Raw genomic sequence first — 57227 nt, forward strand, 5'->3', positions numbered from 1 at the left:
GGCTCCCGCCCATGAGCGAGGACGAGGACGACCTGCTCGATTCCAGCGACGATCGCGACGCGACTTCGCGCCTGTCGTGCCAGATTCCCTTCACGCCCGCGCTCGACGGACTGAAGGTGCGCATCGCTGCCGAAGACTGAGTTCATACCCGGCAAGTGCAACTGCGTTGCGGGCCCGGGGCCCGCAGCTTACCGCTTTGAACCATGACGGCGCGCTCGGTTTCCAACACCCTCGACCTGATCGGCAACACCCCGCTGGTCCTGCTTGAGGGGCCGAGCGAGGCGGCCGGCTGCGAGATCTGGGGCAAGTGCGAATTCATGAACCCGGGCGCGTCGGTCAAGGACCGCGCCGCCCTGTGGATCGTGCGCGATGCCGAGGCGCGGGGCGAGCTTCTGCCCGGCGGCTGCATCGTGGAAGGGACCGCGGGCAACACCGGGATCGGGCTGGCGCTCGTCGGCAATGCGCTCGGCTATCGCACCATCATCGTGATGCCCGACAACCAGAGCCACGAGAAGATGGATACCCTGCGGGCGCTCGGGGCCGAACTGGTGCTGGTGCCCCCGACCAAGTTCTCCAATCCGGGGCATTTCGTCCACACGAGCCGCCGCTTGGCGGAGGAAACCGAAGGGGCCGTCTGGGCCAATCAGTTCGACAACGTCGCCAACCGCCGCGCCCACATCGAGGGCACGGCGGCCGAGTTGTGGGACCAGATGGACGGGCGGATCGACGGGTTCACCTGTGCCGTCGGCACGGGCGGAACGCTGGCCGGCACGGGAATGGGCCTCAAGGAACGCAGCGACAAGGTCACCATTGCGCTGACCGACCCGCACGGCGCGGCGCTGTACAGTTTCTACGCCACCGGCGAACTCAAGTCCGAAGGCAATTCGGTGGCCGAGGGGATCGGCCAGGGCCGTATCACCGCCAATCTCGAAGGCGCGCCGATCGACACCCAGTTCAGGGTCTCGGACGAGGAAGGCCTCGAGTGGGTCGCCCGCCTGCTGCGCGAGGAAGGCCTGTGCCTGGGCCTGTCGAGCGGGATCAACGTGGCCGGTGCCGTCGCGCTGGGCAGGCAGCTGGGCAAGGATGCGCGCGTGGCCACGATCCTGTGCGATACCGGCTTTCGCTATCTCTCCACGCTCTACAACGCCGGATGGCTGGCGGAGAAGAAGCTGCCGGTTTTCGACTGGCTGCGTTAATGTCGCGCGGCTAAAGTGCCGCCCATGGCCGACGACACGCCCGACGTCACGATCACCGACCTGTCCGGTTCGCGGGCGCAGATGGTGCAGCGCCTGCAGGTCGGCGTCTTCGGTCTGCTGGCGATGATCCTGCTGATCGGGCTGGCCAGCATATTCATCCAGCGCGCCCGCGAGGTCGAGGCCGGGGTCGTGCCCGAAGCGGCTTCGACGGTGTCGCCGCAGGCGTCGACCAGCGCCGCGAGCGATCCTCTCGCCGATGCGGGCGTCGTGCCCGAGCTGCCCGCCAGTTCCGCCCCACAGGCGGTGGAGTCCGATGCGCCCCCGGTCGCCGCTCCTTAATTTCCTTGTCCCGCTGCTCGCGTTGGCCGGTTCACCTTCGCTCGCGCGGGAGGCCCCGCCGCGTTCTGCGCTTGCGGTGATGGGCACGATCCCGCTCTACTGGGGCGAGAGCGAGGGCATAGGCGATCTGCTGAGCGGCACGGCCGAGCGCCACTGGGCGCGGCAAAGTCTGGAGCGGCGTTTCGAGCTGAGGCCCCTCTCGTACCTCGATCAGGCAGGTCTCGCCCAATTCGATGCGCTTCTCCTGGTCCAACCCAGGGCGTTGAGCGGCGAGGAGAACGTCGCGCTGGATGCGTGGGTCCGGAACGGTGGGCACCTGCTGCTCTTTGCCGATCCGATGATGACCGGCCATTCGAAGTTCGCCATCGGCGATCGGCGCAGGCCCCAGGATGTCATCATGCTCTCCCCGATCCTGCGGCATTGGGGTCTCGAACTCGAATTCGACGAAGATCAGGAAGGTGCGGCGTCGAACGAGGAGGCTGAAGGGGTGCAAGTGCCGGTGGTCTTGCCCGGGCGCTTTCGCCCGTCAAGCAGCGAGGCGTCGTGCGCCATTTCTCCTACACGGATCATGGCCCGCTGCCGGATCGGGCAGGGCGTAGCACTGATTCTCGCCGATGCCGCGCTGCTGGATGCCGAATCTCCGGATCTTGGAACAGCCGCGCTGGATGGCTTGGTAGCGCTGGCGTTTCCGTAATCGCGGGGATTTGTGGGGATGGGCGGGCATAGTCCGTCGCCCCCGTTCGCGATCCGTATATTGGGCGAATGACCTGCCGACGTGCCGGGCCAGCGGAAATCGCCGAGCCAACTTTCCATAAGTTTTTTCCCTAAGTTCCCCGATTTTCCCCTTCCATCCCCGTCCAGCCCGATATAGATAGCGAGTCCATCGGACAAATCGCCCGAATGACTCCCGTTATCGGGAGCAGGCCGCGCTCGCGCGACGGTCGGCGGGGAAGGTTTGTCTGCGTGTGGGGCACTTGATTACGGGGTTCGGGGGACGTGGCGGACAAGCCTGTCAGGTACAACGGAACGGACTTCTTGCTGCGTGGCGAGAAGAACCGGCTGGCTGTGCCCCAGGACTTTCGCAAGGATCTCGTGCGCTCCAACGACGGTGAGAAGACGCTCGCCGTCTGCCGCCATCCGCAGTGGAAGTGCCTCACCGGCTTCGGCCAGTCGCGCATCGACACGTTCGACGCCTATCTCGACAAGGAAGAGGATCGCCTGACCCGGCTGGGCCGCGACTTCAACCGCGATGCCATGTCAATGACGCTCTACGGGTACAAGAAGGTGCCCTTCGACGCGAGCGGCCGCTTCGTCCTCAACGACGATCTGGCGCAACTGGGGAATTTGCGGGACGAGGTCTTCTTCGTCGGCGCCGGCGAGTTCTTCATGATGTGGGCTCCCGACGAGCTCTACGCGATGGACGGGCCCGAGTTCGAAGCCGCGAAGATCGCCTGCCGCACCCTGCAGGCCGCGGCCATCAAGGCCAAGCGCAAGTGAGCGGCGCCTTGCAGCATCCCGCGCCGCACGTCCCGGTCCTGCTCGACGAGGTCATCGCGGCGCTCGATCCGCAGCCGGGCGAACTGGTGGTCGATGCGACCTTCGGGGCCGGCGGATACACCCGTGCGATCCTCGACCGCGGCGCCACCGTCCACGCCTTCGACCGCGATCCCGACGCGATCGCCGCCGGTCGCGCCTGGCCCGAAACGCAGGAAGAGCCGCCCCGGCTCGTGCTCCACCCCAGCCGGTTTTCCGAGATGGTCGCCGTTCTGGCGCAGGCGGGCGTTGCCCGGGTCGACGGACTGACGATGGATATCGGCGTGTCCTCGATGCAGCTCGACCAGGCCGAGCGCGGCTTCGCCTTTTCGGCCGACGGTCCGCTCGACATGCGCATGAGCCAGGAAGGCGAGAGCGCCGCCGACTTCCTCAATACGGCGCAGGAAGAAGCCATCGCCGACGTGCTCTACGAACTGGGCGAGGAGCGGCAGAGCCGCCGCGTCGCCCGCGCGATCGTGGCCGCCCGGCCGCTGACGAGGACCGGCGACCTTGCCCGCGTCGTGCGGAAGGCGCTCGGCTATCGCCCCGGCGCGCCGAAGGACCCGGCCACGCGCAGCTTTCAGGCGGTGCGCATTCACGTGAATGCCGAGCTCGACGAACTCGAGGCCGGCCTCGAAGCCGCCGAGACGCTGCTGGGCGCAGGCGGCCGGCTGGCGGTCGTGAGCTTTCATTCGCTCGAAGACCGCATCGTGAAGCGTTTCCTCCGCGAGGCTTCCGGAGCGCATGCCGGGACCTCGCGCCACGTGCCCGAGCGCAAGGCCGAACTCCTTCCGGCCTTCGCTCGGGTTTCGAAGGCCATCCGCCCTTCCGAAGCCGAGATTGCCCGCAACCCGCGGGCCCGTTCGGCGACCCTGCGGGCTGCCGTCCGCACCGCGGCACCCGCGCGAGACGCGGCATGACCCGGCAATCGCGCCTCCGCCGCATGGGCTGGTTCGCCGCGCTCGGCCTGTCCACGATCATGTACGGCGCGCTGCATCTCAAGGTCCACGCGGTTCGCAGCGAGGTCGTGAATGCCGAGCGCCGCCTGGTCGCGCTCGAAGGGCGCAAGATCATGCTGGAAACCGAGTTCGAGACGCGCGCCAGCCAGGAACGGCTCGCCAGCTGGAACCGGGTCGAATTCGGCTACGTTGCGCCCGGCGCGAAGCAGTTCGTGGGCAGCACGCGCGAATTGGCGGAATTCGGCGCGCCGCGCAGCGCCGCCGCGCCCGCCCCCATCCGGGTTGCGAGCGTGGCGAGCGAGAACGAGGTCCCGGCCTTTCCCAGGATGGTCTCGCCGCTGACCGGCAAGCCGGTCGACGAGGCTTTGGTGGAGCCGGAGCCGGTGCGGCAACGTCTGTCCGCCGGGGCAGGCTCCGCCGTGCGGATACCGCTCGACGCCATTGCCGGAACCGCGCGGTGAACGCGATGACCCACCCGGCGCGGTTCGCTCCCTCGCGGGTGCGCTCGGGCATTGCGCCAACGCGTGTGCGCCTGGTCGACGAGCGCAAGAAGGCGCTGCTGACGGCGCAACTGCGCATCCTGCTGCTGGGGGGTGGGTTCGTTCTCGTCGCCGCGGCCTCGCTGCTGCGCATCGCCTATCTCGGCGTGGTTCAGCCCGCGCCGCAGGAACATTCGATGACGGCCGCCCTGCTGCCGCCGCGCGGTGAGATAACCGACCGCAACGGCGTGGCGCTGGCGCGGGCTTTCCCGGCCTATGCCCTGTGGTACAATCCCGAAGCGCTGGGCGACGGCGGAACTCCGCTGGTCAAGTCGGCTGACGAGGTCGCCGCGCGCCTGAAGGGCATCTTCCCCGATCTGGACGAGGCGCAGACGGCCCGCTTCCTGGCTGCCGGCAAGCAGGGCTACATCCGCCGGCGGGTGCTGCCGGAAGACGTCAACCGCATCAATGCGATCGGCGAGCTGGCGCTCGAAACGCCCGGCGAAAAGGACCGTCAATATCCGCAGGGCAAGCTGGGCGCGCACGTGCTCGGCTATGTCGGTGCCGACGGTCACGGCCGGGTCGGCATGGAGAGCTTCCTCGACAAGCGCCTGCTCGATCCGGCGGAACGCGGCAGGCCGGTGGCGTTGTCGATCGACCTGCGCGTCCAGGGCGCGCTGGAAGACGAACTGGCCGCAGGAATGCTGGCGGTGAACGCGGTGGGCGCGGCTGGCATCGTGCTCGATGTCGACACCGGCGAAGTCATGGCGCTGGCCTCTCTTCCCGCATTCGATCCCAACCGGATCGATGCGGCCGGCGCGAAGAACATGTTCAACCGCGTGACCAACCAGGTCTACGAGCTGGGTTCGACCTTCAAGCCGCTGACCGTGGCCGCAGGGATCGACGCGGGCACGATCACCGACCTTTCGCGCCGCTATTCGGCCCGGCCGTTCCCCATCGGCGGGTTCACGATCAAGGACAGCCACGACCTAGGCGCCTCGCTCAACACGCCGGAAATGCTCATCCATTCCTCCAACGTCGTGACCGCGCACATGGTGCGCGATCTTGGCGCGGCGCGGCTCAAGCAGACGATGGCCGATCTCGGCATGAACGAGCGGCCCTATATCGAGCTGCCCGCGCGCGGCTTCCCGATCTGGTCGAGCGGCGAGTGGCCGCTGCTGCGCGGGATGACGGTGGGCTACGGCCACGGCATCGCGGTGACGCCGCTGCACCTCGCCAGTGCTTACGCGGCGATGGTCAACGGCGGTATCTGGCGCCCGACGACGCTGATGAAGCTCGGCCCCGGCGAAGCGCCGCGCGGACGCCGGGTGTTCAAGGCCAGCACCAGCGCGCGGATGAACCAGTTGCTGCGGATGATCACGGTCTACGGAACAGGCCGCAAGGCGAACGCCGAGGGCTTCCGCGTCGGCGGCAAGACGGGCAGCGCGGAAAAGCCGGCCGCGGGCGGTTATCGCAAGACCAGCCTGGTCTCGACCTTCGCCGCGGCCTTCCCGATGGACAAGCCGCGTTACGTTGTGATCGCCATGATGGACGAGCCAAAGGGCACGGCGGCAAGCTCGTTCCAGCGTACCGCTGCCTGGACCGCCGCTCCGGTCATCGCCAAGGTCGTGCCGCGGATCGGGCCGATGCTGGGCGTGCTGCCCGACGACAGCCTCGACATCGACCTGACCGATCTCAAGCCGCTGGTCGGCGACGGAGGGGGCGAATGAAGCTCGGCCCGCTGGCGGCAGCGGCGGGGATCGATGCGGGACGTGCGTCGGGCGAAACCGTGACGGGCTTCGCGATCGATCACCGCAAGGTCGCGCCCGGCAACGTGTTCGGCGCGTTCGAGGGCGCCGCGGTCAACGGCGAGGACTTCATTCCCGCCGCTGTCGAAGGCGGCGCCATCGCCGTCGTCGCCCGTCCCTCCGCGCGCGTGGAGGGTGCCGTCCACTTGGCCGACCCGGTGCCGCGCAGGGCTTACGCGCGCATCGCCGCCGGCTTCTTCCGGCCGGTGCCCGAGCAGATCGTCGCCGTGACCGGGACCAACGGCAAGACCTCCACGGTCGAGATGACGCGCCAGATCTGGCGCATGTGCGGCGAGCGGGCCGCGAGCATCGGCACGCTGGGGGTGACCACGCCGGACGAAAGCGTCTCGACCGGGCTGACCACGCCCGACATCGTCACCTTCCTGTCGAACATGACCGGTCTGGCCCGCGAGGGCGTGACCCATGTCGCCTACGAGGCGTCGAGCCACGGGCTGAGCCAGTATCGCAACGAAGGGCTACCGGTGGCCGCCGGCGCGTTCACCAACCTAAGCCGCGACCATCTCGACTATCACGCGGACATGGACGACTACTTCGCGGCCAAGATGCGGCTGTTTTCCGAAGTCGTCTCCGAGGGCGGCACGGCGGTCGTCTGGGCGGACGACGAGTGGTCGGACAAGGCGATCGCGGCGGCGCGGGCGCGCGGATTGCGCCTCCTGACAGTCGGCGAGCAGGGGCAGGACATCCGTTTGCTGTCGCGCACGCCGGGCCACCTGGGCCAGGAGCTCGAGGTCGAGATCGAAGGCGAACGACGCAAGCTGATGCTGCCGCTGATCGGCGCCTACCAGGTCGCCAACGCCCTGACCGCGGCCGGCCTGGCGCTGGCGACCGGCGGGAAACCTGCGCAAATCCTCGACGCCGTGGCGCGTCTCCAGCCGGTTCGCGGGCGGCTCGAGCGCGCGGCGATCACCCAGTCCGGCGCGCCGGTCTACGTCGATTACGCGCATACCGCCGACGCGCTGGAGGCTGCGATCCAGGCGCTTAAACCGCACGTTCAGGGGCGCCTGATCACCGTGTTCGGCGCCGGCGGGGACCGCGACCAGGGCAAGCGCGTCGACATGGGGCGGGTGGCGCAGGACTTGTCCGGCGTGGTCATCGTGACCGACGACAACCCGCGCGGCGAGGATCCGGCCCGGATCCGCGCCATGGTGCTCGAAGGCGCGCCGCGTGCGCGCGAGATCGGCGACCGGCGCGAGGCCATCGCCGCGGCCATCGCCGCGGCCGGCAGGGACGATATCGTGCTGGTGGCCGGCAAGGGCCATGAGCAGGGACAGATCGTGGGGCGGGGCGACGCGATGCGCATCCTGCCCTTCGACGATGTGACGGTTGCGCGCGAATGCGCCGCGGCAGGAGGAACCGCTTGATGTCTGCTCTGGAAAAGGTGCTCGCCTGGCCGGGGAAGGATCTCGACCGCTACAGCCTCGCGCTGTGGACGGCGGCCGAGATCGCCGATGCCTGCGGCGGCATCGCCAGCGGGCCGTTCCAGGTCTCGGGCGTCGAGATGGATTCGCGCGACGTGCGCCCGGGCGACCTGTTCGTGGCGCTCAAGGGCGAGGCGACCGACGGCCATCGTTTCATCGACAAGGCGATTGCGAGCGGCGCCGCTGCGCTGCTGGTCGACCGGCCGGTCGACTGGCCGCACGTCCTGGTCGAGGACACGACCGCCGCACTCCATGCGCTGGCGAAAGTGGCGCGCGAACGCGGCGCGGCGCGCATCGTCGGCGTCACTGGCTCGGTAGGCAAGACCGGCGTCAAGGAAGCGATCTTCACCGCGCTCGACCGTGCGTGCCGCGGCGCGGCCCACCGCTCCATCCGCAGCTACAACAACCATGTCGGCGTGCCGCTCAGCCTCGCGCGGATGCCGGGCAGCGCGGCCTACGGCGTGTTCGAGATGGGCATGAACCACGCGGGCGAAATCGCCGCGCTGACCGCACAGGTACGCCCGCACGTCGCCGTCGTCACCACCATCGCGCCGGCGCACATCGAGAACCTCGGCTCGATCGAGGCCATCGCGCGGGCCAAGGCGGAAATCTTCGCCGGCGTCGAACCGGGCGGTACGGCGGTGATCCCGGCGGACAGCGAGCAATCCGCGATCCTGCGCGCCGAAGCCGAGGCGCACGGCCTTAAGGTGCTGAGCTTCGGCAAGGCGCGCGAGGCCGATGTCCGCCTGCTGGACTCCGTCCCCTCGGCCAATGGCGGCTCGCTGGTCACCGCGGCGCTGGGCGAGCGGCGGTTGTGCTACACCGTCGCCGAGCCCGGCGAGCACTGGATCGCCAACTCGCTCGCCGTCATGGGCGCTGTCTTCGCCGCCGGGGGCGATCTTGGCGCGGCGGGCCTTGCACTGGCCGAGATGGGCGGCCTCAAGGGCCGCGGCGCACGCCACCGGATCGCTGTTCCGGGCGGCCATGCTTTGCTGATCGACGAAAGCTACAACGCCAACCCGGCCTCGATGCGCGCCACGCTGGCGCAACTGGGCCAGACCCCGGCCGGCCGCCGCGTGGCGGTGCTCGGCAGCATGAAGGAACTGGGCGATTTCGCCCCCGCCTTTCACGCCCAGCTCACCGAGCCGCTCGGCGCGGCGGCCGTGGATTACGCGGTCCTCGTCGGCGAGGAAATGCTCGCCCTCGCGCGCGAATTGGGGAAAGGCACGCACAACCCGCTTGGCAAGACCTTGCGCTTTGCCCATTGCGAAGGGCCCGGGGAAGCGATCTCCGTACTCGAGGAATTCGGCCTCGTTGCGGGGGACGCGGTCCTGGTGAAGGGATCGAACTCGATAGGACTGGCGCGGCTGGTGTCGCATTTCGTCGCCAGGGAAGGCTGACCGAGAAGGCAATGCTCTATCTGCTGGCTCAGTGGCTTGAATTCGAGGGGCTGTTCAACCTCGTCCGCTACCAGACCTTCCGCTCGGGCGCGACGCTGCTGACCGCGCTGGTCATCGGCCTGCTGATCGGGCCGAAGTTCATCTCGATGCTGCGCGTGCGCCAGGGCAAAGGGCAGCCGATCCGCACCGACGGGCCGCAGACCCACCTCGCCAAGGTGGGCACGCCCACGATGGGCGGGCTGATGATCCTGACCTCGCTGACCCTGTCGATGCTGATCTGGATGGACCTGTCGAGCCCGTTCGTCTGGGCCTGCCTGGCGGTGACCGCCGGGTTCGGCTTGATCGGCTTCCTCGACGATTACGACAAGGTGGCCAAACGCAGCCACAAGGGGCTTTCGGGCAAATCGCGCCTGCTCGCCGAATTCATCGTGGCGGGCGTCGCGGCCTACCTGATCGTCGGCCAGATCAACACCAACCTCTACATCCCGTTCTTCAGCGGACGGGCGATCCCGATGGGCTGGTTCTACTACGTGTTCGCGGCGATCGTGATCGTGGGCGCGGGCAATGCGGTCAACCTGACCGACGGGCTCGACGGGCTGGCAACGATGCCGGTGGTGATCGCGGCGGGCACCTTCGCGATCATCTGCTACCTCGTCGGCCGTGTCGATTATTCCGCCTATCTCGGCGTGCCGCACGTGCCCGGCGCGGGCGAACTGGCGATCATGTGTGCTGCGATCATGGGGGCGGGGCTCGCCTTCCTGTGGTTCAACGCGCCGCCCGCCGCGGTGTTCATGGGCGATACCGGCAGCCTCGCCCTCGGCGGCGCGCTGGGCGCCATCGCGGTCGCCAGCCACCACGAGATCGTGCTGGCCATCGTCGGCGGGCTGTTCGTGCTCGAGGCGGCGAGCGTCATCATCCAGGTGTTCTGGTTCAAGCGGACCGGCCGCCGCGTGTTCCGCATGGCGCCGATCCACCACCATTTCGAACAGCTCGGCTGGGCGGAGTCGACCGTGGTGATCCGCTTCTGGATCGTTTCCATCGTCCTCGCCCTGCTGGGCCTGGCCACGTTGAAGCTGCGGTGATCGTCTCCCCCGCCTTTTCCGGCAAACGCTACGCCGTCCTTGGCCTCGCCCGCTCGGGCCTCGCCACGGTCGAGGCGCTGAGCGCGAGCGGCGCCCTGGTCACGGCGTGGGACCGCCGGCCCGGCCCACGCGAGGCGGTGTCGGGCATGGCGGCGATCGGCGATCCGCTCGAAATCGACCTCGCGGGGTTCGACGGTGTGGTGGTGTCGCCCGGCGTGCCGCTCAACACCCATCCCATCGCCGCCCGCGCCGCGCAGTTCGGCGTGCCGGTGATCGGCGACATCGAGCTGTTCGCCCAGGCACGCGCCAGCCTGCCGCCGCACAAGGTCGTGGGCATCACCGGCACCAACGGCAAGAGCACCACCACAGCGCTGGTCCACCACATCCTCAAGACCGCGGGGCGGCCAACCACGATGGGCGGCAACATCGGGCTGCCGATCCTCTCGCAGGAACCGCTCGAGCCGAACGAGAAAGGGGTCGGCGTCTACGTGCTCGAACTGTCGAGCTACCAGATCGACCTGACCCAGAGCCTCGACTGCGATGTGGCGGTGCTGCTCAACGTGACGCCCGACCATCTCGACCGGTACGAGAGCTTCGAGGCCTACGCCGCGAGCAAGGCGCGCCTGTTTGATATGCAGTCGGCCGACAACTTCGCCGTGGTCGAGTACGCGGCGGAAGCCGATCTCGACGTGCTCGGGAATGCGGCAACCGATCACTTCATCCCGATCGACGATGTCGCGCCGATCGGCCGGCAGGCGGACTGGCCTTCGCTCCAGGGCCCGCACAACCTCCAGAACGCCCAGGCGGCGATCGCGGTCGCGCGGTGTCTCGAGGTGGCCGACGAGGCGATCGGCCGGGCGCTGCGCACCTTCACCGGCCTGCCGCACCGGATGGAGCGCGTGGCGACGCACAACGGCGTTCTGTTCGTCAACGACAGCAAGGCGACCAACACCGACAGCACCGCCCCCGCGCTCGCCGCCTTTCCGGCCGAGGGCAGCGGTCCGCGCATCCACTGGATCGTCGGCGGGCTGCCCAAGGAAGACGGGCTGGGCGCGGCGGAGAAGCACCTCGCCAACGTGAAGGCCGTCTACACCATCGGCGAAGCAGGCCCGCGGTTCGCCGAACTGCTCGAGGACCGCCTGCCGGTGGTCCGCTCCGAGATGATGTGCACCGCGGTGCAGGATGCGCTGGCCGCCGCGGCGCCGGGCGACGTCGTCCTGCTCAGCCCGGCCTGCGCCAGCTTCGACCAGTTCAAGGACTACGAGGCGCGCGGGGAGGACTTCCGCCGGATCGTCGCCCAGGTGACCGGTGCGGCGCCTGCCGCGCAGGGCCGGCCCGCCCCCGCCTGCACCGGAGCCTCCGCGGCATGAGCGCGGCCCGCCCCTACATCCCGCGCATCGGCGAGCGCGCGCCCACCGCGCCGCGCTTCCCGCTCAGCCGCAGGAACCGCATCAGGGCCTGGTGGCGCGAGCTGGACAAGGTCCTGCTGGGCCTGGTGATCTCGCTGATGGTCATCGGCTCGATCGCGGTCGCCGCCGCCTCGCCGGCCAGCGCGCGGCGCCTGTCGACCGCGGCGACTTCGCTCAACGAGCTGCGCTTTCTGTGGTACAACCTGGTGTTCCAGGTCCTCGGCCTGGCGACCATGCTGGGCATTTCGATGCTGCCGCGCGAAACGGCCCGGCGCGGGGCGCTGCTGGCCGGTCTCGGCATGATCGGCCTGCTGTTCCTCGTGCCCATCGTGGGTGCCGAAGTGAACGGCGCCAAGCGTTGGATCGACTTCCCGATCCGCTTCCAGCCGAGCGAGTTCCTCAAGCCCGCCTTCGCGGTGATACTGGCCTGGATCCTGTCGTGGCGCGCGCGCGATCCCTCGCTGCCGGTCGTCCCGCTGACCCTGGCCCTTACCGGGCTCGTCGTCGTCCTGCTGATGCTGCAACCCAACCTGGGCGACGCGATCCTGTTCGTCGGGGCGTGGCTGGTCATGGCCATGCTGGCCGGGATGCCGATGCAGAAGATCGGCTACGCCGCGGCGAGCGGGATCGGCGCGCTGGCGCTTGCCTATGCCTTCTACGACAACGCGCGCCACCGCATCGACAGCTTCCTCGGCGGCGGCACGGCCTTCGACCAGGTCGACCTCGCCAACCGCACGCTGATGGCCGGCGGGTGGACCGGCGCGGGGCTGTGGCTCGGCCGGCGCAAGATGCAGCTGCCCGAAGCGCACACCGACTATATCTACTCGGTGATCGGCGAGGAATTCGGCCTTCTGGTCTGCGCGCTGGTGGTCATCCTCTACCTCGCCATCGTGGCGCGGATCCTGGTGCGGATGCTGGAGGAGGAGAACCTCTTCACCGTGCTGTCCGCCGCAGGCCTCGCCACGCTGTTCGGCGGGCAGGCGTTCATCAATATCCTCGTCAACCTGCAACTCTTCCCGAGCAAGGGGATGACCCTGCCGCTGATCAGCTACGGCGGTTCCTCGACGATCGCGCAGTGCTGCACGGTCGGCCTGATCCTGGCGATGACCCGGCGCAATCCCTTCCTCTCGCGCGACGGAGTGGGCATCACCGCCGCCGTGCCGAAGGTCATGCGCAAGTGAGCGGGCAGGTTCCCAAGGCGAACCGCCACTTCGTCCTCGCGGCAGGGGGGACGGGCGGGCACCTCACGCCGGCCTTCGCGCTCGCCCAGGAGCTCGAGCGCCGCGGCCACCACGTCGCGCTGATCACCGACGCGCGGGGCGCAGAAATTCCCGGCAAGCCCGACTTCCTGCCCGCCCATGTGCTGCCCGCCGGGCGCTTCGGCAAGAACCCGCTGGGTTGGTTCAAGGGCGTGGCGGCGGTGCTCGAAGGGCGGCGCATGGCGCTGCGCCTGTTCGACAGTTTCGCGCCGAGCGCGGTGATCGGCTTCGGCGGCTATCCTGCGCTTCCCGCGCTCCTCGCGGCGCGCAAGGCGGGCATCCCGGCGGTCATCCACGATCAGAACGCGATCCTGGGGCGGGTCAACCGGCTGCTGGCCGGCGGCGTCGACGTCATTGCCACCGCCTATCCCGACGTCGACCGGATCAAGGACCGCGACCGCGGCAAGGTCCACCTCGTTGGAAATCCCATCCGGCACGACATCCTGCCGCTGCGCGACGAGCCGTTCCCGCCGTTCACCGAGGACGGCCTGCTGCGCGTGCTAGTGACCGGCGGCAGCCAGGGCGCACGGGTGATGAGCCAGGTCGTGCCCGACGGGCTGGCGATGCTGCAGCCGGCGCTGCGCGGGCGCTTGCAGGTCACGCAGCAGTGCCGCCCGGAAGATCTCGATGCGGTGCGCGAACGCTATGCCAGCCACGGCATCCCGGCCGAGCTTGGCACCTATTTCGAGGACATGGCCCGGCGGCTGGCCGATACGCACCTGTTCATCGGCCGGGCTGGCGGAATGACGATCGCCGAACTGACCGCGGTCGGCCGCCCCGCCATCCTGGTGCCGCTGCCGATCGCCACCGACGACCACCAGGCGGCCAACACCCGCGAGATGGTCAAGGCCGGCGGGGCGCGAATGATCCGGCAGGAACGGTTCACCGCCAAGGAACTCGCCAAGCAGATCCAGGCACTGGCCCAGCATCCCGAGACCCTTGCCACCGCGGCGCACGCGGCGTGGAACTGCGGCCGGCCGAAGGCCGCGCAGGACCTGGCCGATCTGGTCGAGAGCTTCGGCGGCGCGGCGATGCAGGACGTTATCCGCGTGGGCGGGGAACAGTCCCGCATCGCGTCGGAGCAGCTGGCCGGGGACGCCGCATGAGGGGCGGGGCGTGAAGGGCGTCGAGACCGGTATCGGAACGATCCATTTCGTCGGCATCGGCGGGATCGGCATGTCGGGCATCGCCGAGGTCATGGCGAACCTGGGCTACAAGGTGCAGGGGTCCGACCTGTCGGACAGCGCCTCGGTCGGACGGCTGCGCAAGCGCGGGATCGAGGTCTTCGTCGGCCACCACGCAGCCAACCTGGGCGATGCGGCGGTGGTCGTCACCTCCACCGCGGTCAAGCGCACCAACCCGGAAGTCGCCGCCGCGCTCGAGAGGCGCATCCCGGTGGTGCGCCGCGCCGAGATGCTGGCCGAACTGATGCGGCTCAAGAAGACGGTCGCGGTCGCCGGCACCCACGGCAAGACGACGACCACCAGCATGGTCGCCGCGCTGCTCGATGCCGGCGGGATCGACCCCACGGTCATCAACGGCGGCATCATCGAGAGCTACGGCTCCAACGCCCGGCTCGGCGCCAGCGAATGGATGGTGGTCGAGGCCGACGAGAGCGACGGCAGCTTCCTCAAGCTCGACGGCACGATCGCCGTCGTGACCAACATCGACCCCGAGCATCTCGACCACTACGGCTCGTTCGGCCGGGTCAAGGATGCCTTCGTCGAGTTCATCGAGAACGTCCCGTTCTACGGCCTCGCCGTGCTGTGCATCGACCATCCCGAAGTTCAGGCCGTCATCGGCAAGGTGCGCGACCGCCGCGTGCTGACGTACGGCCTGTCAACCCAGGCGGACCTGCGGGCGGACGCCGTCCGCTCGCACGACGGCGGCAACCTGTTCACCGCCGTCCTGCGCGAACGCGACGGGAGCGAGCGGGCCATCGACAACGTCTTCCTGCCCATGCCCGGCAAGCACAACGTGCAGAACGCGCTGGCCGCGATCGGCGTCGCGCTGGAAATGGGCTGCAGCGACGAAACGATCCGCGCCGGCTTCGCGCAATTCGGCGGGGTGCGGCGCCGCTTCACTCGGGTCGGCGAAGTCGCCGGCGCGACGGTGATCGACGATTACGCGCACCATCCGGTGGAAATTCGCGCGGTGCTTTCCGCCGCGCGCGAGGCGAGCCGGGGCCGGGTCATCGCCGTCGTCCAGCCGCACCGCTACACCCGCCTGCGCGACCTGATGACCGAGTTCCAAGCCGCCTTCAACGATGCCGACGTGGTCTATGCCGCGCCGGTCTACCCGGCGGGCGAACAACCCATCGCCGGTATCGACGCGGCCCACCTGGTCGAAGGCATGCGCGCCAGCGGCCATCGCTCCGCCCACGAGATCGCAGGGGCCGATGAACTGGCCGAGGCGCTGGCGGACGAGGTTCGCAGCGGGGACTACATCGTGTGCCTCGGCGCCGGGGACATCACCAAGTGGGCGGCAGGGCTGGCCGACGCGATCGCCGCGCAGCGCAGCCCCGCAATCTCCCGGGGGGCGGCATGAGCCGCCAGCCGGGCGAACACCTGCGGGCATGGACCAATGCGCCCGACAGCGAGGACGCGGTCCGCCCCGCGGGCTTTTCCGGCGGCAAGCCGCGGGGGAAGCTGACGCACGACGCGCCGCTCGCCAAGCTCGTCTGGTTCAAGACGGGCGGCGCGGCCGACTGGCTGTTCGAACCCGAGGACCTGGCCGACCTCGTCACCTTCCTGTCCGCGCTGCAGCCGGGCACGCCGGTCATGGCGCTGGGCCTCGGTTCCAACCTGATCGTGCGTGACGGCGGGGTCCCGGGCGTCGTCGTGCGGCTGGGCAAGGCCTTCTCACAGGTCGAGGTCGGGGAGGAATGCGTCCTCAAGTGCGGCGGCGGGGCGAGCGGGATCCTCGTCTCCTCTACCGCGCGCGACGCCGGGGTCGCGGGGCTCGAATTCCTGCGCGGTATCCCAGGCACGGTCGGGGGCTTCGTGCGGATGAACGGCGGCGCCTACGGCCGCGAAGTTGCCGACGTCCTGCTCGACTGCGAGGTCGTCTATCCCGGCGGCAACCTGCTGACCCTGCCGGCCAGCGAACTGCGGTATCGCTATCGCCATTCCGACCTGCCGCCCGACGCGATCGTGGTGTCGGCGCGTTTCCAGGGCTATCCCGGCAAGCCCGAGGATATCGGCGCGGAAATGGACCGGATCGCCGCAGCACGCGAGGAATCGCAGCCGCTGCGCACCAGGACCGGCGGTTCGACCTTCAAGAACCCGGCAGGCGACAAGGCCTGGCGGCTGGTCGACGCGGCCGGTTGCCGCGGGCTGACCCACGGCGGAGCGCAAGTGAGCGAGAAGCATTGCAATTTCCTGATCAACACCGGTGACGCGACCAGCGCCGATATCGAGATGCTGGGCGAGGAAGTGCGCGTGCGCGTCTCGCGCAGCCAGGGCGTGATGCTGGAATGGGAAATCCAGCGGGTGGGCCGGTTCTGATGGCGCGTCTCGCGCCCCTGCACGTGGCGGTCCTGATGGGCGGCTGGGCGAACGAGCGGCCGGTCTCGCTGATGTCGGGCAACGGCGTGGCCGATGCGCTCGAGGCGCGCGGGCACCGGGTCACGCGGATCGACATGGACCGGCAGGTCGCCGCGCGCATCGCCGAGGCCGATCCCGACGTCGTGTTCAACGCTCTTCACGGCGTGCCGGGCGAGGATGGCACCGTCCAGGGCATGATGGACCTGATGGGCGTGCCCTACACGCACTCCGGCCTGCAGACGTCGGTCATCGCGATCGACAAGGAACTGACCAAGCAGGCCCTCGTGCCGCACGGGGTGCCGATGCCGGGCGGGCGCATCGTGCAGAGCGCCGACCTGTTCGAGCGCGACCCTCTGCCCCGGCCCTATGTCCTCAAGCCGGTGAACGAGGGCAGCTCGGTCGGCGTCGCCATCGTCACCGACGAAAGCAACTTCGGCAATCCGATCGCGCGGGATGCGAAAGGCCCCTGGCGCGAATTTCCCAGCCTGCTGGCCGAACCTTACATCCGCGGGCGAGAGCTGACCGCGGCGGTGCTCGGCGACAGGGCGCTGATGGTCACCGAACTGGTGCCCAAGAGCGGGTTCTACGATTTCGACGCGAAATACACCGATGGCATGACCGAACATGTCTGCCCCGCGGAAATCCCCGAGAACATCGCCCGGCTGTGCCTCGACTATGCGCTCAAGGCCCACAGGCTGCTGGGCTGCCGCGGCACCAGCCGGACGGACTTCCGCTGGGACGACGAGCGCGGCGAGGACGGCCTGTTCGTGCTCGAGACGAATACCCAGCCGGGCATGACGCCGCTCAGCCTCGTGCCCGAACAGGCCCGACATTGCGGCATCGAGTATGGCGAACTTGTCGAAATCATCATCGAAGAAGCGCTGAAATTCTTCACCGCGCTTCCCGCGGCGGCCCGCTGATGGCGCAGAAGATCACCCGCAAGGCCACCGGCGTGCGGCGCCAGGCCCGCGCCCAAGGGACGCGTCAGCAGGTGCGCAAGGCCCGCCAGCAGACCGGCGTGGTGGCCGGCGCGATCATGCGGGTGCTACCGTTCACCGAAGAGCAGCTGCACAAGGTGTTCCTGATCGTGATCCTGGCCTTCGCCGCGCTGGCGGCGTGGATCATCGCCGGCATGGCGGGGCTGACGATGCTGCTCGACCAGCAGTTCGCCGCAGCTTCGGCGCGCGCCGGGTTCGAGGTGAACCGGGTCGAGGTGCGCGGTGTCGAGCGGTTGAACCGCCTCAAGGTCTACGAGCGCGTTCTCGGTGCGCGGGAGCGGGCGATGCCGCAGGTCGATCTCGCTGCCCTGCGCGAAAGCCTGCTCGATCTGAACTGGGTCCAGGATGCCCGCGTGGCGCGGCAGCTGCCCGATACGATCGTGATCGACATCGTCGAACGCACGCCCCACGCCGTATTGCGGAAGCCCGGCCGCCTGGTGCTGATCGACGCCTCTGGCCACGAACTCGAACCGATCTCGCGCGGCAACGCCAAGGGCATGCTGCAGATCTCCGGCCCCGGCGCGCAGGCCCAGGTCGAGGCGCTGGGGACCCTGCTCGAGGCAGCGCCGGCGCTGCGCCCGCAGGTCGCCTCGGCCGAGTGGGTCGGCAACCGCCGCTGGAACCTGACCTTCAAGACCGGCCAGTTGCTCTCGCTGCCGATGGGCGAGAAGGACGGCGCCGGCGCCTTGATCGATTTCGCAAGGCAAGACGGCCAGCACCGCCTGATCGGTGGGAAGGCGACCGCCTTCGACATGCGCATCCCGCCCCGAATCTACATCCGCTGCCCGGACTGCCGCCAGTCCCAGCAAGCCGCTTCCCAGGAGGGGACAACCTGATGGCCTCCGTCCAGCCCCGCATAACCCGCGTGTTCGGCGCGGTCAGCATCGGCTCTTTCCGCGTCTCGGCCATGATCGCCGGGCTGGCTGAAAACGGCGAAATGACCGTGCTTGGGTCCGGCCACCGGCAGAGCCAGGGGATCAAGCGCGGCTATGTCACCGACATGCCGGCCGCGACCTATGCCGTGCGCGATGCGCTGGAACGCGCCGAGAAGATGGCCGGCACCAGCGTGCAGAGCGTGTGGCTGGGCGCATCGGGCGCGGGCCTTTCGAGCAACATCAGCCAGGTCGAAATCGAGATCGGCGGGCGGCGGATCGAGGAAGAGGACATCGAGCAGTTGCTCACGGCGGCGAAGGAGGCGATCCGGCCCGATGGCCGCATGGTGCTCCATGCCCAGCCGGCCTGCTACTTTCTCGACGGTGCGGACGGGGTGGCCAATCCCAAGGGCCTCCATGCCGAGCGGCTGGGCGTCGACATCCACACGATGCTGGCCGACGGTGCGCCGATGAAGAACCTGCGCGAGGCGGTCGAGAACGCGCACCTCGAGGTCGAAGGCGTGGTCGCCTCGCCGCTGGCGGCAGGGTATGCCTGCCTGACCGAGGAAGAGCGCGACTTGGGCGTCGCGCTGGTCGAATTCGGCGCCGAAGTGACCAACGTGGCGGTCTTCGCCGGCGGAATGCTGGTCGGCCTGACCGCGATCCCGACCGGATCGGCCGACATCACCGACGCCATTGCCAGCAACCTTGGCATCCGGCGGACCCAGGCGGAACGGCTCAAGTGCCTCCACGGCTCGGCGATCGCCAGCCCGACCGATCACCGAGAACGGGTGCCAGTCGGCATTCCCGGCGAAGAGACGGTGGGCCCGCAGGCGCGCGGGGCGGACGATCAGAATCGCATCGCCCGGTCCGACCTGATCGCGATCGTGACCGGCGAGCTCGACCGGCTGGTGAGCGATATCGGCCGCGCGCTCGAGGTCATGGGATTTGCCGGCGGTCGCAACGGCACCCGCGGGCGGCAGGTCGTGCTGACCGGCGGCGGGTCGGAGATGGCCGGGCTGGCGGATTATGCCCAGGCCGCGCTTGGGCGGCCGGTGCGGATCGGCAAGGCGCCGCAACTTTCGGGCCTGCCCGAAGCTCACGCGGTGCCCGGTTTTGCGACGCTGGCGGGCCTCGTGCTCTACGCCGCGCAGGACCCGATCGACGTGCGCAGTTTCGGCAGCGACCGGCAGATTACCGCAAGCTACGGCCCCGCCGCGATGGCGCAGCGCGTCTGGCACGCTGTAAGGGCTTATTTCTAACGGACATTTCCGCCCCGCGGCGCTCCTGCGAGCACTGTGGATAAGGCCATTTACCTTTTGCACCCGTGATTCTCTTTATGGCACAAGCAACACCAATGAAAATTAACCTCCTTTCCGGAGACATGGCATGAGCATCAACATCGGTCCGCCCTCGGTCGAGGAGCTGCGTCCGCGGATCACCGTCATTGGCGTGGGCGGCGCCGGCGGCAACGCGATCGCGAACATGATCCAGGCGGACATCGAAGGCGTCGACTTCATCGTCGCCAACACCGATGCTCAGGCGCTCAACAATTCGATCGCCGAACACCGGATCCAGCTCGGGCCGGAAATCACCCAGGGTCTGGGCGCGGGCTCGCGACCCGAGGTTGGGCGTGCGGCCGCCGAAGAAACGGTCGAGGAGATCGAGCGCGCGCTCGAAGGCGTGAACATGGTCTTCATCGCCAGCGGCATGGGCGGCGGCACCGGCACCGGTGCGGCCCCGGTCATTGCCGAAACGGCGCGCCGCCTGGGTGTGCTGACAGTGGGCGTGGTGACCAAGCCGTTCCTGTTCGAAGGCACGCGCCGGATGCGCAGCGCCGACGCGGGGATCGAAGAGCTCCAGAAGCATGTCGACACGCTGATCGTCATTCCCAACCAGAACCTGTTCCTGGTGGCCAAGGCGGAGACGACCTTCAAGGAAGCGTTCCAGCTGGCCGACGAGGTCCTCCAGCAAGGCGTGCGTTCGATCACCGACCTGATGGTCATGCCTGGCCTCATCAACCTCGATTTCGCCGACGTCCGCTCGGTCATGGGCGAAATGGGCAAGGCGATGATGGGCACCGGTGAGGGCGAGGGCGTCAACCGCGCGCTCGAGGCAGCCGAACGCGCCATAGCCAACCCGCTGCTCGACGGCGTGTCGATGCAGGGCGCCAAGGGCGTGATCATCTCGATCATCGGCGGCGAGGACATGAAGCTGCTCGAAATCGACGAGGCGGCCAATCACATCCGCGAACTGGTCGATCCCGAGGCGAACATCATCTGGGGTTCGGCGTTCAACCCGGATCTGCAGGGCAAGATCCGCGTGTCCGTCGTTGCGACCGGCATAGAGCAGAGCGCGGACCATATCCTGGCCGCGCACCAGCCGCTCAACCTGTCCGGCGCGCGCGGGCCGAAGAAGCCGGTGCTGCCTCTCCCGACCGAGGAAGAGCTGGCCGAAGACGCCGCGGCGGCCGAGCAGGCTTCGAGCCTGACGATGCCTGCGCGCGGCGATTGGGGCGACGAGTCCGATCAGGCCGAGGAATCTTTCGACGGCGGCTATGGCGAAGCGGAGACGGGCTACGGCGCGGAGCCCGCGTTAGCTCCCGAACCCGATGACGACGATGAGGACGAAGCTGCACGCTCCGCCGCATCTTTGCGCATGCCCGAACCCTATGAGCCGTCGGATGACGAGTTCGAGGAAGATGGAACTGCCGGCGACAGCGCCGCCCTGGATGCCGGGTTCGCGTCGCTTGCTGGAACGCGCATCACCCGCGATCCGGAGGCTGCCGCCGCTGCGGCCGACAACGGCTGGGACATGGGCGAGGACGCCGAGGAGGCTGAGGGCGACGAGCTCGAGCTGACGATGGAAGCGGCCGAGGACACTCTCGACGCCACTCCTCCTCCCGTGCAGGACGACCTGCTGCGCAATGCCGATCGCTTGGCAGCTGCCGATGAACCGGTGCAAGGCGGTTCACGCCGCGCGCGCATGCTGGGCGCGGCCGGAGTGGCTGAAACCGCTCCTGCGGCTACCCCGGAAGCCCCCAAGGCGGGCGGCACCACCCTGTTCGAGCGCATGGCCAACCTGTCGCGCGCGGCAAGCGATCGCAATGCGCCAGAGGAAGAGGAAGAGGACGACAGCGCCAGTTCTCTGCGGATCCCGCGGTTCCTCGGCCGCCAGAATAACCAGTAGGCCGAATAACCAGCAGGACTGTCGTTCGCGCGGGGTTCAGGCCGGACCCCGTATGGGACAAGCAATGACCAAAGACCCGCGCATGACGATTCTGGCCGGTGCCCTGGCATCGGCCGCGACGCTGTTCGCCGCGCCGCCGCTCGCGGCGCAGGCCGTGGTCCAGGCCTTGCCGCCCCCGGCCCTGAGCACGCTCAACGGGGCGCTGCGCGATCTGGCATCGAGCCCGCGCAGCGTGCCGGCCCTGCTGCGTGCGGCGTGGGCATCGCTCGAATTGAACGACACCGACGCCGCGCTCGGTTTCTTCCGGCGCGCCGAAGCGGTCGATCCCGCCAATGGCGAGATCAAGGCCGGCCTTGCCACGATCGAATTGAGGCAGGGCGACCCGGTGATCGCCACGCAGCTTTTTTCCGAGGCCGAAGCGAAGGGCGTGGCGATGGCGCGTTTTGCAGCCGACCGGGGGCTGGCCTACGATCTCGTCGGCAGGAATATCGAAGCGCAGGCCTACTATCGGCAGGCGCTTGCGCGTGGGACCGATCCCGAGACCGTCCGGCGGTTGGCGATCAGCCAGGCCATGTCGGGCGATCAGCGCGCGTCCGAATCCACGCTCCTACCGCTGCTCCAGCGGTCCGATCTGGCCGCTTACCGCTCGCGCGCGTTCGCCCTGGCGATCCTCGGCAAAAGCGAGGAGGCAGTGTCCATCGCCCAGACGATGCTGCCGGCCTCGCTGTCGAACCGGATGGCTCCGTACCTCCGCTACATGCCGCGGCTGACCCGTGCGCAGCAGGCGGCGGCGGCCAATCTCGGCCGTTTCCCACCGGCCGACCGCATCGGGCAGGACAGCCCGGCCGTTGCGGCACTCTCGGCGCACGCCGCGCCGCCGGTCCAGGTTGCCGCGCGCACGCCGGACGCTCGGCTGGAGCCTGCCGGACAGCCGCTTGGCACGAATAGTGCGGCGGCCGCCCGGACGACCGAACGCCGGACCCGGCAGCAAACCGCGCGCGAGGCCCCGCCCACCCGCGGATCGCAGACCGCGCTCAGGAACGACGATTGGCCGCGCCCATCGCGCGGAGCGAGGACCACGCCCGCGCCCGCTCGGCCAGCGCCCGCCTCGACCCCTGCTCCTGCGACCCAGCAGGTTGCAGCCGCTCCGGCAGCCACCGTGGCTGGAAGCTCCGTGGTCGTCGCCACTCCGGCCATGGTCCGGGTGTTCGAATCCCCGCCCGCGCAGCAGACTACCGGCGCGGCTCTTGCGCAGACTGTCGCCGTCCAGAACTCTTCGCCGCAGTCGAGTGTCGGACCGGCCGCGGAATTGCCGGCTGTGGGAGTTGCGCAACCTGCCGCGGCAGTCGCCAGCCCGCCGGCAGCTCAGCGGGTGACTGTCCCGGCGATAACGCTGCCGCCGTCCAGCGCCCCGCAGCAAGCCACCGTCGTTGCCAGCTTGCCGTCCGGACAGGTAAATTCTCAGCCGCCGGTTGCAGCGCCGGTCACGGTCGCCGCCGCGAGCGAGACGCCCCGTCCTTCGCTTTCGATTGCCGCCCCGGCAGTCATTCAGCCGACACCGTCGCCGTCCGCGCAAGTCGCAAGCCAAGGGCCCGTCCCCGATCAGAAGACCTTGGCCGATGCCTTCGCCGATTTCGCGCAGCCACCGGCCGTCGCGCCTGCAACCGGCGCGGTCGACATCAGCAAGATCGAGGTGAAGCGCGAGAAGCCGCCGGTCAAGGAAGAGGCCAAGGTCGAAAAGCCGAAGGTCGAGAAGCCCAAGCCGCCGGCCCACCCGAGCAGGATTTGGGTCCAGGTGGCCACCGGGCGCGACGTGAAGGCGCTGGGCTTCGACTGGCGGCGGATTTCCCGGGAAGCCGGGCCGTTGCTGGCCAAGCGCAGTCCGCATACCGCCAAGTGGGGCCAGACCAACCGCCTCGTCGTCGGGCCCTATGCCAGCGCGGCCGAGGCGCAGAAGTCCATCGCCGACCTGAAAAAGAAGGACATCGACAGCTTCACGTTCACCAGCGACGAAGGCGAAGCCGTCACGGCGCTGAAGTAGCCGGCGCGCCCATCGGCCGTTGTGGACAAACAGTTTGTGCACACTTTGTGAACAGGGTTGCGCGACTTTCCACCGCTCCCCGCCGCTGCCCGATTGATCGCCCCGAAGGGCCGCGTGCATTGAGCGCGAACTCGTCTTGGTAAACGGATTTCAACCATGAACATCGGCCCGAGGGCACAAGAAGAAGCTGACGACGCCGCCGCCCCGCTGGAGATGCTGGCGCAGCTGTTCGATGCGCATGGCTGGCCCTGCGAGTATACCGGCGACGAAGAACTGAGCGGCGAGATCCAGGGTAGCTGGACGACCTATCAGCTCAAGTGCATCTGGCGCTCGGAAGACCGCGTGCTGCAGCTGCTCTGCCTGCCGGAGATCCGCGTGCCCGACGCAAAGCGGGCGGCCGCGTTCGAACTGCTTGGCCTGATCAACGAGCAACTCTGGCTGGGGCATTTCGATATCTGGTCGCAGGGCGGGGTGCTGCTCTATCGCCACGGGCTCATGCTGGGCGATGATGGCATGCTAGGCCTGTCGATGGCGCAATCGGCCATCGAGGCGGCGGTGAGCGAGTGCGATCGCTTCTATCCGGCGTTCCAGTTCGTGCTGTGGGGCGACAAGACCGCCCGCCAGGCGCTCGATTCCGCGCTGGTCGACGCCGCGGGAGAGGCCTGAGGGCGGCGCAAAAGGGCTTTGCAGTACGCGCCGGGTCGTGCAGCACTTTGCGCAAGATCCACTTTTCCTCACGACCGAGGGCCAGGCATGAGCGACCGCTTTGAATCCATCCTGCTCGTCGGCTGTGGCAACATGGCGGGCGCAATGCTGCGCGGGTGGCTTGCCGGGGGGCTTGCTCCTGACAGGTTCACTGTCGCCGATCCGGCGATGCCGCCGCTGCCGGAGGGAGTCACGGTGCTCGATGCCGTTCCTGCCGCTCGGACATTCGACGCTGTCCTGTTGGGCGTGAAACCGCAACTGCTGCCGAAGGTGGCGGCGCCGGTGGCGCAACTGGCGGGACCGGACACAACCGTGCTCTCGTTGCTGGCGGGGGTCGATCTCGAGACCTTGGAAAAGACCTTCGCGCGGGCTGGCGCAGTCTACCGGGTCATGCCCAATCTTGCCGTCGAACTCGGCAAGGCGCCGATCGCACTCGCTGGCGCGGGCCTCGACGAGGCAGGCCGGGCTGCACTTGCGGCGCTTCTCGCCCCCCTCGGATCGCCCGAATGGGTCGAGGAGGGCGACTTCGACCTCGTGACCGCGCTTGCCGGGTCGGGGCCCGGGTTCGTCTACCGGTTCATCGAGGCGCTTGCCGTGGCCGCGGCCGACCTTGGGCTCGATCGGGCCCAGGCCGACCGCCTGTCGCTCGCGATGGTCGAGGGCGCGGCGGCGCTTGCCGCAGCCAGCCCGCACGATCCCGGCGAGCTGGCGCGGCGGGTCGCCAGCCCGGGCGGAATGACCCAGGAAGGTCTCGACGTGCTCGACCGCGACCATGCTCTCGTCGGGCTCCTGAAAGAGACTCTGCGAGCGGCGAGGGACCGCGGGGCCGAACTTGCCGCAGCCGCACGGGCGAACAGTTAACGCGAACCGCCCGGTTTTCCTTGAAATCACCGGGTTCAAGGGCGATATTGCCACTACCGGCTTGTCGTCGCTCGGCGCCGGAATGGAGAGAATAATGGCGAATTGGAACGATCCCCAGAACACTCGCGCGGGCTTCGGCACCGCGCCGAGCGCGATGGGCGACGTCGCTTCGCGCACCACGTTCGACGCTGGGCTGCGCAAGCATATGCTTTCGATCTACAATTACATGACCAGCGGCGTGTTGCTGACCGGTCTGGTCGCAATGCTGTTCGCCCGTTCGGGCATGGCCGCCACCGTGATGAGCGGCGGCATCCTGATGTGGATCATCATGCTTTCGCCGCTCGCGATCGTCTTCGCGATGAGCGCCGGCGCCAATCGTTTCAGCACCGGCACGCTGCAGTTGATGTTCTGGGGCTTCGCAACCCTGATGGGCCTGTCGATGTCCACGATCTTCCTGGTCTTCACGGCCAGCTCGATCGCGGCGACGTTCTTCGCCACGGCGGCCGCGTTCGCTGGCCTGAGCCTGTTCGGCTACACCACCAAGAAGAGCCTGAGCGGCTGGGGCAGCTTCCTGATCATGGGCGTCGTGGGCCTGCTGGTCGCCATGATCATCAACATGATCTGGCCGATGCCCGGCCTGAGCCTCGCCATCTCGTTCATCGGCGTGCTGATCTTCGCGGGCCTTACCGCCTACGATACCCAGCGTCTCAAGAACGAGTACCTGGCGATTCAGCAGATGAAGATGACCAATGCCGGTGCGGCCGCCGCCTTCCCGACCGGGAAGCTGGTGATCATGGGCGCGCTGAGCCTCTATCTCGACTTCATCAACATGTTCCAGTTCCTGCTCAGCTTCATGGGCAACCGCGAATAGTCGCACGCAGGACTCGTTTCATCGCGCCCGGGAAGCCACAGGTTTCCCGGGCGTTTTCTTTGCGCGGCCTTCCGTTTAGCGTTACCGCTTCATGCCTGTGAAAGGCGCCGGCGCGCATTTTGCGCGCGTCCGCGCTGAGGAGAGGGTTCTTGGGTCTCGATCTGTTTGTTCGTCGCATTCCGGTGAGTGCCGTCCCCGTGGCGGCCACGGTTGCCTTGCTGGCCGCCTGCGCGACGCCGCCGCCCCCGCCACCTCCGCCGCCTCCCCCGCCGCCGCCGCCGGTGGAAGTCATTCCGGTTCGGCCGCTGCCCCCGGGCGGTGCGTCGTATACGATGAGCATCCCCCCGGTCGGGGCCGACGGCATTCGCCGCACGGTGAACACCGGCCTCGATAACGACCGGACGCTTTGGCATTTCCGGTCGGTCTGGAACGTCGCCGCGCTCAACTGCGTCAATCCCGAAGATCAACCGATCCTCGACAACTACGGCAAGTTCCTCAAGGACAACGCCAAGGTGCTGACCGCGGCGAACAACTCGATCGACCGGCTCTACCGCTCCAACTATCCGGGGCGGAACGAGGGCGTGAAGATGCGCGAGGCGGAGATGACCGCGGTCTACAACTACTTCGCGCTGCCGCCGGTCCGTAACGGGCTGTGCAACACCGCCTCGCAGATCGCATTCGAGTATGCCTCGGCCAAGCCGGCGGACATCAACGCGTTCGCCGCGGCCGGGCTTGCCCGCTTCGAGGGCCAGTTCCAGCAGTTCTTCACCGCCTACGACCAGTATGTCGTGGATTCCTCGGCGTGGGACGCGCGGTATGGCGAGCGGTACGGCTCATCCCAACCGGGCTATGTCGCCGTGCATTCGACGGGCCAGCGCAGCATCGGCGGCAGCCTCGCCGCGCAGCAGGCGGCGACTGTCGCCGGCGGCAGCGTGCGCGATGCCGAGACCGGTGCCGTCATCCCGGTGATCAGCCTGCCGGAAGACACGACCGCGGTGCCGGTCGTGCAACCGGTGGAAAGCGGGCGCTGACCTAGGCGGCGATCGCTTCCCGGGCGTCCGCCAGAACCATTTCCGCGCCTTTTTCCGCGACCATGATGGTGGGGGCGTTCGTGTTGCCGCTGGTGATCCTGGGGAACACGCTGGCATCGATCACCCGCAGTCCCTCGACGCCGCGAACCTTGAGGTCGGGGGTAAGGGGGAAGCGCTCATCTCCCATCGCGACGGTCCCTACCGGGTGGTAGACGGTGGCCGACGCGATCTTGGCATATTCGAACATCGCCGCATCGGTCTCGCCGAACGGGTCGCCCGGGTCCTTGATGTATTGCCTGATCGCGGGCTGGTTCCAGATCGCCCGGATCACCTTCAGCTGCGTGACCGCCATCTGCTGGTCGATCGGATCGGAGAAATAGTTCGGTACGATCCTGGGATGGACCATCCCGTCGGGTGACTTGGCGTGGATGTGTCCGCGCGATTCCGGCCGGAGCTGGCACGGATTGCTGGCCATGCCCGGCTCCTTTTCCAGCTGGAGCGCCTGCTTGGTCGCCAGCACTTCCAGGTCCATGCTGGCGGCCATCATGTGGATCTGCATGTCCGGATGCTCGAGTTCGGGCCGGGTCTTCGCGAAGGCGCAGCCGTGGGCGACCGCCATCGAAAGGATGCCGGTCTTGGCGACCTGATACTTGGCGATTTCCTTGATCAGGTTGAGGCCGGTGGAGCGGTGGTTGATCGAATGCCAATCCTCCTTCAGGCGGGCCTGGCACCCGATCATGACGTGATCCTGCAGGTTCTCCCCCACGCCCTTGCTTTCGTGGATCACGGAGACGCCAAGCTCTTGCAGCAGTTCGCCCTGGCCGACGCCGCTGATCTCCAGCAGCTTGGGACTTTCGACCGAACCTGCGCTGAGGATGACTTCGCGCGCGGCCATGACCCGCCGCTTCTCCCCGTTCTGCATGAATTCGACACCGACGGCGCGCTTGCCCTCGAACAGGATGCGCGTGGTCATGGCACGAGTTTCGACCAGCAGGTTCTCGCGCCCCATGGCCGGGTGAAGATAGGCGTTCGCGGCCGAATGGCGCCGGCCCTTCTTGGCAGTCAGCTGGAACCAGGTGACGCCTTCCTGGTCACCATCGTTGAGGTCTTCGCGATAGGGCAGGCCGTACTGCTCGCACGCCTCGATCAGGGCGCCCGAAATCGGGTGCTTCTCGGGGAAATCGCTGACGTTGAGCGGGCCGCCAACGCCATGCGAATCCATCTCGCCGCGTTCCTGGTGTTGCGCCTTCTTGAAGTAAGGCAGCACATCGTCCCAGCTCCAGCCGCGCGCGCCCATTTGGGCCCACCCGTCATAGTCCGCCGCCTGGCCGCGCACGTAGAGCAATCCGTTGATCGAGGAAGAACCGCCCAGGACCTTGCCCTTGGGCCACTTGTGCGGCCGTCCGCCGGTGCCGGCGTCGACCTCTGTGTCGTAGAGCCAGTTGACCTTGGGATCGTTCAGCGTCTTGCCGAAGCCGATCGGGGTCTGGATCATCATGTTGGACCAGAACTGGCCGGGTTCCTTGAGCGGCCGATCGTCGCCCCCGGCTTCCAGCAGGACGACCTTGTGCCGCAGGCTTTCGCTCAGCCGCGCGGCCAGCACGCACCCCGCGCTGCCCGCACCGACGATTACGTAATCAGCGTAAAGATCCGCTGCCATTCCATCTCTCTCCTCGACCGGTCACGCCCTGTTCTGCAGGGTCGAATGGTTGCACTAAGTATTCACTGGCGCGGCGGTGTCGCGTGCCCGTTTTGCACGCGCCGACGCCGGGTTAGGTATGGGCTTGTGCGATTCGCCTGGCAGCCTAGCGGAGCGGACCGATGTAGGAAAACGATCCGATGGGAGAAGCCGTAATGATCAAGCCGGAACTGGAATTCGTCTACGAAGCGGGCGGCGAGCTCGATGCGCCGCGCGAGATCGGCCGGGTGGTCGACGGCACGCGGCGTATCATTCCGATCAAGTCCGGGGGCCACGTCAAAGGGCCGAAGATCAGCGGCAAGCTGATGGGCAACAGCGCGGACTGGCAATTGACCCGGCCCGACGGGGTGACCGTGGCCGATGCGATATACGCGATCGAAACCGACGACGGCGCGCTGATCCAGATCCGCAACAAGGGCCTTCGCCACGGGCCGCCCGAAGTGATGGACCGCCTGCGCCGCGGGGAGGATGTAGATCCTGCTGAATACTACTTCCGTACGGTGCCGGAATTCATCGCCCCCGAAGGCCCGTACGACTGGCTGAACAAGTCGATCTTCATCTGCTCGGGCGCGCGATATGCCAGCAGCATCAAGCTGTGGGTCTGGCGGGTGCTCTAGTTCAGAACAGCGACCCGGCGGTCGACCCCAGCAAGATGGCCGGGAGGAAACCGATCGCGGTGGCCGCGAGGAAGGACCGCGCGCGCACAGGCGACAGGGCGCTTCCTGCGGTCACGAGGAAATGCGGAATGCCCGCCACTCTCAGGCCGGCGATATAGAGGAAGCCGCGCTTCTCGAAATGGTCGGCTAAAGGGGAGATGCGTGCCCCCCAGCGCGCGTGAATCCGCGCGCTCAGAAGGTGGCGGGAGGCGAGGAACAGCAAGTGGCTGCCGATCACGGCCCCGGCAAATACCGCCGCCCCGCCGAGCAGGCCCAGCAACGCGCCGGACGACAACGAGAGCGGCACGATGGTCCCGGGAACGCAGAATGCCACCAGCAAAACCGTCAATCCGCACAGGACGAGCGCAAGCAGGGCATCGCTGGCGAACAGCGCCTGCAAGGCGAGCAGTATCTCCGCGATCATGGTCCTGTCCTCATACCCGGGGAGCGCGGCAGGGCGCTGGTCGTTCCCGGGCGTGAGGCAGGCGGCCCGAAATTCGGGCCGGTACGCTACATCTTGATGCGCGCGCCGATCCGGAAGTACCGGCCCAGCGTGTCGAAGTAGACCGGGTTCGTGTAGAACTGCGTCTCGGGAGCGGCCGGCGGATCCTTATCGAACAGGTTGCTCACCGATCCAAACAGCTCGTAGCGCTTGTCTGCGTCGAGCCAGACCGAGGCGAACAGGTTGGTGTAGAAGCGCCCGTCGACGTGATTGTCGCTGATCGAGTTGAGCAGGGTGGTGGCATAGCCGTCCTGGTCGGGGCCGATGCGCTGCGCATCGTACAGGCCCGGCGGGATATACCGGCCCTGCAGCGTGACCTGAAACTGCGGCGCGGTGAAGGTGGCCATTCCGGTCACAGTCCAGTCCGGCGCGGCGAGCCCGGCCGACGAACCGGTTTGGCCCGCCCGATCGATGGAATCGCCGAAGCTCGTCACCTTGAGCGTGTCGACGAAGGTGGCCAGCGCCCGCAACTGCAGCGTGTTGGCGCCCAGCGGCAGGCGGTAGCTTGCTTCGAAATCGATGCCCTTGGCCAGAATGCGCTCGAGGTTGAGCTGCGTGTTGCGGATTTCGGTGACCGCGCCCGCGGCATTGCGGGTGATCAGGTTGCAGGCTATCTGGATGCCCACGAAGCACTTGTCGACCAGGCCTTGCGTGCCGCCCGGTGCCGCACCGATGAAGTCCCTGATGTCGATGCGGTATGCATCGGCCGAGAACTGGAACCCGCTCAGTGCCCCGCTCGGCTGGAGGATGATTCCGATCGTGGTCGTATCCGCCTTTTCCGGGCCCACGTTGGGCGCGCCGCCGTTGACGATCGAGGGGAAGTTCGTCGTCCGCGCACCGGTAGATGTCAGGACGAATGGGTTGGTCACCGGCGTGAAGCTGCTCGCCGAAGCGAGGAAGAGCTCGGCGAAGTTCGGCGCGCGCACATCGCGCGACTGCGTTGCGCGCAGGCGCAGCCAGTCGGTCGGTTCAGCCGTTGCGCTGATCTTCCAGGTCGTGGCGTCGAACGAATTGCTGCTGGCGGCGCGCAGATAACTGCCGAAGCCGCTCGTCTTGTAGAACGCCTGGCGCAGCGCGCCGTTGAGGGTGAGGATGTCGGCGATCGGCAGCTCAAGCTCGGCGAAGGCTTCGAACACCTCGGTCTTGCCGTTGTAGTCCGACCCGAAGTTCTGGAAGTAGGCATAGATGTTCGACAGGTCGTCGTGCACCACGTCGATCTTGTCGATGCGGAACTCGGCGCCGGTGGCGAAGCTCAGCGGCGCGCCGAAGATGTCACCGGCATCGCCCCGCATGGTCGCGGAAAAGACATGCTGCTGCAGTTTGATGTCTTCGCGCAGCTGATCGTAGATGTAGTCCTCGCCCGCCTGCGTCACGTTGCCCGCGCCGAACAGGTTGATCGGCACGCAGCCCGCTGCCGCGGCGACCAGAGCCGGGTTGGGGCTGAGCAGCGCGCGGCAGGTGACCTGTCCGTTGGCCGGGTTTACCACCGCATCGGCCGCCCAGAAGAAGCGCGCGTTCGAGGCGGGGTTGGTAAGCGCCACGCCCGGCGCGCCGCTCACCAGTTGGTTGTCGACCGTCTGCAGGCGATCGGTGCGGCCATACTGGTAATAGAAATCCCAGGAATACCCGTCGAGGAAATCGCCGGAAAAGCCGGTCGTCACCCGGTAGGTGTCGGCCTTGGAACGGCTGAATCCCCGGCCTACGTCCGACAGGACCCGGCCGAGGCTGAAGGTCGCTGCCGTTGGCCTGGTCGTGCTGCTGGGCGCCGTCGGCTGGGCCGGCGCGGGGAAGCCCGCGACCGACCGGATCCCGGCGGGAATGTAAGGGTTGTCGGCGAAGATCGGGATCGTCGAGGAGAAGTAGGCGGCCTGGAAGGTGCCGCCGTCGACATGGCCGTAGCTGCCTTCCGCGAACCAGCGGAGGCTGTCGCCGATATCGACATCGATGTGCGCGAAGCCGGTGTAGCGTTCGACCGGGGCGATGAGGTCGACGTCGGTGTAGGTGGAGTATTTGTCCCCGCCGAGCTGCGTCAGGCCCGAGGCAAGAGTGCCTGCCTGAGTAGCGCCGACTGCACCGTTGGACGCGAAAGTAACCGCGCCGGTCCCGCGGCTGTTGGCGATGGCCAGCCCGATGCCCGCCGCGTTGTTGAACCGGCTGACAACGCCCGACGGGGTCACGAACCAGCCGGCGTTATCGTCGCTGCGCACGAAGTTGGGCAGGCCGTTGTTGGTGGCGAAGGCGTTGTTGGTCACGACCGCGCCGACCTTGCACCAGTCGCGCGTGAAGCAGTTGCCGGTGCCCTTCTGATTGGAATATTCGCCGCCGACGACGAGGTGGGCGGTCGAGCCGATGTCGGTGCCGTAGGCGAGGCCGGCATGGATGTTCTTGCCATCGCCTTCCTGGGAGAAGCCGTAATCGACCTGCGCCTTGAAACCGTCGAGCTGGGTATCGAGGATGACGTTGACGACGCCGGCGAGGGCGTCGGACCCATAGGCGGCCGAAGCGCCCCCGGTGACGACCTCGATCCTGCTGACGAGCGTGGACGGAACGAAGTTGAGGTCGACCGAACCTTCGCGGGTGGTCGGGGCGAACCGCCGGCCATCGACCAGGACCAGGTTCCGCGTCACGCCCAGGCCGCGCAGGTTCACGATCTGCGCGCCGACGTTGAAGCTGCCGAAGCCGTTGGTCGACGGATTGTTGGAGGGGCGGAAGGCGGGGATATCGGCGACCGCTTCACCCACGTTGGTGACCTGCGTCTGCTCGAGCTGCTCGGCGCCAAGGACCGTGACGGGGGAGGGAGTGTCGAAGGTCGAGCGCGCGATGCGGGAGCCGGTCACGATGATGGTCTCTTCATCGCCGCTGGCGGATTCGGCAGATGCGTCGGCGGCGGTTGGCACGTCCTGCGCAGCGGCGCTGCCGGCGAACAGGATTCCTAAAGCGAGAGCGGAAACCGCAACGCCCAGGCGGGCGTGCGTACGGGCGAACGTACGAACCATCAATAATCCTCCCCAAGTCCGCCCGGAATTTCCCGTAGCGTACGCGAGTCGGAGATCGACCCGCGGTCAGGTCAGATTGAATCCGGCAAATTGGGTTGGCAAGCGGAATTCTTAGTTGGCTAAGAAATTCGGATATCCAGCAGGGTGGGGCCGGGCGCCGAAAAGGTCCATCGCAGGGCCTCGTCGAGTTCCTCCACGCTCTCCACCAGACGCGCCTCGACGCGGTGACCTTCGCTCAGCTTGACGAAGTCGAGACCGGTCAGGTCGCAGCCGGGGACATGGTTCATGCCGAATTCGCCCGAAAATCCGGTCAGGGCGGCATAGGCGCGGTTGTTCATGATCAGGAAGCTGACGTTGGCATTCTCCGCCTTTGCCGCGAACAGGCCCTGGATCGTGTACATTGCCGCCCCGTCGCCGAGGACGGCGATGACCTTGTCGGGCTGCCCCAGAGCCACGCCGATGCTGCCGGGCAGCGAATAGCCGAGGCCGCCACTGGCGCAGGAATAGAACCCGCCCTCACGCAGGATCGGCAGGACGTCGTGCTCCGGGCCGCGGGCTGTCGGAGACTCCTCGACGATCACCGCATTCGCCGGGCGCAAGGCGGCGACCCGCTTGAGGACATAGGCTGCGGTCATCGCCGCATCGGGATTCTTGTGCGCGAAGCCGGTGCCCGCGAAGGCCCGCGCCTCGACCATTTCACGCAGCGAAGCGAGCGCTTCTGCCGGGTCGCCCAGCACCCCTGTCCCGCCGGGGAGGGCGGCGATATGCTGGGGATCGTCGGAGATGGCCATCAGTTCGGCCCCTCCCGGCCAGTGCGGACCGCTCCCTTCGACGTGATAGGTGAAGACCGGCGCGCCCACCACGAGGATCGCATCATGCGGCGCGAGCGCGGCCCGGATCTGATCGCGCCAGGCGTTGAGGAAACCGCAGAACTGCGGATGGTTTTCCGGGAAGCACTCACGGGCGTTGTAAGGCGCAGTCCACACCGAAAGCCCGGCGTGCTCGGCCAGTTCCACCGCCGCGTCCCAGCCGCCGGCATTTGCAAGGCCGGTGCCGATGACCAGCGCGGGGTTCTGCGCGCGGGCCAGCATGTCGGCCACGTCCTGCAGGCCCGAAGGGTGGGCCAAGGTGCGCACGCACACGTCGGGCAGGGCGGGCATTTCGCATTCGCGGTCCCAGTCGTCCACGGGGATCGACACGAACACCGGCCCCATCGGCGGCGTCAGCGCGGTGACGAACGCGCGAACAAGCGCCAGCGGCACGTCCTGCGCACGGGCAGGTTCGACCGAGTACTTGACGTAAGGCCGGGGAAATTCGGTCGGCCGTTCGGCATAGAGGAACGGGTCGTGCGGCAGGATCGAGCGCGCCTGCTGCCCCGCCGTGACGATGACGGGAGCGTTGTTCTTCCACGCGGTGAACAGATTGCCCAGCGAATGCCCGGTGCCGGCTGCGCTGTGCAGGTTTACCAGCGCCGGCCTGCCGCTCGACCGGGCGTACCCGTCGGCCATTCCCACGACGACGGCCTCGTTCAGCCCCATGACGTAAGGGAAGGGCATGCCTTTGAGCATCGGCAATTCGGTGCTGCCGGGATTGCCGAACAGCTTGTCGACGCCGAAATGCTCGAAAACGGCGAACGCCGCGTCGCGCACGGTCATTCTGGCGGTGGTCACTAGACGGGTTCTCCTGCGGCCCGGGCACGGGCAAGGATCGAATCCTCGTCGCGCTGCACGCGGGTGAGGACATAGACCAGGATGATCGCGATGATCGGGGCCACCACGTTGATCGAGATGATTGCCTGGCCGAGATCGCCGCCGTTGCGGTCGGACACGATGCCGACAAAGTAGGGACCCATGCCGAGGCCGAGCAGCGTCGAGATGATGATGTAGGTGCTGCTGGCCATGCCCCGCATGCGGGGCAGCACGAGGTCGTAGTACAGCGAATAGATCGGCGGCAGCCACAGCGTCAGAACGATGCTGTAGACGCTGAATCGGAGGTAGAAAGTCAGCGGATCTTCCGCGCTGTAAGTCCAGATGCCGAAGAACGGCGAGATGCCCAGCGAAGCGAGGGTCAGCCAGACCCTCCCGCGCGCGCCCATGCGCACGGTCATGAAGTCGGCCAGGGGTCCGGCGATGACGGGGCCCAAAATACCCAGAGCGGCGGAAAGCAGCCCGAACTGCAAGCCGGTGGTGGCCTGGTCGAGACCGAACTCCCGGATCAGGAAGCTGGGGGTGAAGCCCATCACGCCGTAATTGATCGAGGTCTGCAGCCCGCCGACGATGAACAGCAGGATCAGGCTGGGCGATGCCATGACCGCGTAGGTCGGCTTGTCGGTCAGCTTGAGAGACTGGAACAGGTTCACGATCACGAACGCGCCGAACCCCACGACGAACCATTGCAGCGCGTGTGGATCGAACGACATGCCGAGCGCCTCGAGCGGCGGCCGGGGGCTGAAGTCGCGCGTGATCTGGGTCATCGTCCAGCAGACGGCCAGGATCGCTGCCAGGCTGCCCAGGTTGATTGCCCACTGCCGGGCGCCTGCATCGCGCCGCCAGAGATAGTACCAGTTGGCAAGCGGAGTAACGGAACCCAGCACTTCGGCGCTGGCCTTGAACGGGTGGGGATCGGGCGGGCTGGAAATCCCGTCGACCCCGCCACGCACCGGCTCCTTCATGCGATAGATAAAGAACGCCAGCAGGAATCCCGGGACCGCGGCGACGAGAAAGGCGAACTGCCAGCCGGAAAAGCCGAAGGAAGCACCGCCGGCGGCGATCCGCTCGTCCCACCATTGCGCGGCGAACCCGCCGATCGCCATCGAGAGGCCGAGCCCCAGTGCGGTGGCGATGCCCATCGCCGCCATGGCCGTGCCACGCCGGCTGCGCGGGAAGGTGTCGAAGATGATCGAATTGGCCCCCGGCTGGCTCGCGCCTTCGCCGATCCCCACCCCGAGGCGCGAGATAGCCAGCAGCGTGAAACTCTGGGCGAATGCGGACAGCCCGGCAAACAGCGACCAGCCGAACAGGCAGATCCCGAGCAGGCGGGTGCGGATCCAGCCGTCCACCAGTCGTCCGAGCGGCAGCGAGAACAGCGCGTAGAACAGCGCGAAAACCGTGCCGTAAAGCAGCCCCAGCTCGGCGTCGCCAATCCCCAGGTCTTCCCGGATGGAGGGCGCAAGGATCGAGAGGATCTGCCGATCCAGCAGGCTCATCATCTGCGCCGAGGCAACGAGCGTCAGCGCGTACCACGCGCCCTTGGGCACCTTGTCGGCGCGCACGACGGGCGGTTCTGCTGCGGTGGCCATTATCTCTCCCTCTCCCGGAAAACTGCTAGAGCTTGAACCACCGTTCCGCATTGGTCTGGAAGAACTTCTTCTTCTGCGTATCGGAAATCGCCATGTCGTCCATCCAGCGGACCTCGTCGGGCAGGTACTGATAGGGATAATCCATCGCGTACATCACGCGGTCCTCGCCCATCACCTCGATCATCAGCTTGATGACCGGCTCGTAAGCCATGCCGCTGTTGGTCGCGAGGACGTTGTTGCGCAGGTAATGGAATAGGTCGTGCTGCAACGGCTTGAGGCGCGGATAGCGGTTCGAGCGGACGCCCGCCTTGTGCATGTAGTCGTGGCGATAGATCCAGTAGGGGATGGCCTCGCAGCCGTGGCCGAGCATCATCTGCAGCCCGGGATACCGGTCGAACACCCCGGTGGTCATCATGCGCAGGCCGTGGAACGCGGTTTCGACGCCGAAGCCGAACACCGCGCCGTCGAGCCCGGCTTCGACCATCGTCCCGATCATCCCGTCGGGCGGGCCCTGCGGATGGATGTACAGCGGCAGGTCGAGATCCGCGCAGGCGCGCAGGATCGGATCGAACTGTTCCTCGTCGAGGTAATGGCCGTGGGTGTGCGAGTTCACCTGCACGCCGTGGAAGCCGAGCTCTTCCTTGCCGCGGCGCAGTTCCTCGGCCGACCAGTCGGGGTCGAGCGGCGCAATGGCAATCATGCCATAGAAGCGGTCGGGATGCCTTTCGCAGGCATCCTTGAGCTGGTCGTTCGCGTTGCGCGCAATGCGCTTCGCCTCGTCGGCATCGTGCATCGACTGGGTGCCGGGGCTGGTCAGCGCCAAAACCGCCTTGTCGATCCCGGCCTCGTCCATCGCCTGCAAGCGCAGCTCGCCGAGGTCGAGGAGGCGCTCACGGATGAAGGTAGTGCGCTCGCTGGCGCTGGTGCCGTAGAAACCCCACAGGCTGTTAGTCCCCTCGTCGGCGCGCCCTTCGCGCACCAGCCGCATGATCGCGTCGAGTTGTTCCTGCGTGGCAAAAGCTTCTTCGGTCGCGATGCGAAGATAGCCGCGGTCGCCGCCGGTCTTGAGTTCGTGGGTCATCGCATCAACCTTCGTGTACTGCCTTGAGGACCATGCAGGCGGTGACGCCTTCGGGGCCATCCTCGCTGCCGTGGCCAGACCATTTCACCCCGCCGAACGGGCTGTCGGCCCCGCCGATCATGTGGCTGTTGATGCCCAGCATGCCGACCTCGACCGCATCGGCCAGCCGCCGCTGGCGCTGGACGTCGTTGGTCCAGGCGTAGCCGGCCAGGCCGTAATCGACCCGGTTGGCCTCGCGGATCATGTCTTCCTCGCTGCCATAGGGATTGATCAGCGCGACCGGGCCGAAGGGCTCCTCGGTCATGATGTCGGCGTCGAGCGGTATGTCGCTGAGCACGGTCGGCTGGAAGAAATAGCCCTGGTTGCCGATGCGGCCACCCCCGGCGCCGACCGTTGCGCCCTTGTCGCGCGCGTTGCCGATCAGGCGGTCCATCGCTTCGGGCCGGCGTGCGTTGGCCATCGGGCCCATCTGTACCCCAGCGTCCAGGCCGTTGCCGACCTTCACGGTCTTCGCGCGCTCGGCGAACCCGTCGCGGAACTTCTCGTAGACGTTTTCCTGCACGATGAAGCGGGTCGGGCTGACGCAGACCTGGCCGCAGTTGCGGTATTTGCCCATCACCGCCGTATCGAGCACCTTGTCGACATCGACATCGTCGAACACCAGCACGGGGCCGTGGCCGCCCAGTTCCATCGTGGTGCGCAGCATGTTGTCGGCCGCCAGTTTCATCAGGTGCTTGCCGACCACGGTGCTGCCGGTGAAGCTCAACTTGCGGATCACCTTGCTGCCGAGCAGGTGACGGCTGACCTCGTCGGGAACGCCGAAAACGGCCTGGGCGACCTGCGGCGGCAGCCCTGCGTCGAGCAGGCACTGAAGGATGCCGAGCGCCGAGGCAGGGGTTTCTTCGGCCGCCTTGAGAATGACGGAGCAGCCCGCCGCGATCGGCGCGCCCAGCTTGCGGCCGGGGTTGCCGAGAGGGAAATTCCACGGCGCGAAGGCGGCGACCGGGCCGACAGGCTCCCACCGCACGGTCGAGCGCTGGCCGACCGGGCGCACCAGTTCGCGGCCGTAGAGCCGGCTCGTTTCGCCGGCGTAGAACTGGAACAGGCCGACGTTCATCATCAGCTCGATTTTCGCTTCGGGGAAGGGCTTGCCCTGTTCCAGCGTGGCGATCTTCGCGAGATCGTCTGCGCGTTCCATCATCAGGCGCGCGGCTCCGTTGAGCACGGCGGCGCGTTCCTGCGGTGTCGAGCGGCGCCAGATACGAAACCCTTCCGCCGCCGTGTCGAGCGCCCGGTCGAGATCGTCCGCCGTGGCCAGAGGCAGCGCGCCGATGGTCTCGCCGGTGACCGGGTTGATCACGTCGAAGGTGGCGCGCCCCCCGCCGGAAACCTTCTCGCCGGCGATGATCATGTGCAGGGAGGGGTAATCGGTCATTTCTGAACTCCGTCATCCCGGCGAAAGCTGGGATCGTGTGCGGTCTACCCGCTGCTTTGGCTGATATCGGTCCCAGCTTTCGCAGGGACGACGCCTATCCCGCCGCCTTGATCGCCGCGCGTTCCGCGTCGCGCTTGGCGTCGCCTTCCCAGCGCTGCGCCACCATTTCCTCGCCGGTGATCGGGTGCTTCATGTGGAACGGCAGCAGGCGATGGATGGGCCAGAGCCAGTGCTCGTCGATCAGCTCGTCGGGGCCGGCCGGATCGGCCGGGTAGGTTTCGCGGATGAAGGGCGTGAACTCGGGATCGGTGTTGGCCCAGCCGTCCTCGAAGCTGGCATGCCAGTGCGGGAAGTAGTTGAGCACGTGAATACGCCACTTGCCGTCCTCACCCTTCTTGTAGGTGTTCTCGTACAGGCCGCCTTCCCACCACTGGCGCTTCTTGAGATGCGGCGCGTCGCCTTCGTAGTCCTTGTGACGCCCCGCCTGCATCGTGCTGCGGCCCCGCAGGCGCGCGGTCCTGCCATCGGGTTCGATGGTGACGATGGTCTGAAGCTGCGGGTGATCGAGCAGGAAGCCATCGATCGGGCCGTTGTTGTTGTGCGTGAAGCGCTTGCGGAAGCGGTCGACGTAGAGCCGGCGGACGCCTTCCTTGCCCTTCCAGACCCCGCCGAAGAACCGCACCTCGGCATCGTCGGTGAACAGGTCCACCACCTGGTCGTACATGCATTTGTCGATCAGATAGCCGTACAGGTACTGGAGATTGCGGACGTCGATCTCGTCCTCGCGCCGGGTCAGGCGGCCTTCCAGTTCGTCGACCTTGGCGGCAAGCGCCTCCAGCGTGGCTTCGGCCATAACTTCGACTCTCCCGATTTTTGTATGCGTTGCTTACTTTTTCGCAGGCATCGCGGGGCCGAGTCAACGGGTATGCGGCAGGATCAGAGGCCTTGCGCCTCCAGCCGTTCCACTTCCTCGCGATAGGGGCGGATGCCGCGCCACATGAAAAACGTGGCTGCGGGCATGAAGACCACGGCCGTGATCAGCATGGCCTGCCACAGCAGGCTCTCGTCGCCCACGACATAAGTGCTGACTGCCCCGATCACGAAGCTGCCGAGCGCGCCGAAGAAGGTGAACATGAACAGGTAGAAGGCGCTGACCTGCCCACGCATCTCGTTGGGGGCGATGCGCTGGATCGCGGCGTTCTGCGCCGGCGCGCCGGCCAGGCCGAAGAAGACCGACAGCGCCATCAGGCCGATTGCCAGTTCGCCCGTCGGGGCGAGCGGGGTGAGAATGGTGCAGACGGTGGTGCAGGCGAAAATGATCGCGGTGGCGCGGATGTTCGCATCCTTGTGCCGCTTGCCGAGCCAGGTGACGAACAGGCCGCCCACGCCGATCCCCGCGAGCATCGAGAACAGCAGCAGCGTGCCCAGCAGCGCGCCGGTTTCCGCCTCGTTCCAGCCGTAGGTGCGGGCCATGAACGGAATGCGCCATGCAGGCAGGCCCTGACTTTCGATGGCGGACATGGCGAGAGCGGCGAACAGCGGGAGGAAGACCTTCTTGCGGGCCCAGATCGCCTTCAGCGCATCCCATCCCATGAACGCCGCCACCTTGCGCCCGAACGCGTCGCCCGGCGCAGTAAGCTGGGCGATCGGGCTGCGGCGCGGCGGTTCCTTGACGAACATGTAGATCAGGCCTGCCAGCAGCCCGGGCGCGCCGATCATCAACAGCACGATCTGCCAGTTGAAGATCTCCACCCCGAGGAAGGGCACCTTGTCGGGCATCGTCGAGGTCCAGGCGATCAGCTGCCCGCCCACGATGTTGCCCAACGAAGTCCCGGCGATGAAGCCTAGCTGCAGCAGTGCGAAGACCAGCGGGATGCGATAGGGGCGGAAGGCATCCACCAGCAGGGCGTAGGACCCCGGCCCGTTGGCCGAGCTGGCGGCCCCAACGAAAAGCCGGGTGCCGAGCAGTTGCCGGAAATTCTGCGCCAGCCCGCCCAGCGCCATGATCGTTCCCAGCACCGCGATGCTGGCGCCCAGGACGTACTTGCGCGGGAATATGTCGACCAGTCGGGCCAGGGGGATGCCGACGATGACGTAGGCGATCACCGTTACCGGGCCGAGCAGGAAGCCCAGGGTCGAATCGGAGATCTGGAAGCTCGTCTTCATCTTCTCGGCGAGCATCGCGAACACGGTCTGGTCGAAGAAGGTGACGAAGGTCGCGAAGATCACCGCGAAAAGCGCGAACCATCCGCGGCCTTCGGGCGGCCACGGCCGGGCAGAGGTTTCCGCCGTTTCCTTGCCGGTGTTGACGACTTCAGCGGCTGATGGCGCAATGGCCATTGCTGTCTCCCACGACCACCCGTCGCGGCAGGCCGCGCGGATTCTGCTTGCGGCAATTTGTAAGTGGCAACTAAAAAAAGGCGAAGCGATAAATTGTCGCCGAGTGTGGCGCCGCGACGCGCCGACGGGAGAGATCGATGATGCCCAAGTCCGCCGCCCGCCGGGCGTCCAGGCCGATTGCCGCCTTCTTTTTTGCCCTGACTCTGACGGGAGCCCTACCCATGACCCAAGCCGCAGCCCAGCAGACCTACGATGTCCAGTATGCCGCCGATCGGGCCGAGATCGAGGACCTGATGGCCCGCTATCTCTTCGCCATCGATTACTTCGACTGGGACGCCTACGTGGCCACCTTCACCGAGGACGGCGAGCTGGAATTTGCCAGTGGCACGTCGCGCGGGCGTGACGGCATCCGCCAGGCTGTTACGAGCTTTTCCGAGCGGATCGGCCAGTTCTACCACACCGAGGACGGTAAGCCGGCGCTGCTGCGCCACGTCGTGCTGCAGAGCTCGATCCGCGTCGAGGGCAGCCGCGCCTGGGGCCGCACGCTGTGGGTGGAAATGGCCAACGATGGGCCGAAGGACACCATGAAGATGGGCACTTACGGCATCTACGAGGACGAGTTCTCGAAGGCGTCGGGCCGCTGGCTGATCAAGAAGCGCCGGGTCCTCAACGAATTCCTCAAGGGTCGGCAGTCGGGGCCGAACAATCCCGTGGGGGACATGGATCGGCTGGCAGCCGCGGCGAAGTGACCGGCTACGGCCCTTCCTATGCCGCCGACCGGGCGGAAATCTGCGATCTCATGGCGCGCTACCTGTTCGCCATGGATTACCACGATGCCGATGCCTACGCCGAATGCTTCACAGAGGACGGCGAACTCGACTGGGCGATGGGCGTCGCCCGCGGGCGCGAGGCGATCCGGACCGAGGCCCGCACGTTCGCCGGGAAGATCGGGGAGATCTTCAAGGACCACCAGGGCAACCCGGCGAAGCTGCGCCACAACGTCGACCAGAAGGTCATCCGCGTCGAAGGCGACCGCGCGTGGCACACCGGCTTCTGGTGGGAAATGACCAACGGTGGCCCAGACGGATCGATCGCGCTGCCCAGTTTCGGCATCTACGAGGACGAACTGGCCCGGGTCGAAGGCCGCTGGCTCTTCACGCGGCGCAAGATCTACAACGAATTCCTGCCCGGCAGGCAGAGCGGCGGAATGCCGGTGCGCGAACTTGACCGGCTGGCCGAAGGAAGCGCGGCATGATCGACTTCGCGGGCCGCACCGCCTTCGTCACCGGCGGCGCCAACGGCGTGGGCATAGGCATCGTGCGCAACCTGCTGGAAGCCGGCGCGAAGGTCGCGATCGCCGACATCAGGCAAGACGCGATCGACACCGCGCTCGCCACGCTCGACAATCGCGAAGTCATGGGCGTGCAACTCGACGTGATGGACCGCGCCGGGTTCGCGGCGGCCGCGGATGCGGTCGAAGCGAAGTTCGGCCCGGTCAGCCTGCTGTTCAACAACGCCGGGATCAATCTTTTCCAGACGATCGAGGACAGCTCCTACGATGATTGGGACTGGGTGCTGGGTGTCAACCTGGGCGGGGTCATCAACGGTGTAATGACCTTCGCCCCGCGGATGAAAGCGCGGGTACAGGCGGGCGACCAGCGCGGCGGGCACATCACCAATACCGCCAGCATGGCCAGCTTCATCGCCAGCGGAGCCCCGGGCATCTACAACACGGCCAAGTTTGCCGTGCGCGGCCTGAGCTATTCGCTCCGCCATTCGATGGTGCAGTACGGCATCGGCGTCTCGGTCGTGCATCCCGGCCTGGTCAAGAGCTACATCTACGCCAGCGACGACGTGCGGCCGGACGGACTGAAGGGCGCGATGAAATCGGTCGATTCCGGCGCCGTGGTGCGGCTCGCGGGCATTCACGAGTTCGGCATGGAGCCGGACACCATCGGTGCACGCATCCTCGAAGGCGTGCGCGAAAACCGGGCAAACATCTTCACGCATCCCGACCACCGCGAGGAAGTTGCCGAACTGTTCGACGAAATCCTCGCCGACTATCGCGATTATCCGCCCGACGCGGGACACGCACAGCGCCTGGCGTTCGAAAAGATGCGCGCCGACAGTTTTGCAGAGACCCGCCGCAAGGCACGGGAAATGGAGTAGGCTCGGCAGGACTGCCCATTGCCCATTGCCTCGCATCGTCCGTTTCTCGACCCAGCCCGTTCACGCGGGGGCAATTGCGATGCTATAGGCGCCGCCCGATGCACAAGACACTGTCCGCCGCCCTCGCTCTCGCGCTCGTTTCCGGCCCCGTCACGGCGCAGCAGCCCGCTGCGCTCACGCTCGATCAGAAGACGCTGGTGCGCTGTTCGGCCGCCTTCGCGCTGGCGGCCAACAAGCAGGAAACCGGCGATCGCTCACTCGGCGAAATTCCCGAACTCCGTGCGCGGGGCCAGGAATACTTCGTGCGCGCAATGGCGCAGATCATGGACGCGAAGTCGCTTGATCGCGACGGCATCACCAACCTGCTGAAGGCCGAAGTGGCCGAACTCTCGGCTGGCGATACCCTGGCAAAGGCGATGCCCCCCTGCCTGCTTTCGCTCGAGGCATCGGGCCTCTGACGCGTTCAGGCCGGCGAAACCTGCGATGACCAAGAATGCCCGCCCCGTGTCCAACAGGAGATTCGCCATGCGTAAAATCCTGCCGATTGCCGTGCTGGCGGCGGTGATGTTCGCCCCCGCCGCGGCTGCCGATCCTGCCGAAGAGGACCTGGCCCGCGCGTCCGAAGAGATGCGCGATCCCGCCCGTCAGGAACAGATGGGGCGGATGGCGGAGGCCGTCATGGGCGCCATGCTCGACATGCCGGTCGGCAAGCTGCTGCAGGCTGCAGCGACGGTCGCGGGCGAGGACGAGGCCGGGATCGATCCCGACACCACGCTGGCCGAGGTTGCCGGACCGGACGCAGAGGACGCACCGCGGGAGTTTGCCCGGGCAATGCCCCGCATGATGGACGCGATGGGGGCTCTGACCGACGCGCTCGGCACCATGATGCCCGAATTGCGCAGGGCCGGGGCCGAGATCGCGCGCTCCTTGCCGGACGACCTGCCGGAATAATCTCGCAAATTATTGCCGCGTACCCGTTTTGGTCCGCTGGACGGGGCCCGTGCCATGCGGCATTGCGGCATGACCGTCATGTGGCAGGTCCATTGCTTCCCCCTTTGTCCGTTCAGCCGCAAGGTACGCCTTGCCCTGGCGGAGAAGGGCGTCCCCTACGATATCGTTCCCACCCGCCCGTGGGATGCCACTGACGCATTCTATGCGCTCAATCCGGCGGGCCGCACCCCCGTGGTGCGGAACGAGGAGAAGCAGGTCGTGCTGGCCGACAGCCAGGCCATTTGCGAGTATTTCGAGGAGACCGAGGATCGCGGGCCGCTGATCCTGGGTACGGCCACGGGCCGGGCGGAAATCCGGCGGCTGGTCGCCCTGTTCGACGAACAGTTCTTCGGTGAGGTGACCTTGCCGCTTCTCAACGAGCGGATGAAGAAGCGGCTGGTAGTACGGCAACCGCCGGATTCGCGGATCCTGCGCGATGCGATGCGCCTGGCGCACGAACATCTCGATTACATCGACTGGCTGATCGACACGCGCCGCTGGGTCGCCGGCGCGCAGATGAGCTTGGCCGACTTTGCCGCCGCCGCGCAGATTTCGGTCGCCGATTACCTGGGCGGGATCGACTGGAACGGCCATGAGGAGGCCCGCGGATGGTACCGGGTCATGAAGAGCCGCCCGAGTTTCCGGCCGCTCCTCAACGACAAGATGGAAGGCCTGCCGCCGCCGCCGGGATACAACGATCCCAACAGTTGAGATTGGCGCAGCCCAGCCCATATTCCGGGCGAAGGAGATATCCCATGGCCGACAACGATGCGCAGCTTACCGATGCCGAATGGCGCGAGCGCCTGACGCCCGAACAATATGCCGTCCTGCGCCAGGGCGGGACCGAACGGGCCTTCACCGGCAAGTACGAAAAGAACAAGGCGCCGGGCGAGTACGTCTGCGCTGGCTGCGGTCAGCCGCTGTTCGAAAGCGACGACAAGTACGAGTCCGGCTCGGGCTGGCCGAGCTTCGTCAAGCCGGCGGCCGACGGCGCGGTGGCGGAAAACACGGATGCCACTCACGGTATGGTCCGCACCGAAGTCGTCTGCGCCAAGTGTCACGGGCACCTGGGCCACGTCTTCCCCGATGGGCCAAGCGATCGCGGCGGCATGCGCTATTGCATCAATTCCGCCGCGCTCGACTTCAAGCCGGAGGATAACTGACGCCCCCCGTCGCAATCTGCGTTAACCCGCGGTTCGCTTTGCCCTATGCATTCCGCAACTGACGGACCGGGCGCGACGGCGCCCCTTGCGGGCTGACACTAGCCGATGGCGATGAAGCGGGGCGAACGCTCCAGGAACCGAAAGCGCAACGAACGGGCGCACCGGGCGCGGGCGGAAACGCGCGCCCCGGGCGGCTGGCGCTTGTGGCTGCGCCGCGGGCTGCTGTGGGGCGGCGGGTTGGCTCTGCTGGGCGTGATCGCGCTGGTTAGCGCGGTGTTCTTCGCGGCGCGCACGATGCCCGGCTATTCCTCGCTGATGAGCAGTCAGAACGGGCAGACCATCGTCGTCCGCGCCCGCGACGGGACGGAGATTGTCGCCCTGGGCCCCAGCTACGGCAAATGGCTCAGCTTCAACGAGATACCCCAGCCGATGAAGGATGCGATGGTCGCGGTCGAGGACCGGCGGTTCTATTCGCATATCGGGATCGATCCACTCGGTCTGGCCCGGGCGGTCTATGTCTGGGCGACGGGTTCCAACCGGCTTGGCGCGACGTCCACGATCACCCAGCAGCTGGCCCGCAACGTCTTCCTCAACAACAACCGCACCGTCGACCGCAAGCTGCGCGAGATGGTGCTGGCGATGGCGCTGGAAGCGAAGTTTTCCAAGCAGCAGATCCTCGAGCTCTATCTCAACAAGGTCTACTTCGGCGGCGGCGCCTACGGCGTCGATTCCGCCAGCCGCAAGTTCTTCAGCCATCCGGGCAACGAGCTCACCGTCGCCGAGGCGGCGATCATCGCCGGCCTCGTCAAGGCGCCGAGCCGCTACTCGCCGACGGCCGACGTCGATGCGGCCGTCAACCGGGCGAACGTCGTCCTGATGCTGATGCGCCAGCAGGGCATGATCACCGCGGCGCAGGCCTCGGTCGATCCCGACACGGTCAAGGTCCACGCGGAGGAGGGGCAGAACTCGGCCCGGTACTTCACCGACTGGGCGCTGCCGCAGCTGGACATCCTGCTGCCCTACGACAGCTACGAGCCGATCGAGGTGTGGACCACCATCGACTTGGGCATGCAGCGCGCCGCGACCGCGGCGATCAAGGCGAATACCCCGCGCGGAGCGCAGGGTGCGCTCGTCAGCATGGACCGCGACGGGGCAATCCTGGCGATGGTCGGCGGGACCGATTACGTGCAGACGAACTACAACCGTGCGACGGAAGCGGTGCGGCAGCCGGGTTCGGCCTGGAAGATCTTCGTCTACCTCGCCGCGCTGGAAGCCGGATATACCCCGGAAGACACCGTGGTGGACGAGCCGACGACGATCGACGGCTGGACGCCGCGCAACTCGGGCGGATCCTACGCCGGCGAAATCAACGTGCGCACGGCGTTCGCCTATTCCAAGAACACGGTCGCGGCTCAGCTTGGCAACGAGGTGGGCTTCGGCTCGGTCGCGTCGATGGCCCGGCGCTTCGGCATCACCACGCCGATCTCCACCTTCCCCTCGATGGTGCTCGGCAGCTCGGAAGTGCGGGTGATCGACATGACTCGTGCGTTCGCGGAGATATCGGCCAAGGGGCAGTCGCTGGAACCCTATGGCATCGTGAAGGTGACGGCGAACGACGGACGCGTGCTCTATCAGCGCGAGGCACCGCGCACGAGCCAGCTCGTGCCCGATTACGTCGCGGCCGGGATCACCGATCTCCTCCAGACCGCGGTCAACACCGGAACCGGCCGCGCGGCACAGATCGGCCGCCCGGTGGCGGGGAAGACCGGCACGACCAATTCGAACAAGGACGGGTGGTTCCTGGGCTTTTCCAGCGGGATAACCACCGGCGTATGGATGGGGCGCGACGATGCCAAGGCGGTCGGCGGGTTACAGGGCGGCACCGCTCCGGCGCGCGCCTTCTCCGCCTACATGCGCTATGCCGTGAAGGACCGGCCGGTCGAGGAATTCGAGACCGACCTGCAGATGCCGGAGTGGCAGCTCGAGCCCGACGACGAGTTCCTCTTCGCCGATCCGGACGAGGACTACTACTTCATCGACGAGAACGGCAATCTGATCGAGAGCCCCCCTGCCGATCCCGCCGGGCCGCCGGGGCCGGTGCAGGATCTGGACCGCCAGCAACCCACGGTCGGCGGTCCGCGACCGCCACGCCAGCCGGCACCGGCCGCACCGCCGCCCCAGGCAGCGAGCGACGACTTCCTCGAGCGGGCGACCGGCGGCACCTTGCCGACGCCGCAAGCGACCCGCCGGGGCCCGCCGCCGCAGCAGCCGCCTTCGCAGCCCTAGCCTGGCGCAAACGAAAGGGGCGGTCCGCACATCGCGAACCGCCCCTGTCGAATTTGTCGAAATCAGTTGGTGCGGAGCCGGATCGGAACCGACACCTGCGGGCCGCCGCGCGCCTGGACGCGGAGCAGGATCGCCTCGCGATTGTCGCCCTGGGCGCTGCGGATCGCGGCCTCCAGATCGGCCGGGCTGGTGAGGTTCTGGTAATTGGCCTGGAAGATCACCGTGCCGCGCTGCAGCCCCTTCTGCGCCGCGTCGGCGTTGGGGTCGACCGCAGTAACGACGACGCCGGTCGTGCCTTCGTTGAGGCCGAGCTGGCGGGCGATCTGGGGCGTGAGCGCCAGGGCCTGGATGCCCATTGCACGTTCGATCAGGCCGCTGCCGCCCGGAACCATCGGATTGGCGCCCGGCTGTTCTTCCTGGCCCTGGTTGGGATCGAAGCTCTGACTGGCGAGGACCTCGGCGCTCGGGCGCCGGCCCACGACGGCGCGAACCGTCTGGCGCTTGCCGTCGCGAATGAACTCGATCGGCACCGTGCGGCCCGGCGGGATGTTGGCGACGATGCGCGAGAGCGTCTGCTCCGGCGTCACGTCCTGGCCGTCGACGGTAACGACGACGTCGCCCGCCCTCAGGCCGGCCTTCTCGGCCGCCTCGCCGCGTTCCACCCGCTGGATGAATTCGCCGCGGTTGTTGGGCAGGCCGAGAGCGTCGGCGAAGTCTTCCGACACCGGATTGATCTGCACGCCGAGGTAACCGCGCAGGATTTCCTCGCCGGCAATCAGCTTGCGGACGATCGGCTGCGCCGTCTCTGCGGGAATCGCGAAGCCGATACCCACGCTGCCGCCAGTGGGCGAGAAGATCGCGTTGTTGATGCCGATCACGTTGCCCTGCATGTCGAACAGCGGACCGCCCGAGTTGCCGCGGTTGATGCTGGCGTCGGTCTGGATGTAGCGATCATAGGCGCCGCCCATCTGGGTCGCGCGGTGGACCGCCGAAACGATACCGCTGGTGACGGTGCCGCCCAGACCGAAGGGATTGCCGATCGCGATGACCCAGTCGCCCACGCGGGCATCGTTGCTGTCGCCGAAGTTGACGAAGGGAAACGGCCGCGTGCCGGAGATTTTGAGCACCGCGAGATCGGAGTCCGCATCGGTCCCCACAAGCTCGGCCGGGTATTCGGTGCCGTCGGCGGTGGTCACGGTGATTTCCTGCACCGTGCCCCGGCCGTCGGCCGTGATGACATGGTTGTTCGTCACGACATAGCCGTCGGCCGACATGATGAAGCCCGAACCCAGCGACTGCGCTTCACGCGTGGCGGGCTGTCCCTGCTGGCCACGGCCGAACAGGTCGGCGAAAGGCGTGCCCTGGAACGGGTTCTGCTGTACCTGGACCCGCTGCTTGGTGGCGATGTTGACCACCGCGGGCTGCAGTTGCGCCGTCAGTTCGGCAAAGCTTTCGGGGGCTCCGGCGCGAGGGACCGCGCGAGCCATGGCGCTCCCTTCGTTCTGCGCCACCTGGGCGCCGGCGGGGTAGCCGGTGATGAGGGTCGCCGCCGCTCCGCCGAGCAGCAGGGCCGAAGTGATTCCGTATGAGTAGCGCACGGGCTTCACGTCCTTGTGTTTCCTTCAATTCGGAGAGCCATGACGGCTCTGCGGTAACTACACTTGTCCCCGACTGCGATTCACCCGTCGGCGGCTGAACGCGCGTTTAACGCGCGCGCCTCAGTTACCGCGAAATTGTCGCAAATATTCGTTGTCGGGCGACAGGATGATCTGGCTCGCGCCGTTGGTACCGTCCGGGTCCTTGGCAAAGGTCCGGTCGTAGCTCTCCATGGCGCGGTAGAAGTCGTAGAATTCCGGGTCCTTGCCGAAGGCGTCGGCGTAGATCTTCGCGGCCTGGGCATCTGCCTCGGCGCGGATGATCTGCGCGTCCTTGCTGCCGCCGGCGCGGATGGTTGCAGCTTCCTGCTCGCGCGCAGTCCGCATGCGGGCAAACGCGGAATCGAGCGGAGTTCCATCGGGCAGGTCGGCGCGCTTGATACGCACGTCTATGACCTGCGCGCCGTATTCGCGCGCCTGGCGATCGAGCAGCCGGCGGATGTTCGACATCGTCGATCCGCGCTCCGCCTTCAGCAGCAGGGCGAAGTTGCGGCGCCCCAGTTCCTGCCGCACGACCGACGACAGAATGGGCGCAAGCTGCGCTTCGAGGTTGGCCGTGTTGCCGACCGTCTGCACCAGCAGGACCGGATCGATCACCCGATAGCGGGCATAGGCGTCGACGTTGAGCCGCAACTGGTCAGTCGAAAGGACCTGCTGGGTTTCCATGTCGACCGTCAGCACCCGCTTGTCGATCTTGGTCACGGTGTCGACCAGGGGAATGCGGTACCAGATGCCCGCGCCCGTGCTGCCGAACGGCTGGTCCGGCTTGAAGCGATTGATGACCGCCACCGGCTGACCCGTTCGAACGATCACCGCCTGCTGCGTTTCGGGCACGACGATAAGCGACGAAAGGACCGCGATGATCAGCGCGCCGATGGCGATGATGCTCGCCTTGTGGTTCTGCCACACCGCTTCCATCACTGGGCTCCCGGCGCGGCAGGCGCGGCAGGCGCGGCGCTGGGCGCCCGCTTGCGCAGTTCGGGAAGGGGCAGGTAGGGCGTCACGCCCGTCGCTTCGACCACGGTCTTGTCCGTCTCGCGCAGAACGCGCTCCATCGTTTCGTAATACATGCGGCGCTTGGTCACCTCGGGGGCGAGCCGGTACTGCTCGTAGACCTTGTTGAATGCCGTCGCGTCACCCTGTGCGCGGGCCATGACCTGCTGGGCCACCGCCTCGGCCTGGTTGACGTAGCTCTCGGCCTGCTGCTGCGCGGCGGAAACGTCCTTGAACGCTTCCTCCACCTCGGTCGGCGGGTCGGTCTTGCGGATCTCGACACCCTGGATAGCGACGCCGGAGCGATAGGCGTCGAGGATGTCCTGCATGCGCTGGCGCACCCGGCCCTCGATGTCGGCACGCCCGGCGCCCGACAGGACGCGGTCGAGCGGCTCTTCGGCCACCGATGCGCGCATCGCGGCTTCGGCGACCTCGGTCACGGTTCCTTCGGGGTCGAGCAACTGGAAGCGGAACTGCTTCAGATCCTTGATATTCCAGCGCACCAGATAGCTCAGGTCGACCAGGTTCTGGTCGCCGGTCAGCATCAGACGCTGCGGCGCGCTGTCGGGGATCTGCTCGATGCGGATCTCCGACACGGATTCGACGTCGACCTGCTGAATCGGCCAGGGCAGAGTGATGTTCGCGCCCGGGCTCAGGGTTTTTGAATACTGGCCGAAGGTCGTGACGATGCCCTGTTCCTTGGGCTGCACGAAATGCAGCATCGAGAAAGCGAGCCAGGCAAGGGCGATACCGCCCACCGCCAGCGGTAGCCACGAACCGCCGCCCGGCCTTTCGGGCAGGCGGAAGTTGGGACCGCCGCCCCCGCCCCCGCCGGTAACGCGGCGCGGCCCTTCGGGGCCGCGGCTCTTGAAGATGTCCTCGATATTTGGGCCGCGGCGCGGCTTGCCGTCGCCACCGCTCCCGCCGCCGCCCGGCAGCCATGGATTGCGCGGGCCGCGCGGCGGGTTCTCGCCCCGCGGCGGAGTGCCGGCGCCCTCGCCGTCGTTGCCCGGACCGGGCTCTCCCCCCGGGGGATTGCCCCAGGGACTCTTCTTTCCGGCCATCGCCAGGGCGATCCTCTCTCGCCACCCACCCAGATAACTCATGCCACCCTTATAGGAAGCGCCCGGCGGAAAAACAGGGGTTGGACCAAAAAGCACGAACCGAGGGGACATTTTCGCTGCAACGATCCGGGCCATGCGCTAGCAGGCCGTCACGATGAGTAACGAACAGGCAATTCGCGAGGCCCTGCCGCCTACCGCCGTCGGCCGGGTGCAGGCGGTCACGCTGCGCGGCGGCGTGGCGACCCTGGTGATCGACGCCGGCGGCCTCTCGCGCGGCGATGCCGAGCGGCTCGAGGCGGCCGTCAAAGAACGGGTCGGCGCGGTCGAGGGAATCGCGGACGTGCGCGTCGCGCTGACTGCGGATAGGGAAAGCGCGGGACCGCAGCGGCGGATCGTCGCCGTCGGGTCGGGCAAGGGCGGGGTCGGCAAATCCACCGTGACTGCGAACATCGCCGTCGCGCTCGCCGGAATGGGGCGCAAGGTCGGCGTGGTCGACGCCGACGTCTACGGGCCGAGCCAGGTCATGCTGATGGGAGCCGAAGGCAGGAAGCCGAGCGCGGGTGAGGACAAGACGTTGATCCCGGTCGACAGCGACTTCGGCGTGCGGTTCCTCTCGATGGGGCAGATGATCCAGCCGGGCAAGGCGATCGCCTGGCGCGGCCCGATGGTCGGCCAGGCGCTGGGCCAGATGATGGACGCCCACTGGGGCGACACCGAGGTCCTGCTGGTCGACCTGCCGCCCGGCACCGGCGACGTCCAGCTCACCATGCTGCAGCGCTTCCGCCCGGCGGGCGCGGTCATCGTCACCACCCCGCAGGACCTGGCGCTGATCGACGCTACCCGGGCAATGGACCTGTTCGGCCAGGTCGGCGTGCCGATCGTGGGGATGGTCGAGAACATGGCCGGCTATACTTGCCCGCACTGCGGCGAGGTGTCCGACCCGTTCGGCCACGGCGGGGCGGAGGCGGCCGCGCGCTCGATGGGCCTGCCGTTCCTCGGCCGCGTGCCGCTCGACATGGCGATCCGCATTGCGAGCGATACCGGAACCCCGCCCGCCGCCAACCGGGGCGGGGCGGGCGAGCCATTCCAGGCCATCGCCGCGGGGCTGGCGGCCTGGCTCGACGGCGGGGCGCAGTGACACGATGAAGCTCTCGCGCCGCGGCCTGATCGCGGGTGCTGCGGCGGGCGGGGGTCTGCTCGTCGCCTGGGCCGTCTGGCCGCGCCACTACGGCGCGCCGCTGCCGACGGGCCCGGGCGAGACGGCCTTCGACGCCTGGCTGACGATCGGCCGGGACGGGGTCGTCACCGTGGCCGTCCCGCAACTCGAGATGGGCCAGGGCGTCACCACGCTGCTGCCGCAGATCGTGGCGATGGAACTGGGGGCCGACTGGCGCCAGATCGCTGCGGGCCCCGCGCCGATCAGCGGCGCCTATCCCAACGCCGCGCTCGCGGCCCGCTGGGCCCCGCTGTGGCAGGACGGCGGCTGGCACATGCTCGCGAGCGAGCCCGACGACCTGCTGCTGCGGCGCTGGGCACAGGACGAGGCCTTCACCGCGACGGCCGAGGGCACGACGCTGGCAGCTTACGAGCGCCCGGCGCGCGAAGCCGCCGCCACGGCCCGCGCGCTGCTCTGCATGGCGGCGGCCGACCGCTGGGGCGTCGACTGGGAGGAATGCGAGACCGCCGAGGGCTTCGTCGTCCAGGGCCAGAACCGGCTGACCTTCGGCGAGTTGGCGTCCGAGGCGGCCGGGTTCGATCCCCCGTTCGCCCCGCCGCTGCGGCCCAAACCGCCCGCCGAGGTCGGCCGCGACTTCCCCGAACTGCTCGAACTGCAGACCGCCTTCCCGCGCCTCGACATGCCGAGCAAGGTCGACGGCACCTGGCAGTTCGCCGGCGACGTGCGCCTGCCGAACATGGCCTATGCGGCGATCCGCCACGGGCCGCGCACCCGGGCAGAGCTTTCCAGCTTCGACCGCCAGGCCGCGGCGGGCCTGCCGGGGCTGCTGACCGTCGTCAACGGCAAGAGGTGGCTCGCCGCGGTGGCGGACACCTGGTGGGCGGCCGAACAGGCGCTGGTGGCGCTGAATCCGCGCTTCCGGGTGACGAACCCGGTCGAATCACTGCGGCTCGACGAGGCGCTCGACGAAGGGGTCCGGCGCGACGACACGCAGCGCATCGCGACGCGCGGCGAGGGCGACGACCTGATGCCCGGCAAGCCGACACTGTCGCTGCGCTACGACATCATGCCGGCACTCCACGGCGCCATCGAGACGGCGACCTGCACCGCGCGGCTGGCCGACGGCCGTCTGGAACTGTGGCTGGCAAGCCAGGCCCCGGAAGTCGCGCGTAAGGCGGTGGCCAAGGCCCTGGACCTGAGCGAAGGCGACGTCGTGCTCTACACGATGCCTGCCGGGGGCAGCTTCGACGCGCGGCTGGAGTGCGACCACGCGATCGAGGCCGCGCTGATCGCGCGCGAGGCGGGCCGGCCGGTCCAGCTTGTCTGGTCGCGCTGGCAGGAGACGCTGATGTCCCGGCCGCGCGCGCCGGTCGCCGCCGTGCTCAGCGGGCGGATCGGCGAGGCCGGCTATATCGACACCTTTCGCGCGCGGCTCGCGATGCCTGCCACCACGGTGGAATTCGGCAGGCGTCTGTTCGGCAACCGGACCGACTGGGCGGCGATCGACGAGGCGGAGGACGAAACCGATGCCATGGCGCTCGACGGGCTGATGCCGGTCTATGCCATTCCCAACGTAGCAATCGACCATACGCCGGTCAGGATCGGCCTGCCGACCGGCCGCATGCGCGCCAATGCGCACGGCTACACCGCGTTCATGCTCGAAAGCTTCATCGACGAGGTGGCCCATCGCAACGGGCAGGAGCCGCTCGGCTATCGCATGTCGATGCTCGGCAAGAGCCCGCGGCTCGCCGCCTGCCTGCAGCGCGCCGCCGCGCTGGCGGAGTGGGACGGCGGGCAGGGCGGCAGCGGGCAGGGGATAGCCTGCCACCGGATGGGCGCGGCCGGTACGGAGGCCGATAGCGGCGGCACCATCGCCGTCGTCGCCACCGCCGCCACCGGCGAGGGAGGGGTGAAGGTCAGCCGGTTGACCGCCGCGGTGGACATCGGGCGCGTCGTCAACCGCGATCTCGCCCTGCAGCAGATCGAAGGCGGCTTGCTGTTCGGGCTCGGCCTGGCGCTCGGCTCCGGGGCGCATTACGAAGCCGGCCTGCCCGTGGGCGGCCGCCTGGCGGCGCTGCAGATTCCCGAATTGAAGGACTGCCCCGAGATCGTGGTCGAACTGATCGACAGCACCGCCGATCCGTTCGATCCGGGCGAGATCGGCGTGCCCGCGGTGGCGCCCGCGGTCGGCAATGCGCTCTTTTCCGCGACCGGGCTTCGCCTGCGCCGCCTGCCCCTGCTATCGGGCGGGCTATGACCTTCCAACCGCAGCAGCTTCCGGCCGATCATCCACCCGTCAAGAGCGGCCGCGTGGGCGTGATGCTGGTCAACCTCGGCACGCCCGATGCACCCGATCCGCGCAGCGTGAAGCGCTACCTCGGCGAATTCCTCTCCGACCGCCGCGTGGTCGAGATCCCGGCGCTGGTCTGGCAGCCGATCCTGCGCGGCATCATCCTCAACACCCGTCCCAAAAAGTCGGCCCACGCCTATTCGCAGGTCTGGACCGAGCAGGGCTCGCCGCTTGCCGCGATCACCGCGCAGCAGGCGCAGGCGCTGCAGCAGCGGCTGGGCGCGGACGTGATGGTGCGCCATGCCATGCGCTACGGGAACCCAGCCATCGGCGCCGTAATGCAGGAACTGATGGACGAGGGGCGCGAGCGCATTCTGCTCGCCCCGCTCTATCCGCAATACAGCGGCGCGACGACCGCTACGGTTGTGGACAATGCTGCGGACAAGCTGCGGGAAATGCGTTGGCAACCGTCGCTGCGCACCCTGCCGCCGTACCACGACGATCCGGCCTATATCGCCGCGCTGGCTGCCGATCTGGGCCGCCAGCTCGACGCGCTGGAATTCGTGCCCGAGGTGCTGCTGCTGAGTTTCCACGGAATGCCCGAGCGCACGTTGCACCTGGGCGACCCCTATCACTGCCATTGCCGCAAGACCGCGCGGCTGCTGGAGGATGCGCTGGCGCGCCCGGCGCTGCGCATGGTCACCACCTTCCAGAGCCGGTTCGGCCGGGCCAAATGGCTCGAGCCGGCGACCGACACGGTGCTGGAGGAAGAGGCGCGCGGCGGCACGCGGCGCCTCGCCATCGCCGCCCCGGGCTTTGCCGCCGACTGCCTCGAAACCCTCGAGGAGCTGGCCATCCGCGGCCGCGAGCAGTTCGTCGGCGCGGGGGGCGAGCACTTCCATGCGCTCGACTGCCTCAATGCGGGCGAGGCGGGCATGGCGATGCTGGAAGCGATCGTGCGGCGCGAGCTGGGGGGCTGGACGGCCTGAGGATCGGCGATGGAATTCGTCGTCCTCTTCGCCATCGTCTTCGGGATCAACCTGCTGCCGGCATTCGCGCCGCCGACGTGGTCGATCATCGTCCTTTACGGCCTCAATTCGGACCTGCCGCTGGAGGGCATCGTCCTGACCGGCGCGCTGGCCGCGGCCCTCGGCCGGTTTACCCTCGCGCACGGTTTCCGGGCCTTCGCGTCCGTCCTGTCGGACAAGACCAGGCGCAACCTTGCCGCGGTGCGCGCCGCGTTCGACCGCAACCGCAAGGGCGGGATCGTCGCGCTGGCGCTGTTTGCCGTGTCGCCGCTTTCATCGGCCCAGTTGTTCGCCGCGGCCGGCCTGGCCCGCGTGCCGCTGGTCGCCTTCACGGCCGCCTTCTTTACCGGCCGGCTGCTGTCCTATTCGTTCTATGCCGCGTCGGCCAACGTCCTGAAGCATTCGAGCCTGGGTGACTCGCTGCGGGAAGGCTTCTCGAGCCCCCTAGGCATCGCCGTCCAGGTCGCGCTTCTGCTGGCGCTGGTGGCGTTTGCGCGGATCGATTGGGAGCGGATCCTCGGCCCCGCGCCCGGCGACGCGAACGCGAGGGACGCGGAAGGGCGCTAGAAATCCACCGCCACGCCGTTGCGCTCCCAATCGCCGTAGCGGGTCGGGCTCAGTTCCTCTTCCACCTTGCTCTCGCGCGGCTCGGGGATCGGCTCGTCGGTCCAGTGCGCGGGCTTCTTGAAAGGCTTGCGGGTGGTCGGGGCGGGCATGGCGGCAAGATGGGCGCGCTGGCGCTGCGATGCAATCGCCGATAGGGGCCGGCGGATGAAGGAAACCCGATGAAGGACCCGGCAGGGACCCCCGCCCGGCGCGCGGCGCTGCGCATGCTCGATGCCGTTCTGCGGCGGGGGGAGACGCTCGACGTGGCCGAAAGCGCTGCGGCGAAGGGCCTGCTCCCCGCCGATCGTGCGCTCGCCCGCGCCATCGCCGGCGAGGTGCTGCGCTGGCTGGTCGATCTCGATGCGCTGATCGACAGCGCTACACGGCAGAATCTGCCCGACGATGCCAAGCCGCGCACGGTGCTGCGCATGATGCTGGCGCAATGGCTACGGCTCGACACGCCTCCGCACGCGGTCGTGGCGACCGGGCTGCAACTGCTGGCGGGCGGACCGCGGCGGCTGGCGCACGGGGTGTTCTCCACGCTGCACAAGCGTGGAGCCGCCTTGCCCGACGCGCCGACCCTGCCGCCGGACGTAGCCGCGCGGTGGGGCGAACGGGCGCCGGCCATCGCGGCGGGCCTGGCCGAACCGCCGCCGCTCGACCTCACGCTGCGCGATCCTGCTGCGGCGGAGGAGCTCGCCGGTGCGCTGGACGGCGTATCGCTCACGCCCGGGCACGTGCGGGTGCCGCGCGGCCTGACGGTCGAGCGGATCCGCGGATTCG

The 57227-nt window shown here is 67.8% G+C and carries 52 protein-coding genes (2 of these 52 only partly in view); 39 read left to right on the forward strand and 13 right to left on the reverse strand.

The genetic code is table 11. The features are described 5' to 3' along the window. From ACWPMZ_RS14840 to ACWPMZ_RS14960, 25 genes are all read left to right on the forward strand, one after another. On the forward strand, nt 1-140 hold the 3' portion of the coding sequence (locus ACWPMZ_RS14840; RefSeq protein ID WP_455704834.1) for a 2Fe-2S iron-sulfur cluster-binding protein. 178 nt of this gene lie to the left of the window's left edge; the window shows 140 of its 318 coding nt (coding positions 179-318); its start codon lies beyond the left edge, outside the window; its stop codon occupies nt 138-140. 63 nt (nt 141-203) lie between these two features. Further along, nucleotides 204-1196, forward strand: a complete 993-nt coding sequence (locus ACWPMZ_RS14845) for a cysteine synthase A (protein ID WP_455704835.1) — start codon at nt 204-206, stop codon at nt 1194-1196. A 24-nt stretch (nt 1197-1220) separates the two neighbouring features. Then, nucleotides 1221-1535 carry a hypothetical protein gene (locus ACWPMZ_RS14850; protein WP_455704836.1) on the forward strand — a complete coding sequence of 105 codons (315 nt, stop codon included), beginning with the start codon at nt 1221-1223 and terminating at the stop codon, nt 1533-1535. Then, nucleotides 1510-2229, forward strand: a complete 720-nt coding sequence (locus ACWPMZ_RS14855; RefSeq protein ID WP_455704837.1) for a Gldg family protein — start codon at nt 1510-1512, stop codon at nt 2227-2229. The genes ACWPMZ_RS14850 and ACWPMZ_RS14855 overlap by 26 nt, the downstream gene beginning before the upstream one ends. A gap of 302 nt (nt 2230-2531) precedes the next feature. Next, nucleotides 2532-3032, forward strand: coding sequence for a division/cell wall cluster transcriptional repressor MraZ (locus ACWPMZ_RS14860; protein ID WP_455704838.1), 501 nt, complete (start codon nt 2532-2534; stop codon nt 3030-3032). After that, nucleotides 3029-3988: a 16S rRNA (cytosine(1402)-N(4))-methyltransferase RsmH gene (gene rsmH / locus ACWPMZ_RS14865; RefSeq protein WP_455704839.1), complete on the forward strand. Its 960-nt coding sequence runs from the start codon at nt 3029-3031 to the stop codon at nt 3986-3988. Before ACWPMZ_RS14860 ends, rsmH begins: the two co-directional genes overlap by 4 nt. Beyond that, the gene (locus ACWPMZ_RS14870) at nt 3985-4488 is read left to right on the forward strand and encodes a hypothetical protein (RefSeq protein WP_455704840.1); all 504 of its coding nucleotides are present in this window, start codon (nt 3985-3987) and stop codon (nt 4486-4488) included. The genes rsmH and ACWPMZ_RS14870 overlap by 4 nt, the downstream gene beginning before the upstream one ends. Nucleotides 4489-4493: 5 nt before the next feature. Then, nucleotides 4494-6236 carry a peptidoglycan D,D-transpeptidase FtsI family protein gene (locus ACWPMZ_RS14875; RefSeq protein ID WP_455705164.1) on the forward strand — a complete coding sequence of 581 codons (1743 nt, stop codon included), beginning with the start codon at nt 4494-4496 and terminating at the stop codon, nt 6234-6236. After that, entirely contained in the window at nt 6233-7696 is a 1464-nt protein-coding gene (locus tag ACWPMZ_RS14880; RefSeq protein WP_455704841.1) for a UDP-N-acetylmuramoyl-L-alanyl-D-glutamate--2,6-diaminopimelate ligase, read from the forward strand. The genes ACWPMZ_RS14875 and ACWPMZ_RS14880 overlap by 4 nt, the downstream gene beginning before the upstream one ends. Continuing rightward, nucleotides 7696-9153, forward strand: coding sequence for a UDP-N-acetylmuramoyl-tripeptide--D-alanyl-D-alanine ligase (locus tag ACWPMZ_RS14885; RefSeq protein WP_455704842.1), 1458 nt, complete (start codon nt 7696-7698; stop codon nt 9151-9153). The genes ACWPMZ_RS14880 and ACWPMZ_RS14885 overlap by 1 nt, the downstream gene beginning before the upstream one ends. Before the next feature lie 11 nt (nt 9154-9164). Continuing rightward, nucleotides 9165-10235: a phospho-N-acetylmuramoyl-pentapeptide-transferase gene (gene mraY / locus ACWPMZ_RS14890; protein ID WP_455704843.1), complete on the forward strand. Its 1071-nt coding sequence runs from the start codon at nt 9165-9167 to the stop codon at nt 10233-10235. After that, nucleotides 10232-11605 (forward strand): UDP-N-acetylmuramoyl-L-alanine--D-glutamate ligase, encoded by a 1374-nt coding sequence (murD, locus tag ACWPMZ_RS14895; protein ID WP_455704844.1) that lies wholly within the window; start codon nt 10232-10234, stop codon nt 11603-11605. The genes mraY and murD overlap by 4 nt, the downstream gene beginning before the upstream one ends. Then, nucleotides 11602-12825 (forward strand): FtsW/RodA/SpoVE family cell cycle protein, encoded by a 1224-nt coding sequence (locus ACWPMZ_RS14900; protein WP_455704845.1) that lies wholly within the window; start codon nt 11602-11604, stop codon nt 12823-12825. Before murD ends, ACWPMZ_RS14900 begins: the two co-directional genes overlap by 4 nt. Beyond that, nucleotides 12822-14009 carry an undecaprenyldiphospho-muramoylpentapeptide beta-N-acetylglucosaminyltransferase gene (gene murG, locus ACWPMZ_RS14905; RefSeq protein ID WP_455704846.1) on the forward strand — a complete coding sequence of 396 codons (1188 nt, stop codon included), beginning with the start codon at nt 12822-12824 and terminating at the stop codon, nt 14007-14009. Before ACWPMZ_RS14900 ends, murG begins: the two co-directional genes overlap by 4 nt. A gap of 10 nt (nt 14010-14019) precedes the next feature. Then, nucleotides 14020-15450 carry a UDP-N-acetylmuramate--L-alanine ligase gene (gene murC / locus ACWPMZ_RS14910; protein WP_455704847.1) on the forward strand — a complete coding sequence of 477 codons (1431 nt, stop codon included), beginning with the start codon at nt 14020-14022 and terminating at the stop codon, nt 15448-15450. Next, complete coding sequence (gene murB, locus ACWPMZ_RS14915) at nt 15447-16409, forward strand: UDP-N-acetylmuramate dehydrogenase (RefSeq protein ID WP_455704848.1); 963 nt, start codon at nt 15447-15449, stop codon at nt 16407-16409. The genes murC and murB overlap by 4 nt, the downstream gene beginning before the upstream one ends. Next, nucleotides 16409-17368 carry a D-alanine--D-alanine ligase gene (locus ACWPMZ_RS14920; RefSeq protein ID WP_455704849.1) on the forward strand — a complete coding sequence of 320 codons (960 nt, stop codon included), beginning with the start codon at nt 16409-16411 and terminating at the stop codon, nt 17366-17368. Before murB ends, ACWPMZ_RS14920 begins: the two co-directional genes overlap by 1 nt. Continuing rightward, nucleotides 17368-18282: a cell division protein FtsQ/DivIB gene (locus tag ACWPMZ_RS14925; RefSeq protein ID WP_455704850.1), complete on the forward strand. Its 915-nt coding sequence runs from the start codon at nt 17368-17370 to the stop codon at nt 18280-18282. The genes ACWPMZ_RS14920 and ACWPMZ_RS14925 overlap by 1 nt, the downstream gene beginning before the upstream one ends. Continuing rightward, nucleotides 18282-19580: a cell division protein FtsA gene (gene ftsA, locus ACWPMZ_RS14930; protein ID WP_455704851.1), complete on the forward strand. Its 1299-nt coding sequence runs from the start codon at nt 18282-18284 to the stop codon at nt 19578-19580. Before ACWPMZ_RS14925 ends, ftsA begins: the two co-directional genes overlap by 1 nt. Nucleotides 19581-19707: 127 nt before the next feature. Beyond that, entirely contained in the window at nt 19708-21507 is a 1800-nt protein-coding gene (gene ftsZ, locus ACWPMZ_RS14935) for a cell division protein FtsZ (protein WP_455704852.1), read from the forward strand. Nucleotides 21508-21571: 64 nt separating this feature from the next. Next, complete coding sequence (locus ACWPMZ_RS14940) at nt 21572-23548, forward strand: SPOR domain-containing protein (RefSeq protein WP_455704853.1); 1977 nt, start codon at nt 21572-21574, stop codon at nt 23546-23548. A gap of 156 nt (nt 23549-23704) precedes the next feature. Continuing rightward, entirely contained in the window at nt 23705-24214 is a 510-nt protein-coding gene (locus ACWPMZ_RS14945; RefSeq protein WP_455704854.1) for a YbjN domain-containing protein, read from the forward strand. Between the two features lie 87 nt (nt 24215-24301). Then, complete coding sequence (locus tag ACWPMZ_RS14950; protein WP_455704855.1) at nt 24302-25114, forward strand: pyrroline-5-carboxylate reductase family protein; 813 nt, start codon at nt 24302-24304, stop codon at nt 25112-25114. A gap of 94 nt (nt 25115-25208) precedes the next feature. Next, complete coding sequence (locus tag ACWPMZ_RS14955) at nt 25209-25985, forward strand: Bax inhibitor-1/YccA family protein (RefSeq protein WP_455704856.1); 777 nt, start codon at nt 25209-25211, stop codon at nt 25983-25985. 332 nt (nt 25986-26317) lie between these two features. Further along, nucleotides 26318-27016: a hypothetical protein gene (locus tag ACWPMZ_RS14960; protein ID WP_455704857.1), complete on the forward strand. Its 699-nt coding sequence runs from the start codon at nt 26318-26320 to the stop codon at nt 27014-27016. A 1-nt stretch (nt 27017) separates the two neighbouring features. On the opposite strand, the gene ACWPMZ_RS14965 is transcribed toward ACWPMZ_RS14960, so the two are convergent. Then, nucleotides 27018-28676 (reverse strand): GMC family oxidoreductase, encoded by a 1659-nt coding sequence (locus ACWPMZ_RS14965; protein WP_455704858.1) that lies wholly within the window; start codon nt 28674-28676, stop codon nt 27018-27020. Nucleotides 28677-28855: 179 nt separating this feature from the next. Between ACWPMZ_RS14965 and ACWPMZ_RS14970 the strand changes: the two genes are divergently transcribed. Beyond that, entirely contained in the window at nt 28856-29332 is a 477-nt protein-coding gene (locus ACWPMZ_RS14970) for a DUF3237 domain-containing protein (RefSeq protein ID WP_455704859.1), read from the forward strand. A 1-nt stretch (nt 29333) separates the two neighbouring features. On the opposite strand, the gene ACWPMZ_RS14975 is transcribed toward ACWPMZ_RS14970, so the two are convergent. The 8 genes from ACWPMZ_RS14975 to ACWPMZ_RS15010 all read right to left on the reverse strand — a co-directional run bounded on the left by ACWPMZ_RS14975 (nt 29334) and on the right by ACWPMZ_RS15010 (nt 41023). Then, the gene (locus tag ACWPMZ_RS14975) at nt 29334-29795 is read right to left on the reverse strand and encodes a VTT domain-containing protein (protein WP_455704860.1); all 462 of its coding nucleotides are present in this window, start codon (nt 29793-29795) and stop codon (nt 29334-29336) included. Between the two features lie 86 nt (nt 29796-29881). Continuing rightward, nucleotides 29882-32869, reverse strand: a complete 2988-nt coding sequence (locus ACWPMZ_RS14980; RefSeq protein ID WP_455704861.1) for a TonB-dependent receptor domain-containing protein — start codon at nt 32867-32869, stop codon at nt 29882-29884. 119 nt (nt 32870-32988) lie between these two features. Continuing rightward, the gene (gene mdlC, locus ACWPMZ_RS14985) at nt 32989-34539 is read right to left on the reverse strand and encodes a benzoylformate decarboxylase (RefSeq protein WP_455704862.1); all 1551 of its coding nucleotides are present in this window, start codon (nt 34537-34539) and stop codon (nt 32989-32991) included. Then, nucleotides 34539-36167, reverse strand: a complete 1629-nt coding sequence (locus ACWPMZ_RS14990) for an MFS transporter (RefSeq protein WP_455704863.1) — start codon at nt 36165-36167, stop codon at nt 34539-34541. The genes mdlC and ACWPMZ_RS14990 overlap by 1 nt, the downstream gene beginning before the upstream one ends. Before the next feature lie 25 nt (nt 36168-36192). Further along, nucleotides 36193-37248, reverse strand: coding sequence for an amidohydrolase family protein (locus ACWPMZ_RS14995; protein ID WP_455704864.1), 1056 nt, complete (start codon nt 37246-37248; stop codon nt 36193-36195). A gap of 4 nt (nt 37249-37252) precedes the next feature. After that, nucleotides 37253-38683: an NAD-dependent succinate-semialdehyde dehydrogenase gene (locus tag ACWPMZ_RS15000; RefSeq protein WP_455704865.1), complete on the reverse strand. Its 1431-nt coding sequence runs from the start codon at nt 38681-38683 to the stop codon at nt 37253-37255. 94 nt (nt 38684-38777) lie between these two features. Continuing rightward, a complete protein-coding gene (locus ACWPMZ_RS15005; RefSeq protein WP_455704866.1) occupies nt 38778-39536 on the reverse strand; it encodes a nuclear transport factor 2 family protein in 759 nt (252 codons plus the stop codon). 83 nt (nt 39537-39619) lie between these two features. After that, the gene (locus ACWPMZ_RS15010; RefSeq protein WP_455704867.1) at nt 39620-41023 is read right to left on the reverse strand and encodes an MFS transporter; all 1404 of its coding nucleotides are present in this window, start codon (nt 41021-41023) and stop codon (nt 39620-39622) included. A 221-nt stretch (nt 41024-41244) separates the two neighbouring features. Between ACWPMZ_RS15010 and ACWPMZ_RS15015 the strand changes: the two genes are divergently transcribed. The 8 genes from ACWPMZ_RS15015 (at nt 41245) to ACWPMZ_RS15050 (ending at nt 47631) form a co-directional block, all read left to right on the forward strand. Further along, a complete protein-coding gene (locus tag ACWPMZ_RS15015) occupies nt 41245-41772 on the forward strand; it encodes a nuclear transport factor 2 family protein (RefSeq protein WP_455704868.1) in 528 nt (175 codons plus the stop codon). Continuing rightward, nucleotides 41769-42278: a nuclear transport factor 2 family protein gene (locus ACWPMZ_RS15020; RefSeq protein WP_455704869.1), complete on the forward strand. Its 510-nt coding sequence runs from the start codon at nt 41769-41771 to the stop codon at nt 42276-42278. The genes ACWPMZ_RS15015 and ACWPMZ_RS15020 overlap by 4 nt, the downstream gene beginning before the upstream one ends. Beyond that, entirely contained in the window at nt 42275-43192 is a 918-nt protein-coding gene (locus ACWPMZ_RS15025; protein ID WP_455704870.1) for an SDR family NAD(P)-dependent oxidoreductase, read from the forward strand. Before ACWPMZ_RS15020 ends, ACWPMZ_RS15025 begins: the two co-directional genes overlap by 4 nt. A 98-nt stretch (nt 43193-43290) precedes the next feature. Further along, entirely contained in the window at nt 43291-43650 is a 360-nt protein-coding gene (locus ACWPMZ_RS15030) for a hypothetical protein (RefSeq protein WP_455704871.1), read from the forward strand. A gap of 67 nt (nt 43651-43717) precedes the next feature. Continuing rightward, complete coding sequence (locus tag ACWPMZ_RS15035; RefSeq protein WP_455704872.1) at nt 43718-44143, forward strand: hypothetical protein; 426 nt, start codon at nt 43718-43720, stop codon at nt 44141-44143. A 78-nt stretch (nt 44144-44221) separates the two neighbouring features. After that, nucleotides 44222-44893, forward strand: coding sequence for a glutathione S-transferase family protein (locus ACWPMZ_RS15040; RefSeq protein ID WP_455705165.1), 672 nt, complete (start codon nt 44222-44224; stop codon nt 44891-44893). A gap of 44 nt (nt 44894-44937) precedes the next feature. Further along, nucleotides 44938-45345 (forward strand): peptide-methionine (R)-S-oxide reductase MsrB, encoded by a 408-nt coding sequence (gene msrB, locus ACWPMZ_RS15045; RefSeq protein ID WP_455704873.1) that lies wholly within the window; start codon nt 44938-44940, stop codon nt 45343-45345. A gap of 111 nt (nt 45346-45456) precedes the next feature. Then, nucleotides 45457-47631: a transglycosylase domain-containing protein gene (locus ACWPMZ_RS15050; RefSeq protein ID WP_455705166.1), complete on the forward strand. Its 2175-nt coding sequence runs from the start codon at nt 45457-45459 to the stop codon at nt 47629-47631. Nucleotides 47632-47693: 62 nt separating this feature from the next. On the opposite strand, the gene ACWPMZ_RS15055 is transcribed toward ACWPMZ_RS15050, so the two are convergent. The 3 genes from ACWPMZ_RS15055 to hflK all read right to left on the reverse strand — a co-directional run bounded on the left by ACWPMZ_RS15055 (nt 47694) and on the right by hflK (nt 51385). After that, nucleotides 47694-49229 carry a Do family serine endopeptidase gene (locus ACWPMZ_RS15055; RefSeq protein ID WP_455705167.1) on the reverse strand — a complete coding sequence of 512 codons (1536 nt, stop codon included), beginning with the start codon at nt 49227-49229 and terminating at the stop codon, nt 47694-47696. 120 nt (nt 49230-49349) lie between these two features. After that, nucleotides 49350-50204, reverse strand: a complete 855-nt coding sequence (gene hflC, locus ACWPMZ_RS15060) for a protease modulator HflC (RefSeq protein ID WP_455704874.1) — start codon at nt 50202-50204, stop codon at nt 49350-49352. Continuing rightward, the gene (hflK, locus tag ACWPMZ_RS15065) at nt 50204-51385 is read right to left on the reverse strand and encodes a protease modulator HflK (protein ID WP_455704875.1); all 1182 of its coding nucleotides are present in this window, start codon (nt 51383-51385) and stop codon (nt 50204-50206) included. Before hflK ends, hflC begins: the two co-directional genes overlap by 1 nt. A gap of 112 nt (nt 51386-51497) precedes the next feature. On the opposite strand from hflK, the gene ACWPMZ_RS15070 reads away from it, so the two are divergent. The 4 genes from ACWPMZ_RS15070 to ACWPMZ_RS15085 are packed head-to-tail and all read left to right on the forward strand — an operon-like array spanning nt 51498 to nt 56405. Continuing rightward, nucleotides 51498-52481: an Mrp/NBP35 family ATP-binding protein gene (locus ACWPMZ_RS15070; protein WP_455704876.1), complete on the forward strand. Its 984-nt coding sequence runs from the start codon at nt 51498-51500 to the stop codon at nt 52479-52481. Between the two features lie 4 nt (nt 52482-52485). Further along, nucleotides 52486-54777, forward strand: coding sequence for a molybdopterin cofactor-binding domain-containing protein (locus ACWPMZ_RS15075; RefSeq protein WP_455704877.1), 2292 nt, complete (start codon nt 52486-52488; stop codon nt 54775-54777). Further along, complete coding sequence (gene hemH, locus ACWPMZ_RS15080) at nt 54774-55799, forward strand: ferrochelatase (RefSeq protein WP_455704878.1); 1026 nt, start codon at nt 54774-54776, stop codon at nt 55797-55799. The genes ACWPMZ_RS15075 and hemH overlap by 4 nt, the downstream gene beginning before the upstream one ends. Nucleotides 55800-55808: 9 nt before the next feature. Next, nucleotides 55809-56405 carry a hypothetical protein gene (locus tag ACWPMZ_RS15085; RefSeq protein WP_455704879.1) on the forward strand — a complete coding sequence of 199 codons (597 nt, stop codon included), beginning with the start codon at nt 55809-55811 and terminating at the stop codon, nt 56403-56405. Here the strand turns inward: ACWPMZ_RS15085 and ACWPMZ_RS15090 are convergent. Next, complete coding sequence (locus ACWPMZ_RS15090) at nt 56402-56554, reverse strand: DUF1674 domain-containing protein (protein ID WP_455704880.1); 153 nt, start codon at nt 56552-56554, stop codon at nt 56402-56404. The genes ACWPMZ_RS15085 and ACWPMZ_RS15090 overlap by 4 nt on opposite strands. 69 nt (nt 56555-56623) lie before the next feature. Here ACWPMZ_RS15090 and ACWPMZ_RS15095 point away from each other — a divergent pair, with 69 nt between their 5' ends. Then, nucleotides 56624-57227, forward strand: partial view of an RsmB/NOP family class I SAM-dependent RNA methyltransferase gene (locus ACWPMZ_RS15095; protein WP_455704881.1) — the beginning only. The gene runs 626 nt beyond the window's last position; only the first 604 of its 1230 coding nucleotides appear in the window; the start codon lies at nt 56624-56626; its stop codon lies off the right edge, out of view.

This window comes from Tsuneonella sp. HG222 (assembly GCF_053819185.1).

Coding starts and splice junctions, on each gene's coding strand:
- ACWPMZ_RS15010 (WP_455704867.1), bottom strand. CDS start 41,023: ATGGCCATTGCGCCATCAGCCGCTGAAGTCGTCAACACCGGCAAGGAA.
- ACWPMZ_RS14845 (WP_455704835.1), top strand. CDS start 204: ATGACGGCGCGCTCGGTTTCCAACACCCTCGACCTGATCGGCAACACC.
- ACWPMZ_RS14980 (WP_455704861.1), bottom strand. CDS start 32,869: ATGGTTCGTACGTTCGCCCGTACGCACGCCCGCCTGGGCGTTGCGGTT.
- ACWPMZ_RS14970 (WP_455704859.1), top strand. CDS start 28,856: ATGGGAGAAGCCGTAATGATCAAGCCGGAACTGGAATTCGTCTACGAA.
- hemH (WP_455704878.1), top strand. CDS start 54,774: ATGACCTTCCAACCGCAGCAGCTTCCGGCCGATCATCCACCCGTCAAG.
- ACWPMZ_RS14950 (WP_455704855.1), top strand. CDS start 24,302: ATGAGCGACCGCTTTGAATCCATCCTGCTCGTCGGCTGTGGCAACATG.
- ACWPMZ_RS14975 (WP_455704860.1), bottom strand. CDS start 29,795: ATGATCGCGGAGATACTGCTCGCCTTGCAGGCGCTGTTCGCCAGCGAT.
- ftsA (WP_455704851.1), top strand. CDS start 18,282: ATGGCCTCCGTCCAGCCCCGCATAACCCGCGTGTTCGGCGCGGTCAGC.
- ACWPMZ_RS15040 (WP_455705165.1), top strand. CDS start 44,222: ATGTGGCAGGTCCATTGCTTCCCCCTTTGTCCGTTCAGCCGCAAGGTA.
- ACWPMZ_RS14940 (WP_455704853.1), top strand. CDS start 21,572: ATGACCAAAGACCCGCGCATGACGATTCTGGCCGGTGCCCTGGCATCG.
- ACWPMZ_RS15025 (WP_455704870.1), top strand. CDS start 42,275: ATGATCGACTTCGCGGGCCGCACCGCCTTCGTCACCGGCGGCGCCAAC.
- ACWPMZ_RS14850 (WP_455704836.1), top strand. CDS start 1,221: ATGGCCGACGACACGCCCGACGTCACGATCACCGACCTGTCCGGTTCG.
- ACWPMZ_RS14900 (WP_455704845.1), top strand. CDS start 11,602: ATGAGCGCGGCCCGCCCCTACATCCCGCGCATCGGCGAGCGCGCGCCC.
- ACWPMZ_RS15075 (WP_455704877.1), top strand. CDS start 52,486: ATGAAGCTCTCGCGCCGCGGCCTGATCGCGGGTGCTGCGGCGGGCGGG.
- ACWPMZ_RS15070 (WP_455704876.1), top strand. CDS start 51,498: ATGAGTAACGAACAGGCAATTCGCGAGGCCCTGCCGCCTACCGCCGTC.
- ACWPMZ_RS14880 (WP_455704841.1), top strand. CDS start 6,233: ATGAAGCTCGGCCCGCTGGCGGCAGCGGCGGGGATCGATGCGGGACGT.
- ftsZ (WP_455704852.1), top strand. CDS start 19,708: ATGAGCATCAACATCGGTCCGCCCTCGGTCGAGGAGCTGCGTCCGCGG.
- ACWPMZ_RS14855 (WP_455704837.1), top strand. CDS start 1,510: ATGCGCCCCCGGTCGCCGCTCCTTAATTTCCTTGTCCCGCTGCTCGCG.
- ACWPMZ_RS14955 (WP_455704856.1), top strand. CDS start 25,209: ATGGCGAATTGGAACGATCCCCAGAACACTCGCGCGGGCTTCGGCACC.
- ACWPMZ_RS15015 (WP_455704868.1), top strand. CDS start 41,245: ATGACCCAAGCCGCAGCCCAGCAGACCTACGATGTCCAGTATGCCGCC.
- ACWPMZ_RS14920 (WP_455704849.1), top strand. CDS start 16,409: ATGGCGCGTCTCGCGCCCCTGCACGTGGCGGTCCTGATGGGCGGCTGG.
- hflC (WP_455704874.1), bottom strand. CDS start 50,204: ATGGAAGCGGTGTGGCAGAACCACAAGGCGAGCATCATCGCCATCGGC.
- ACWPMZ_RS14995 (WP_455704864.1), bottom strand. CDS start 37,248: ATGACCCACGAACTCAAGACCGGCGGCGACCGCGGCTATCTTCGCATC.
- ACWPMZ_RS14990 (WP_455704863.1), bottom strand. CDS start 36,167: ATGGCCACCGCAGCAGAACCGCCCGTCGTGCGCGCCGACAAGGTGCCC.
- ACWPMZ_RS15000 (WP_455704865.1), bottom strand. CDS start 38,683: ATGACCGATTACCCCTCCCTGCACATGATCATCGCCGGCGAGAAGGTT.
- ACWPMZ_RS14965 (WP_455704858.1), bottom strand. CDS start 28,676: ATGGCAGCGGATCTTTACGCTGATTACGTAATCGTCGGTGCGGGCAGC.
- murB (WP_455704848.1), top strand. CDS start 15,447: ATGAGCCGCCAGCCGGGCGAACACCTGCGGGCATGGACCAATGCGCCC.
- ACWPMZ_RS15085 (WP_455704879.1), top strand. CDS start 55,809: ATGGAATTCGTCGTCCTCTTCGCCATCGTCTTCGGGATCAACCTGCTG.
- ACWPMZ_RS14925 (WP_455704850.1), top strand. CDS start 17,368: ATGGCGCAGAAGATCACCCGCAAGGCCACCGGCGTGCGGCGCCAGGCC.
- hflK (WP_455704875.1), bottom strand. CDS start 51,385: ATGAGTTATCTGGGTGGGTGGCGAGAGAGGATCGCCCTGGCGATGGCC.
- ACWPMZ_RS14960 (WP_455704857.1), top strand. CDS start 26,318: ATGAGCATCCCCCCGGTCGGGGCCGACGGCATTCGCCGCACGGTGAAC.
- ACWPMZ_RS14885 (WP_455704842.1), top strand. CDS start 7,696: ATGTCTGCTCTGGAAAAGGTGCTCGCCTGGCCGGGGAAGGATCTCGAC.
- ACWPMZ_RS14875 (WP_455705164.1), top strand. CDS start 4,494: ATGACCCACCCGGCGCGGTTCGCTCCCTCGCGGGTGCGCTCGGGCATT.
- mraY (WP_455704843.1), top strand. CDS start 9,165: ATGCTCTATCTGCTGGCTCAGTGGCTTGAATTCGAGGGGCTGTTCAAC.
- ACWPMZ_RS15050 (WP_455705166.1), top strand. CDS start 45,457: ATGAAGCGGGGCGAACGCTCCAGGAACCGAAAGCGCAACGAACGGGCG.
- ACWPMZ_RS15030 (WP_455704871.1), top strand. CDS start 43,291: ATGCACAAGACACTGTCCGCCGCCCTCGCTCTCGCGCTCGTTTCCGGC.
- ACWPMZ_RS15035 (WP_455704872.1), top strand. CDS start 43,718: ATGCGTAAAATCCTGCCGATTGCCGTGCTGGCGGCGGTGATGTTCGCC.
- msrB (WP_455704873.1), top strand. CDS start 44,938: ATGGCCGACAACGATGCGCAGCTTACCGATGCCGAATGGCGCGAGCGC.
- ACWPMZ_RS15005 (WP_455704866.1), bottom strand. CDS start 39,536: ATGGCCGAAGCCACGCTGGAGGCGCTTGCCGCCAAGGTCGACGAACTG.
- ACWPMZ_RS14870 (WP_455704840.1), top strand. CDS start 3,985: ATGACCCGGCAATCGCGCCTCCGCCGCATGGGCTGGTTCGCCGCGCTC.
- ACWPMZ_RS14945 (WP_455704854.1), top strand. CDS start 23,705: ATGAACATCGGCCCGAGGGCACAAGAAGAAGCTGACGACGCCGCCGCC.
- ACWPMZ_RS15090 (WP_455704880.1), bottom strand. CDS start 56,554: ATGCCCGCCCCGACCACCCGCAAGCCTTTCAAGAAGCCCGCGCACTGG.